Raw genomic sequence first — 57,671 nt, 5'->3', positions numbered from 1 at the left:
TCGTTCTGTAAAATTCACCTTGTGCACAGCATTGAAGACGCCATTTTTTGGACCGATAATTCTCCGGTGTCTGTCAGCTTTATCCTTTGACTCCGCCTACTGTCAATCCTTCAATAAAGTAGCGCTGGAAGAATAAGAACAGGATAACAACGGGAAGAATTGTCATAACAGATCCCGCGATCAAGATATCATAGTTATTGCCGTACGGTGTTAACAGAGTCGCTAAGCCGACCGGAAGGGTAAACATGGTGTTCGACCGAAGTACAACGAGCGGCCACAGAAAGTTATTCCAGCTTGAAAGGCCCTGTAAAATTGCCATTGCTGCAAAGGAAGGCAGCATAAGCGGCGCCATAATCCGGAAGAAAATTCCATACTCAGTGCAGCCGTCCATCCGGGCTGATTCCATCAAATCCTTTGGCAGGCCTGATGCATACTGCCGGAAGAAAAAGACGGCAATAGGAGCTACCATCATCGGCAAAATAACCGCCAGGTACGTGTCAATCATCTGAAGCCCGATCATCAGCTGATAAAGCGGAAGCATGAGTATCTCAAAAGGCACCATAAGAATCAGCAAAACGAGGATAAAAATAAAGCGGTTTCCTTTGAAATCATAAACAGCCAGCGCATAGCCAACCATTGAAGAGAAAAACAAGCAAAGAATGATAGTTGCAGCAGAAATCATAATGCTGTTCATATACCAGCTCCAATAGTTTCCTGCCTCTGTAAAAATATAGGTGTAGTTATTGAGATTCAATTGGTCAAACGGTACCGATAAGGTAATTCCATTTCTCATTAGCTCTGAGGATGGCCGTAGAGAAGAGAGCATAAGAGAAAATAGCGGGAACAAGGCCAGAATTGCAATTAGTGCGATAGCAGCAGTAACAATAGTAGTTAAAAGCCTGTCTCGTGCTAACATGCTTTACTCTCCTTTCTTTAATGCGCCGGATAATGAAAGCTGAAGAATACTGATGATGAAAATAATCAGCATTAATACGACTCCAATTGCCGCGCCAAAACCAAGATCATTCATACGGAAGCCCTGCTGATAAATGTAGCCGACAATCGTCAAGCCGATATTTCCCGGGGAACCTTCGGGCCAGAATACGTATGATTCCTCGTACATCCGAAAGCCGGCAATGATTGTGATGGTAACCACATACACTGTAATCGGTTTTAACATTGGGAGTGTAATATGGCGGAACTTATTAAGAATTCCTGCCCCATCCATTTCAGCAGCTTCATATAACTCCTTTGGAACGTTAGCGAGACCCGCCATAAAGTAAAGAATATTTACACCAAGCCATTTCCATGTACAAAGCAGCACCATTAAAAACATTCCTGTTGCGGCGCCAAACTTCCATTCCAGCGGTTCTACCCCGAAAAAGCCAACCACTGTATTCGCTAGAGAAGACTCCGATTCTCCAAACATCAACCGGAATACAACCCCTGCCACAATTGTTGAAGTCAATGCCGGAATAAACAAAGAGGCCCGAAATATATTGGAAAAACGGACAAACTTTGAATTAAGCATTGTCGCTAAAACCATAGGCAATATTGTTAAAATAACGGTGGTTAAAATAACGTAAACAGTTGTATTGGATAGCGCTTTAAAAAAAGTTGGATTGAAAATCCGCTCATAATTACTCATTCCGATAAACGTCGTCTGTCCAGGCAAAATCGTCTGAAAGCTCATTACGACGCCGCTGATCAGCGGATACAAAAACAAAAGCAGAAAAGAAATAATAAAAGGTGAGACAAAAACATACGGGACTACCTTTTTCGACAGAAAGAAGTCTTTCACGGACCATTTCGACCGACGACTCTCGGTTGATGAAGCAGCGCGTTCAATCATCATAATCCCCTTTCTTTTCACTTATTTAGATGGGAAGGCAGGAATTCATCCTTCCTTCCCATCAATGTTAATTGCTGTTAATAGCAGCTTCCGCTTCTTTCAATGCTTCCTCCGGCGACTGACTTTCACCTCGAAGAACGTTATTAAACACGTTTGTTGACAGCTGTTCCTGGACAAGCGGATTTTTCTCTGTAATGTGGATCGAATCAATTTCGTCTTTTATACTGAGCAGCGTATCGAAAATATCGGTACCGAAGTACTGGTAATATTTATTGTCTTCTTTAATTGCAGGGTTCTCCCAAACAGTCCATCGCGGAGGATCAAATCCCATAATTTCCCATAGGGCCAGATTTCCTTCTTCAGACAGCTTTGCATAAGCCAGGAATTCTTTCGCCAGGTCTGGATGCTCTGTTTGATTTGTGACGACTGTTCCCGTACCGCCTGCACCGGCCGAGCGGTTTCCATCCTCTGTCCATTTCGGCATTGGACGGATAACCATTTTTCCTTTTAAATCCTCCATATAATCAGTGAAGCGGCCCATATACCACATTGGCATAATGACAGAAGCTGCACCTCCGTCATTCATAAATCCATAGTATTCTTCCTCGTGATGAGTGCCGCCTGGTGTAATTTCAGCAATTTTTTCATCATGGATTAAACCATGCATAAATTCAAGCGTTTTTACATTTGTCTCGTTTGCAAGTGTCAACTTGCCGTTTTCATCAAAGAAATCCGAACCTTGCTGTTTAATTAACGGCCAGTAAGACCAGTAGTCACCTGTTTCCAGCGTTGTCATGACCGCGTCTGTTTTCTCTACAACTTGTTTTCCAGCCGCTACATAATCATCCCATGTTTCAATTGAATCAATATCTACGCCTGCTTTGTCCATAATTTCTTTGTTATAAAAAACAACGGTTGCGCCAACGTGAGTAGGCAGTCCATAGTTCTGTCCATCTTTTGAATAGATATCAAACCTTGATTCAATAAATTCATCACGGACAGGCTCTACATATTCATTCATCGGAAGAAGCTGCGGTTCTCCCTGCAGATAGTTTGGAAAGCGGCCCAGTTCAATATCAGCAATATCGGGTGCCCCTTTACCGGACTGCAGTGCTAACAGCAGGTTATTGTGCATATTGTCGTACGGGTATGCCTCTGCCTTCAATTTAATTGGGCGATCCGGAAATTCTTCATTCCATCGTGTGACCGCGTCTTCAAAAAGGTTGATATGAAGTTCCTGAAATGTCCAAAATGTTAGTTCTGTAGCGTCTTTAGAATCGCTGCCAATGACTTCGGTTTTGTCCGCGCCTTCAGAATTTTCTGAGCCGCCGCCTCCTCCGCCACTACCTCCGCCACAAGCTGCCAGCAGAACAAGCAGCATACTAAAAAGCATGGTGTACAAACTGGTTTTTTTCATTTCTTTCTCCCCCTTTGCTCGATTAAATTGAATGTCTGCTATTCATCAACATAACAGGTTGTTTTTCCGTGTACGTACACGAAAAACAGGCCATAGCACCTTTATATCATTTATAAAGGTGACTTGAGATAGCGCTTACAAATAATCCATCAACCCTGTTGATTAAATAGATTTTATCACCGTTAACTTGTACGATCAACTGTTTTTTGAATATTCGATAAAATCAGATAGATTCTCCTTTAATAATCTCATATCCTAACAGTGATATAGATATATATGCATCTTTTTCTATTTTATTCACAATACTTTCAACAGCCTTTTCACCAATTTCCGCGATAGGATACTTCACTGTTGTTAAACGCGGCGAAATATATTTCAGCATATCAATATCATCAAATCCCATAACTCCCGCCGATTCCGGGATCGGGATATCTTTTTCTTTTAAAAAATTTATTACTTCCAAAGCATATAAGTCTGTAGAACACACTATAGCTGTTTTTTTAGCTGGTTCAAACGAATAATCTTCTAATTTCTCTAAATAATTCGGAACCTTTATTACAAGCGGTTCAGAAGCGCTGCCCTCTCTGATTCCTTCCATAAATCCAATAAAGCGCTCTTTTTGTGTGTAAATGTTTGATTTTCCCTCATATGCCAGAGGAGGGCTTATATAAATAAAGCGTTTATAACCGTTTGATATAATATAGTCGACTGCCTCTTTCATAGCTTGCCGCTCATGAATTCCGACATATTCCCAATCTCTTGATATATAATTGAAAATAGTTACGATTGGTGTATGAAATTTGCTTAAATAAGCGTTAAATTTTTCACCCTCATTTACTGTGAATAAAATAATTCCATCCACTTTTCGATTAATTAAGTACTCAATGCATACCCGCTCATTTTCAGGATTTTTATCTGTTAGCGTAATATAAACAAAATAACCAAGCTCCCTCGCTTTCCGTTCGATTGCATTCATTAACTGGGCAAATGAACGATTGTATAAATCAAACAGCACAATGCCGAGTGTCATCGTTCTCCCCATCACAAGGCTTCTTGCAGTATAATCCGGCTGGTAATTCATCTCTTCTGCCACTTTTAATACTTTGTTTCTTGTTTTTTTACTAATCCCTGACCGGTTATTAAGCGCTCTATCCACAGTGCCAGCAGAAACACCACAAATGGCCGCGATATCTTTAATGGTAACTCGCATTTTTTATTCCTCCTTTGGCTGCCATTTATCTCAAGCTCACTAAGATTGCTAATACTTTATTATACTTCACCTGGGCGGTCAACTTATAAATTAACTAATAGAAAACATCACACCATACCTATAAATCGTATTCTAATTGACGGGCAAAAAAGGTATACCCACCAAGGAGACCATGTTGGCCATTGACTGTTATACTTCCAAACGAATTAAGAGAAAATAAAAAGGATTGGACTCTGCTTAACACAGGGTCCAATCCTTTTTGTCGTCCAGCTTAATTGTCTGACTCTTTAAATTCATTCAAGTATGATAATGCACAAAAAAAGACAGAACGGCTCCAAATCAGAGATCTGGAAGCCAAACTTTGTCTATAGCCTGATAGAATATGCCGCTGCACGTATGCTTTTCATGCATGATTTTATAAAGCAGAGGCAGGCTCCGTATTAGGCTGCGGCTCTCCAAATTGCGGATAGCCTTTTTCATCGTAGGTAAACGACTGGATGCAGGCATGCCGTCCCGCGTCATTGAGCGCTTCTCCGCCTCCCGTTTTTTGATCCCGGGCGTGATACACAAGCAAATCTGTTGTTTCATCCTCGGCGACTGTAAAGCTGTTATGCCCCGGACCAAACTTTTTGTTTTCTTCGCTTGTTTGGAATACAGGCTGCTTTGACTTTTCCCAGGAAGCTGCATCCAGCAGATCCGCATTTTCGTCCGCAGTCAGCAGGCCCATCGCATAGTTTTCATCAGTAGCACTGGCTGAATACGTAATAAATATCTTTCCGTTTCTTTTTAAAACGGCCGGTCCTTCGTTCACGGGAATTTTCCGCATCTCCCATTCCAAGTCCGGCTTCGTAAGCATTACCTGCTTTGACTTTAACGTCCATGGGTTTTCCATTTCAGCGATATATAAATTCGAGTTTCCTAAAATGGACGGATCTTTTTGCGCCCATACGTAATAGTAGGTGCCTTTTTGTTCAAACACAGTGGCATCCAGGCAGAAGGACTCCCAGTCGGTTTTCACCTGTCCTTTTTCTTCCCAGCTGCCTTCAAGTGGATTGCTGCTGCTGTTTTGAATCACATACATACGGTGCTGAAACGTTTTGTGTTCCGGATGTGATTCTTCATTTGGCGCAGCCGCAAAATAGATGAACCACTTTCCTTCTATATAATGAAGCTCCGGTGCCCAGATCAGGCTGCTCATCGGCCCTTCTTCATGCTTTCGCCAAACCGTAACCGGCTCCGCCTCCCGGAGTCCATTTATTGTTTCTGCTCTCCGCAGTTCGATTCGGTCAAATTCCGGCGCAGACGCAATAAAATAATAATAGCCGTCCTGGTGTTTGTAAATAAATGGATCTGCTTGTTTCAATAATAATGGATTTTCATATACTGTCATTGGAGGTTCTCCTTTTTCAATTGAGCTTTTTGCTCGTTTAAATAACGAAGCATGGTATGGCGATCCCTTAAGGTATGCGCCTTCTGCAGGCTGGCTGATACAAGTTCTTCGTCAATTTGAAGGTCCTCCGGCGAAACCGGAGCCCCCGCCTGCTTCAGCAATCCAGCAATGCGTTCCGGATCCGGTGTGTCGATAACGATTCCTGCTTTCATAATTTCAGACCGGTATTGCTTGTAAACGTTCGCGATTAAAACAGTCGCAGCTGCTACTTTTGCGCCGTGCAAAATTTGCGCCCGCCCTTTTTCAATGAAATCCATCTCCCAAAAATGGGATAAGTGATGCTCTGCTCCGGAAGCCGGATGGGACTGTCCGAACAACAGCATTGCTTGTCCTGACTCAATCAATGCATCCATTAAAACACGAATGCCCTCTTCTTCTTTTGCGGCAATTTGCTCCACGTGACTCACACATTTCCGCAAAGCTGTTTCTGTTATAGCAGCAGCTTCTTCCGAATAAGGTTCACCTGCTGTTAAATGTCCGAAGCGCCAGTCAGCAAGCGAAGTGAACTTTGCCAGCATATCGCCAAACCCGGCTGCAATCATCTCGGCCGGTGCAGCTGTTAAAACACCAACATCCGCAAAAAGCGCCTGTGGGCATACAGCCTTAAGGGTCGTTTTCCTGCCGCGGATAATGAGCGGAGCCCCTACCGAGGTAAAGCCATCAACCGATGGGGCAGTCGGAATTGAAACAAATGGGATACGCGTTTTATCGCTGCAGAACCGGGCAATGTCGTGAATTGTTCCGGCTCCAACGGCTAAAAGCGCATCTATATTGTGGTCAATCGCAATTAATGCTTGAATAAGAGACACTTCATCCGCTTTTACATCCCCGTTTTGATCAGGATCGATTAAACATACGGTACTGTTTATCTGCTTTTTCTTTAACCGCCGTATTAACTCGTCTCCAGCGGCCGCCTGTGTATGACGGTCTGCAATAAGCAGGACATTTGTCCAATTTTTTGACTGAAGATACTCGGCGCATTGAGCGAAGGCATCTCTCTCAACAACGATTTTTTCAATTCTCATTCGATTTTCGCTCCTTTTTGAAGCCGGATCACATTCCATGACAGCGCAGGAAGAACTGCGGTTACTCTGCCGCTGTCATGGGACGCATTTCCATTGGAATGTGGCTCAACCGGTGCAGACTGTACAGAGTTGGTTTGCTTTAAATTGCCTCCATTCTCAAGCACGATATGCTCTGCAACTGCATAGCCTTCAAAATTTCGGATATCACATTCCAGCTGAAGCACCTGATCCACATCACGATTTAAGGCAAAAATCGTCAGCTGTTCTTTTTCTTCATTATAAACGGCCATCGATTCAAGCACCGGTACATCAGTGAAATCCTTGCTGTCGTACTTTGGAGAAGAAACAATCGGGTTTAATGCCACGCCGCGTCCATACACAGATGCATGCATAAACGGATAGTAAATCGTTTGTTTCCACGCGGCCCCGTTCTGCTCGGTCATAATCGGAGCAATTACATTCACCAGCTGCGCAAGGCAGGCAATCTTTAAGCGGTCTGCATGCTTCAGCATCGTAATCAGCATGCCGCCGACAAGCAATGCATCTTCAAAATTATAGATATCTTCAAGCTGGGGCGGTGCCACTGTCCAGGGCTCCAGCTTTTTATCCTGTTCATTCGAGTGATACCAGACGTTCCACTCGTCAAAGGCAAGATGGATCTGCTTCTTGCTGCGCTTTTTCGCTTTAATATAATCAGCAATCGAGATGACGGACCGGATAAAGTCATCCATTTCAACAGTCTGAGCTAAATAGTTTTTAATGTCATTATCCCGGTTGCCGTAATACTGGTGAAGAGAGATAAATTCAACATGCTCATATGTGTGGTCCAGAACAGTCGCTTCCCATTCGGCGAAAGTCGGCATATTCCGGTGGGAGCTGCCGCATGCTACAAGCTCAATAGAAGGGTCCACCCATTTCATCGCTTTAGCCGTTTCCGCCGCAAGACGCCCATATTCATGTGCTGTTTTATGACCAATCTGCCACGGTCCGTCCATTTCATTTCCCAGGCACCATGTTTTAATGTTATACGGATCTTTGACACCGTGGGAAATGCGCAAATCACTGTAATATGATCCGCCCGGATGATTGCAGTACTCAACCAGGTTCCGTGCCGCGTCGATGCCGCGCGTTCCCAAGTTCACCGCCATGTTCACTTCTGTGCCGGCCCGCTTTGCCCATTCCATAAATTCATTCGTGCCGATTTCGTTTGTTTCAAGCGCCCGCCAGGCGAGCTCAAGTCGTTTCGGACGCTGTTCTTTCGGGCCGATCCCATCCTCCCAGTTATAGCCGGAAACAAAGTTTCCGCCTGGATACCGGACGAGAGGAACCTGCAATTCATTTACCATCCCAATAACATCACGGCGGAAGCCATGCTCATCCGCTTCCGGATGACCCGGCTCATAAATGCCGCCATATACGGCCCGCCCGAGATGCTCAATAAAGGAGCCATATACCCGTTTATCAATTTCTGCAATTTTAAAGTCTTTCTCTATAATCATCGTTGCTTTCATCTTAAAGCCTCCTTAAGGATAGATTGTTAGCAACACAACGGACATGCTTGGCAGCTCTGCTGTTAACTGGCCGTTCTCCAGCGTAAAGCTTGTAAACTCTTCCGGCTTCACCTGCTCAGGGTTTTCAAACGTGTTGTGGGCGTTCATTACATCTGCAGTTAAAACACGTCCTTCTACAGACAAGGAGCTGCCGGCGATACCCCGCACATCAACGGAAATAGATGCGCCATTTTGGTGGTCAATGTTGCACAGGCTGAGGTGAATAACCCCATCCGTATTTTTGGAGGCGGTAGCGCTTATCTGGGAAAGAGAATCACCCTCCATTTCATAGGCGCCGCTGTTGATGCTGATATCTAAAAGCTGTGCATCCTGATGCACTTTGTACATTTCAAATACATGATAAGTTGGTGTAAGAATCATTTTTTCATTATCTGTGAGTACCATCGCCTGCAGTACATTTACCGTCTGGGCAATGTTTGTCATGTGAACGCGGTCCGCATGTTCGTGGAAAATATGGAAATGAACTGCTGCAACAAGCGCATCACGAATCGTATTCTGCTGATAAAGGAAGCCAGGGTTTGTGCCGGGCTCTACATCAAACCAGGTGCCCCACTCATCAATAATCATGCCAATCCGCTTTTCTGGATCATATTTATCCATAATGGTTGAATGGCGTGTAATCAGCTCGTTCATATGTAATGCTTTTTTCATGGTGACAAACCACTCGGATTCCGGGAAATCAAGCGCAGAGCCTTTTCCTTTCCAAAAATCGCCCGGAATTGTGTAGTAGTGAAGGCTTAATCCATCCATAAACGGTGCAGCTTCACGCATCAGTACTTCTGTCCAGTTGTAATCGTCTACATTCGCTCCTCCGGCAATCCGGTAAATTTTATTTTCTCCGTAATTGCGGACGAAGGTTTGAAAGCGGCGGTATAAATCAGCATAATATTCGGGGCGCATATTTCCGCCGCAGCCCCAGTTTTCATTCCCGACACCGAAGTAGGTTAATTCCCATGGCTCTTCCCGGCCATTCTCCCTGCGCCAGTTGGCCATTGGGGATTCACCGTCAAACGTCATGTATTCAACCCACTCCGACATTTCCTGAATGCTGCCGCTGCCGACATTGCCGCAAATGTACGGCTCGCACTCAAGCATTTCGCACAGCATCATAAATTCATGAGTGCCGAAATGGTTATTCTCCACCACACCGCCCCAGTGCGTGTTAACCATATGCTTGCGCCCTTCACGCGGACCTACGCCATCCCGCCAGTGGTATTCATCCGCAAAGCAGCCGCCCGGCCAGCGCAGCAGCGGGATATTAATATTTTTTAATGCCTGCAGCACATCATTGCGAATACCATTTGTATTTGGAATATCTGATTCTTCTCCTACCCAGATTCCTTCGTAAATACAGCGGCCAAGATGCTCTGCGAAATGGCCGTAAATATTTTTGTTAATCGTTCCCTTTATAACATCAGTGTTTAATGTAACGTGGTTTGTCATATCAAAAAACTCCTTTTCGCATTCATTAACGGCTGTCTTTTTTCCCCACTATGACTATCCCGTCCTGATTGATTCCTGTAAATACATAGGTTGGAATACGATATTCAAAGTCCCAGGCTTCTAGCACAACAGCTTCTATCTTATCCCGGCCTGCTGAAATGAGAAACCGCGAGCCATCAAGCTGCAAAAAGTCCAAGCCCTTTAAGCCATAAGGCTTGGACTTAATTTGTTTATTGTCATCCTTTGTCATTTCAATAATATCCCAGGTTCCATCAAGTGAATCAGGAATTATTGGCTTTTCTATTTCTCCACTGTAGCGCTCGGGTGAAACCAGCGGCCATCCATCGCTGCTCCAAACAACTTTGCGAATATGAAGTGAATGCCATGTTGGATTTTTTTCATCTCTTGCATGATGGCATATGAAATAATCATTATCTTCTTTTAAAATCGAATTGTGGCCCGGCGCAATCCAGCCTAGTGATTCCCCAAATCTATAACCGCCAAGAACTTTAAGGCCTACTTCGTGCGGTGGAAGAGAAGTATCAGTCAAACTGTTTCCGTCCCGATCGTAATAAGGACCTGTCACAAAGTCGGAGCGGCCCACTCGAATATGGTATGTGGAAAATAGGGAGTCGTAGGAGACAAATAGATAATATTTTTTAAAACCGGGGTGATAAACGATATAGGGCCCTTCGATCGCTCCTTCCACACTTTTATGCCGTCTGGCTATAACCGTTTCTTCTGCTCCTTCTTTTTTCTTCCCGGTCAATGGGTCAATCGGAAACACCCGGATACCGCCAAAAAAAGAACCGTAAACAAGCCATGGTTGCTTTTTCTCGTCCCAAACAATGTTTGCATCAATGGCGTTTTGCTCATCTGTATGCGTTGTTTTCACAACTTCTCCATAATCTGTCCACGGGCCCTCTGGGTGTTTAGCGCGTGCAAGGCCAATAAAAGACTGGTTTTTACCGAATTGGGATGCAGAATAATACATTAAAAATTCATCACCGTTTTGAATAACCTCCGGTGCCCATAATCCTTTAGCTCCTGTCCATTGATATGCTTCTTCAGGAATGGCGTCGAACGCGTAGCCGACCCACTCCCATTTAATCATATCTTTGGATTTGCGAATCTGGACTCCGCCACGCGGTTCTCCGTTCACTTTAGCATCAGTCGAGAATACATAATATGTATCTCCGTACTTTAAAATAGCAGGATCATGAACGTGCAGCGTGCCCCATTCTTTCTCGTTATTAACCGTTGATTCGTTCATCCGTTCATACTGAATATCCAAAAGGTTCGCATTCATTCAGATCCCATCCTTCATTTCTCAACTTTCTTGCCCCAAACAGCCGTCCCATTCTCGCCAAGGCCGGTAAATACAATGGTTCCTTTTCCATTTTCCCAATCCCACGCGGCTGAAAGGATCACATTTTCTGACACTGTTTCGCCGCCCAAATCCCATTCAAGTAAAAGCATGTTTTCTTTCGTAGTTGACCAAAGGCCTGATACAGTATCACCTTGAATTGAACCGTCTTTTCCCAGAGTAATGATTGTGGAAGAAGCCGGCTCCTCATTGAACCGTTCATGATGAATATATTCCCACGTACCGGCGATCTCCCTCTTGTTTGCTTTAACACTTCCTTTACCTGTATAGCGTTCAGGCGAAGCAACCGGCCATCCATCCTCCGTCCAAAAAACCTCTCGAACATGCAAATGCGACCAAAATTTATCGTCCCCTACTCTAGCATTATGAAGAATATAGTCTTTTCCATTATCCTGCAGGAAGGCGCTGTGGCCTGTGCCAATCCAGCCACTGTCATTCTCAAAGAAATAAGAACCAATTATTTTCGTTCCTGTATCCCAGGACCCATCGCTTACATCAATCATTTCACGGCCGTTATAGTCTAAATATGGGCCTTCAATCGTTTGTGACCGCGCCACTCTAACATTGTAGGTATCTTCAAGCCAGCCATATGATGTCATCAAATAATACATATCAGTTTGATCGTTATAAAACAAAGAAGGAGCTTCAATTCCATAGTCCATATTCTTTCTCTGGGCTATTTTCACGCCTTCCTCATTTCGATTCTTCATCAGACCGGTTTCCGCATTTATCTCTACTAGAAAAATTCCGCCAAAGTACGATCCATAACTCATCCAGTATGTTCCGTCTTTCGCTTGTATGATAGATGGATCAATGGCATTTACTGTGTGCCCGTCACCTTCTTTTGAAACAGCAACTGCTCCAAGGTCTTTCCATGGACCTTCCAGCGAGCTGCTTACTGCTGCACCAATGTAAGAGTTTCTGGATCCTGTTTGAGAAACAGAATAGTAGAGATAAAAACGGTCATTCATTTTCACGACTTCTGGAGCCCAAAACGTTGACCCACCCATTGTCCATTCAGCTGCCTCAAGTGGAACCTGGTCAAAAACACGGCCTGCGAATTCCCAGTTAACTAAATCTGTTGATTTGCGAACTTGAATACCCGGAGCCGGCTTTCCACCAGTCATATAATCGGTAGAGTACACGTAATACACACCGTCTTCTTTTATAATCTCCGGATCATGTGTATTATTGGTTGTCCATTTCAATTCATCCATCACAATATCCGGATCTGTTTTGCTTGCGACTGATTCAGGCGGCGCCTTCGGATACGTTATGGCTTTTTCCTTGTAAAATCCGGAGATACCCAATACAACCGCAGTCGAGATAATCGCCACAAGGATTGTCCATCTCTTTCCTGCCGACACGCACTTAGCCTTTCACACCGGAAATTGCAACCGATTCGATGATTTGTTTCTGGAATATAATAAATACAATCAGCATTGGCAAAAGAGCTACTACAGACGCAGCCATAATAAGCGGATAATCACTTTGAATAGCATACGACGCATTAAAGTTTGCGATTACAAGCTGGAGTGTTTGTCTTTCAGGCGAATTCAAATAAAGAATAGGCGCCAAGTAGTCATTCCAAATTGCCATAAACCATAAGATAAACTGTGCAGCGATCGCCGGCTTGATCAGCGGCAAAACAATACGGTAGTAGATTTGAAAGTATGAGCATCCATCAATTTTAGCCGCTTCAATAATAGCGTTCGGAATACTCGTTAAGTACTGTCTTATAAAGAAAATCATTATAACATTGCCGAAAAGACCTGGGACAATTAAAGGAAGCAATGTATCAACCCAGCCGATGTTTGAAAAGATGATAAACTGTGGAATCATCACCACAGGATAAGGAATCATCATAGAAGCAAGAAGAAGCAGGAACAGCTGGTTTTTCCATTTAAACCGTAACTTTGAAAACGCGAATGCCGCCAGGCTGGAAGTAAATGTTCCGATGATCGTAACAGACAGAGCTACTGTTAAACTGTTGGTAATCCCGCTTAAGAGAGGACCCTTTTCCCATATTTCAAAGTACTTTGTAAATTGAATCGGATCTGGTATCCACGTTGGTGGAATAGCAAAAACATCTTCCCGTTCTTTTAAAGAAGTTGTAACCATCCATAGAAGCGGTGCCACCATGATAAATGCACCGACGCTAAGGAGGGCAAAGATCACGATGTCAGCTATCCGCTTTGTTTTTCTTTCAGAGGTATGTTTTACTTTTTCCTTGTTCTTTGCAAAAGTTGCCTCCATCTTTGTCACTTCTCCTCTCTGATGTTAATTAATCCATATCATAAGATGTTTTTTCATTGATTTTAAATTGAATTAATGTAACTACGAAAATAAAAATCCCAAGCACCATTGCCATAGCCGATGCATAGCCCAGCTGGAAATTACCGAAAGCTTTCTCCCAGATGTAAAATACGACTGTAGCGGAAGAATATTCCGGACCGCCGGTTGGAGTCATAATGTTGATTTCTGTAAATACTTGCGCACCCCCAATAATAGACGTAACAACGATAAAGAACGTCACTGGCTTGACCATTGGCAAAGTAATATGGCGGAAAATTTGAAAAGCGTTTGCTCCATCCAATTTTGCCGCTTCGTAATAGGTTTTCGGAACACTCTGAATAGCAGCCAAATACAGGAGCATAGTATAGCCAAGGCCTTTCCACACAGTCATGAGAATAAGACCCGGTTTCACAGTGTCTTTATCTGACAGCCAGTTTGGTCCTTCAATTCCGAAATAACCAAGAAATTGATTAATAAGCCCATAATCGCCGTTAAATGCCCACTGCCACAAAATTGCAATAGCGGCAATGGAGGAGATTACCGGAATATAATAAATAACGCGGAATGTGCTGGTCGCCCATATCCCCCGGTTTAATCCCATTGCCAGGAGAAGCGACAGGATAATACCAATTGGAATCCCTATCATAAGAAAGATTGTGTTAAACATAGCTTTATGAAAATATTCGTCGTGAAGTAAGGCTTTAAAGTTTTCCAATCCGATAAAATTCATTTGACTAAGGCCGTCCCAGTCTGTAAAAGCTGCGTAAGAAGAATACGCTACCGGAATCATTGAAAATATCAAAAAACCAATAACAGGCGCTGCAATAAAAAGATAACCATACAGTCCTTCTTTTCTATACAGTTTTGATTTTTCTGCTTTCATATTAGGCACCTCCGTTTAGCAGATTTTATCTGCGTATGAATAAAAGAGTGCCAGTTGTTACAGATTGCACTGAACTGGCACCTTTTTTAAAATTTTTAAGCCTTATTTTTTTGACTGCTCTTCTTGCTTAACTGCTTTATCAAGCAGTTCCTGCATCTTTGGCTGTACTTCTTTTGTATACTCTGCCGCTGTTTTCTTGCCATCGAGTACCGGCTGAACATTGGCGAAGAAGTAATCGAGCCATTCACCGTTATAAGTAAAGTCTGTTGAGTGGCTGCGGCCGTAGTCATTAATAATATCAAGGAATTCTTGTTTGTTTTCCGGAACAATTGATGTATCCGCTGCCCATTCTTCCGCTACTTTCACAGAGTTTGGAATTTGAACACGCTGGTCAATAAGGGCTTGCTGGCCTTCCTGGTCAGCTGATAGATACATAGCAAGTTCAGCAGCTGCTTCCGGGTTTTTAGATGTTTTCGAAACGCCGATTCCAAGTGAACCAATCCATGCAGCAGATTCACCAGTAGAACCAGCAGGCCAAGGCATTAAATCATATTCAAATTTAAGCTCTTTTTCAAACGTACCCATATCCCATGGACCTACAGGGAAGAAAGCAAGCTGTCCACGAAGCCATCTTTGGTACGTGTCTAATGATTGTGCTTCTCCGATTGACGGTGTTACCTTGTATTTATTTTGCATGTCTGCAAAGTACTGCAGCGCTTCCACGAATTTCGGATCATCTACTGTTACTTTTGTGTATGTTTCATCTACAAAGTCAGCACCGTTACTCCAAACAAATGGCTGAAGGGCCCAGTTAACGTTGAATCCAGTTCCATACTGATCCATTTTCCCATCACCATTTGTATCTTGCGTTAGTTGTTTTGATACATTGATAAATTCATCCCATGTCATCGGCTTGTCTTTATCCGGAAGAGCGATACCTGCTTTTTCAAACATTGTTTTATTGTATCCTAGAGCAAAAGGTCCAAGGTCTTTTGGAAGACCGTAAATAGCTCCTGTTCCAGTTTCTTTTCCATCATATTGGTACTTCGCTACACCTGTTTCCCAAATATCGTCTAGATTAACACCTTCCGAGCCTTCAACGTATTCTGTAATATCTCTTAATACATTTGAATTCACATAAGCTTTTAATTGTCCTGGATTGTAGAAAAACACATCTGGAATTTTACGTCCTGCAATCGCCGCCTGTAATTTTGTATCGTACTGGTCACCAGCTGTTACTACAATATTTACTTTAACGTCCGGGTTGGCTTCTTCAAATTTCTTTACAACCGCCTTATAAGCTGCCTGTTCCTGCGGCTGTCCTCTGAACATAAATGTTAATTCCTTTTTGCCGCCACTGTCCTCGCTCGCACTTCCTCCATTCGAGCATCCACTTAAGACCGCACCAATCATTAAGAACAAAGCTAAAAACAATATATTGAACTTCTTGTTTTTCATTTACTTTCCTCTCCTTCTCTTTTTTTATAAATGAGCCCTTGAAGCATTTACCCCTTATCCGCCTCTACTTATACGTACATCCCTATCAAAACAATAATATTTTTTATACATTAATGCTGTTCATATACAATGCTTCCCTCGACAAGATACTTAAACAGGATGTTTTTACTATAGTTTTGCGCTATAATAACAAACAGTTATACGAACAACTAAAAGGAGTCTATTATAATGAATAAAAATCAAAACAAATTATTCAATGGCTTAGAAACAGTCACCAACCTTTTCCAGCTAAACATTTTATGGATTTTGTTCTGCCTTCCAATCATTACAGCTGTTCCGGCCACTGTTGCCATGTACTGTGTTATCCGGCAATGGATCATCCATCAAGACCCTGGAGTATACAGGTCTTTCATTCGGTTTTTTAAAGAAAACTTCAAAAAAAGTTTCCTTATCGGATTGCTTTTGTACGCTATTGCCGGCTTCCTGTACCTCAACTTTTTTTCTATTTTGAATTTTCATTACATGCGGCCGCTTTTCCTTGCTATATTTATCGCCTTCGCTGTTTTGTTCATAGGTTTTACCTTGTTTTTGTTTCCGGTGATGGCGCACTACGAAGGAGCAATAAAAACGCTGCTTAGAAACACTCTTTTCTTCACGATCGGCCGGCTTTTCACTACGGTTACTCTGCTGGCTATTGCTTTTATATCAGCCTTGACCGTGTACGCTGTTCCTTTTTCTTTCTTTTTTATCGTGAGTACAGGCTCCTACTTGATCTACATTATCTGCCACAAGACTTTCACTAGAGTAATAGAGACGTAATCTTTAAAGTATATAGAAATGTTTTTTCACCTGGCGCGGTAATCAATTTAATCGCGCTTTTTTTATGCTCCACACGGTTTTCGAAAAAACGCTTTCCATCAAAATCCCTTCCTGCTATATAAGCCCCCTGCCCATTCCTCCTATCTGTTCAACCGAACCTCTACAAGGTGTATCCAGTTTTTAGTAGACCAGCTTTTTCTTTCAAACCAATTATCCTTTAAAACAATACGTTAACTTAATAGTATTATATATTCCAACTGAAAACGCTGTCAATAACTTTTTAATAAACATAATCTTTTTTTATTTATTAAGATTAATTAATTTGTTAACTTAATTTTTTTATTGTATAATTAATTAAAATCAATTAACTTTTTCATTATTTTATTTTTTAGTTAATCATCATTATGTTATTATTTATGTTAATTAAATACATCAGAGAAAGAAGGACATTGCTTATGCAATTAGAAATTGATCAATCCTCGCTTGTTGTTTATGAAGCACTGGCAAGCGAGGTCCGCTTAAAAATCATCCAGCTGCTGTCTAAAAATAAAATGAATATTAAAGAATTAGCGGAAGAACTGGGAATCAGCAGCCCCATTGTGACCAAGCATATAAAGAAGTTAGAAGCTGCAGGGATTATCAGAACCGAAAAAATCCCCGGAAAGTCCGGCCAGCAGAAAATTTCCATCTTAAAGGTTGACCACATTGAGATCAATTTTCCAAAGAAAATCTTTCACTCATTTGCTTCCTATGAGTCCTCAGTACCAATCGGCCATTATACAGACTTTAATGTAAAGCCAACGTGCGGCCTCGCAACGGAAAAAGATTTTATCGGCCCGGTAGATGAACCGCAGTATTTTATGGACCCTCAGCGCGTAGACGCAGAAATTCTCTGGTTTACACAGGGGTTTATTCAATACAATACGGCAAACTTTCTAAAACCTGGAGAGTCATTGCAGCAGTTTGAAATTTCCCTGGAATTATCTTCAGAATTTCCTTTTTCTAATGATGTCTGGCCTTCGGATATTACGTTCTCCTTGAATGGAATTGAATTAGGCACCTGGATAAGCCCTGGAGATTTCGCAGACACGAGAGGAAAATACACGCCTGACTGGTGGCCCCATAATTTAAACCAGTATGGGCTGCTGAAAACGATTCGCATTACAAAGCATGGAACTTATATAGATGGCGATCCTTTGTCAGATATCTCAGTAGATGATTTGGACACAACCTGCGACAGATGGACTTTTTGTCTTGAAGTGAAAGAGGATGCCGAGCATGTAGGAGGCGCAACTATTTTCGGAAAAAAATTCGGCAATCATAATCAAGATATTGCATTTAAGCTTTATTATCTCTAAAACACCTTTATTAAAAAAGCGGATGTCTTACGAAAAGACATCCGCTTTTTTAGCAAGTACTTACTTTGTTTCGAACCTGTAGACAGTCCGCGACGCATAGTTTTCTCCTGGCTGAATCGTATTCTGGGGAAAACCTGGATGATGAATAGAATCCGGCAGTCCCTGTGTTTCCAGGCAAAGGCCGGCGTATTTCCGCGACTCTCCGCCATCAAGCAGTACGCCATTCGTTATCTGCGTGCCGGAATACAATACAACACATTCTTGATCCGTTTTTATTCTGAGCACACGACCACTTTCTTCATCTGATAAAGTGATGCCGCCATCCCCGTTTAAAACAAAAGGATGGTCGTACCCTTTACCTGCCAGCTTATTTTGCGGGTCATTTGATTTTACCCCTGCTTGAATAGTCTGGCCCCGGCGAAAATCGAACGCAGTGCCTTCAACTGGCTGGAGCCTGCCGGTCGGCAAAAGCTGGTCATTTAATTCTGCATACCGGTCGCTGTCCATTTGCAGCAGGTGACCGGTAATATCCCGTTTTACATTACCGCTTAAGTTAAAATACGTATGGTTTGTCAGGTTTAGAAGAGTCGGCTGATCCGATACAGCTTCATATTGAATAATAAATTCATTTTCATCATTCAGCGTGTACGTAACCGTAACCTTTATGTTCCCCGGATATCCGCCTTCCCCATCGGGGCTTTCATGGGTGAACCGGACACCGCCTGGTATGGATTCAGATTGCCAGATGACTTTGTCAAATCCTTCCTGTCCGCCGTGCAGATGGTTGTTTCCATCATTGCGTTCAAGGGTGTACATTTTCCCGCCCAGCTCAAATGAGCCTTCTCCGATCCGGCCGGCAAAGCGGCCAATGACAGCACCTAAATACCAGGGATTGTACGCATACTGATCGGTTCTTCCATACCCCAGTACGACGTTTTCACGGTTTCCTTCACGGTCTGGCACAATAATTTTGGTAATGATGCAGCCATAATCAATAAAAGACACTTCCATGCCATTTTTGTTTTTCAGCGTAAACTCTTTAATATTTTTGCCATTTATATTCCCAGTCATATTCTCCGCTCCCTTAGTAGAAGAAAAGGCCGGCTCATAAATGAGACAGCCTTTTTACAAATTACTTCCAGATTGCTTCTCCCCACTTTAGCTCATTGCGCAGCTGGGATGTTTTTGTGTCATTGTCAATAATGATACATTCAATGCCAGCCATTTCCGCAAAGTCATACAGCTGCTCAGCGCTCACCGCAAAAGAAAGAACTGTATGATGGGCGCCGCCCGCATAAATCCAGGATTCCGTTGCTGTTTTTAAAGATGGCTGCGGCTTCCAGAGCACTTTTGCGACTGGAAGGTTTGGTGTTTGCTGCGGTGACTCAACTGCATCCACCACATTGACGATTAAGCGGTAGCGTCCGCCCATTTCTACAAGCGACGCATTAACTGCCTGTCCACTTAATCCGTCAAACACAAGGCGTGCCGGATCTTCTTTTCCGCCAATTGAGAGCGGATTAACAACAATCCGAGGCTTCGTGGCCGCAACAGTCGGGCACACTTCAAGCATGTGCGAGCCAAGAATCATTTCATTTCCTTCTTCTAAATGATACGTATAGTCTTCCATAAAGGATGTCTGCTCGTTGCCGGCTGCAATTTTCATCATGCGGAGAAGCGCAGCTGTCCGCCAGTCACCTTCTCCCGCAAAGCCGTAGCCGTCTGCCATCAGCCGCTGAACTGCAAGACCTGGCAGCTGCTTCATGCCATGAAGGTCTTCGAAATTCGTTGTGAACGCTGTATAATTGCCTTTTTCTAAAAATGACCGCAGTCCAATTTCAATACGCGCCTGTTCCTTGATGGCTGCACAGGTTTCATCACTTTCTTCAAAATCATAGAGCTGCTTGTATTCTTCGTAAACATCATCAATTTGCGCGTTTGTAATCGCGCTCATTTCTTCGACAAGGTCTCCGATTCCGTAATAATCAACAACCCAGCCGAATTTAATTTGCGCTTCAACTTTATCACCGTCTGTCACCGCTACGTTTCTCATATTGTCACCGAAACGGGCAACGCGGATATTCGGCCCCTCCGCCACAGCTGCCGCGATTTTCATCCAGTCACTTACATCTTTCCTTACAGATTCATTCTGCCAGTGGCCGACAATTACTTTGCGGCCGATCTGCATGCGTGTGCCGATAAATCCATATTCCCGGTCCCCGTGTGCCGCTTGATTTAAGTTCATAAAGTCCATGTCAATACTGCTCCATGGAATATCACGGTTAAACTGCGTATGAAGATGAAGAAGCGGCTTTTGTAAGGTTTTTAAGCCGGCAATCCACATTTTTGCCGGTGAAAATGTATGCATCCATGTAATAACACCTGCACAATTTTCATCACTGTTTGCCTGCTGCATAAGCTGGTGAATATCACCTGAGGTTGTTAATATTTCTTTAAATACGATGGGATAAGCAAGCCCATCGCCTTCATTTAATCCGCTTACAACCTCCTCGGAGTTTTTCTGAACTTCCTTCAATGTTTCTTCTCCGTAGAGATGCTGGCTTCCCGTTACAAACCAAAATTCTTTATTGTTTATCGTTAACATCCTTCTCGCTCCCTTGCGTTATTTTCAACGTGTTTGTTCCGCCGGTTTCCCTTTAAACCAGCTGCTCGGCCTTCTTCTGAATGACTAAATGATCAATCGCTGCCTGCTCGATTGCAAGTCCCTGTTTATAGCGTTCGATAAAGACTTCAAAGCCTTCAACGTCTTTTTCATCCGGCGCCGCTTCCACACCGGCATTTCCGGCGAATACTTTTTGATCAAGATATTCTTCCAGTGATTCATTTCCTTCTTTGTTAGCGGTAAAGGCTGCAAGCAGGGCAATTCCCCATGCACCGCCTTCACCGGCAGTTTCCATAACGGACACAGGCGCATTCATAGCTGCGGCCATGATCTTCTGCCCGGCCCCTTTCGTCTTAAACAGGCCTCCATGCCCCAGTATTCTATCAATCTGAATATTTTCTTCGTTTAATAGAATATCCATTCCAATCTTCAAAGTTCCAAGTGCCGAAAATAAATGTACACGCATAAAGTTTGCCAGATTGAAATTGCTTTCCGGTGAACGCACGAATAATGGCCGGCCTTCTTTTATTCCTGTGATATTCTCACCGGAATAATAGCCGTAAGACAACAGCCCGCCGCAGTCCCGGTCTCCTTCAAGAGCTTTATTGAATAAAGCTTCAAACATTTTGTCTGTATTTACTTCAAAACCAAGAACTTCTGAAAATTCACGGAAAAGCTTGACCCAGGCATTAATATCTGAAGAGCAGTTGTTCGCATGAACCATACCAACGAGGCTTCCAGAAGGCGTGGTAACCAGGTCGATTTCCGGATAAACCCTGCTCAACTCTTTTTCCAGCACGATCATCGCAAACACCGAAGTTCCCGCTGACACATTTCCAGTACGCCGGGCAACACTGTTCGTTGCGACCATGCCTGTTCCCGCGTCGCCTTCTGGAGGACAAAGCGGAATACCAGCTTGAAGGTTCCCGCTTACATCTAATAGCTTTGCACCTTCTTCTGATAATCGGCCGGCCTCATCGCCAGCCGGCAAAGCCTGGGGCAGAATCTCTTCCAATTTCCACGGGTAATTCTTTTCACGGATCAAATCATCAAAAGTTTGAATCAGCTTTGTATCGTAATTTTTTGTTTCCAAATCGATCGGAAACATACCGGAAGCATCTCCAAGCCCTAACACTTTTCTGCCCGTCAGCTTCCAGTGGATATAGCCAGCCAGCGTTGTGAAGAAATCAATGCTTTCCACATGTTTTTCTTCATTTATAATCGCTTGATATAAATGGGCGATGCTCCACCTTTGCGGAATATTATAATTGAAAAGCGCAGTTAATTCTTTTTCTGCTCGTTCCGTGATCGAGTTTCTCCAGGTACGAAACGGCACCAGTAATTCTCCCTCTTGATTAAATGCCATATAGCCGTGCATCATTGCACTGAAGCCAATAGCGCCTACTCTCTGAAGGGTTACGTCATACTTTTCTTTTACTTCAGCAGCCATCTCCTGGTAGCTTGTTTGAAGACCCTTCCAAATATCATCAAGAGAATAGGTCCATATGCCATTCTCCAGGCGATTCTCCCACTCATAGCTTCCCGAAGCTATTGGCGAATGGTTGGAATCAATCAGAACTGCCTTGATGCGGGTAGAACCAAACTCAATACCTAAAGCCGTTCGACTGCTGGTAATATCAGCTTTTATTGAATTCAGCTTGTTAGTCATTCAGCCACTTCCTTTTGATCGATAATGTATAATCCCTTATTAAAATTCGACAGTGCTGAAGGGCGTGTAAGATAAAGTATTGACCTTAACCCTGAAGCCCCTTGTCAGCGACGTTATAATCGTTTTATCCTTTTTGCCCGTAATAAGCGTTTGCTCCATGCTTTCGCAAGTAATGTTTATCCAGCAGGAACTGGTCAATCGGCTGAATAGCAGGATTGAGCTGAAATGTATGTAAGCCCATTTTAGCGACTTCTTCCAGGACAACGGCATTATGAACCGCTTCCTTCGGATCCTTCCCCCAGTTAAATGGTGCATGCCCATAAACCAGCACTCCCGGCATCGCCTGAGGATCAGTGTGGGCAAACGTTTCGACGATGACGTTCCCCGTCTCCGCTTCATAGCCTCTTTCAATTTCGTCCTGCGTCAATGGGCGTGTACATGGCACTTCTCCGTAGTAATAGTCGGCGTGTGTTGTACCAAGAGCCGGAATTGGACGCCCAGCCTGTGCCCAGCTTGTCGCCCACGGTGAATGCGTATGAACAACTCCGCCAATCCCCGGAAAATTTTTATATAAAATTAAATGAGTCGCCGTATCAGAAGATGGTTTTAAACGTCCCTCCACGATATTTCCTTCCAGGTCAACCACAACCATATCGTCCGCTGTCAGCTTGTCATATGCCACCCCGCTTGGTTTAATGACTACCAGCTTTTCATTTTCATCGAAACCGCTTACATTACCCCAAGTAAAAGTAACAAGCCCGTGTTTAGGAAGAGCGAGGTTTGCTTCAAGAACTTCCTGCTTTAATTGCTCCAGCATAAAAAGCCTCCTTATCTAACTTGTACGTATATCTATTTTCTTAAATAAATAATAGTACAATATGTACGCATAATCAATACATTTTATGATATTTTTTCAATAACTTAAAAAAAGCTCATAAACAGGTTATTGTTTATGAGCTTCTTCTATTGCTTTTACAGATGATCTTATGTGAAGATCCGGTTTAAAAATAATGGGCTCCTGCATGGATTCTTTTTTCGCTGCTGCGCCTTTGCGCCCCTCAATAAGTTCTATCACCAGCCTTGCCGCTTCACGGCCAAGATCACTTTTCGGATGTTTAACAGTTGTCAGCTTTACTTCAGATATATCTGCTAAAAATGAATCATCATAGCCCACTATTGCTATATCTTCCGGGACCCGGAGATTTTTTTCACGCAAAATATTCAGCAGGCTCAGCGCCAGCTGGTCGTTGTAACAGACAAGCGAGTCAGGCACAGCTTTTTCCGGAAGCGCCAGCAGCTGCTGCAATTCGTGAGCCGGCTTGCTTTCTTTTTCTTCTGTGTAATACGTGATAATATTTTGGGGCTCAATCGGAATCCGATACTTTCGGTGGGCTTTCAAAAAACCTTTCATGCGCTTGACACCCTGAATGTCATCTGTCTTAAAAAAGCCGGCAATATTGCGGCAGCCCTGTTTGATTAAAAATTCCGTCTGCAAAAAGCCGCCTTTTTCGTCATCGATGGCCACATACAGAGGTTCCAGCTCATCATAATAAGCATTAATCATAACGTACGGGACGTTTTGCCGCTCCAGGTTTAAATAATAGTTAATATTCGGGTTGCTGAAGGCGCTCTTTGTCGGCTCCACAATAACACCTTCGAAAGAACCGGCCAATATTTTCTCCAGGATTTCTTTTTCGGTTTCGTGATTATTGTTTGTGCTGAACAGCGTAACATGGTAGCCGTGTTCACTAAGTATTGATTCCGCCCCCCGAATAATAGACGGAAAAATATAATCTGAAATATAGGTTGTAATTAACGCAATGTTTTTTTGCCCGCCTGGACCAGCCACAGCTCCATTCGCCTGGCGGTCAGCACAAAATGTGCCGGCACCCTGCTCACGGTACAGCCAGCCTTTGCTGACCAAATCACCCAGTGCAAGCCGGACTGTATGGCGGCTTACACCGAATTCTTTCATCAGTTCACTTTCCGAGCTTATTTTTTGATGCGGCAAGAAAGTGCCGTCTAAAATACGCGACTGAATCGCCTTTTTAACCATGCTGTGTTTTGTTTCCAATGGATCACCCCAGTTTATTCTGCTTCTCTCCATGCTGACTTATACGTATATATTAGCATACTTGCGCATCGGAAACAGATTATTTTATACGTTTTCCTGGAAGAAGCAGCTATTTTGTGATCCGTTTACTGATGGGTGAATTCCAGCAGCTTGCATGAATGAGGGGATAATTTGCAGCAAATTTCACCATCCTGCAGCTTTATTTGTTCATCTTTCCATATATCTGTTACTGCCAGTGAATGATTTTCCGCACTCAAATCCAGCTCACTTAAGTGCACACCGACATTTTGCATTTCTTCCCCGATATTAAACAGAGCCACATACACTTTATGGTTCCCTTCCGCTTTCCATATCACCTGTCCGGCATCCGTTCTTATTACCTGGCGTGCACTATGGCTGCTTTTATGCATTTCAAGCACCTTTTTGTTTGTTATTAATGATAGTGTCCAGTCATCGTTGTCACGCAGTTCACCGCCAAACATTAAAGGAGAGCGGGAAATGGCCCATAATGTCATCATCGTTCTTTGCTCTTCTTTTGTAAATCTTGTGAACCGGTCGTTTGCCCCTCCATCAACGGACCGGATGCCGATATGCCCCAGCGGCAGCATATCAGCATCCGGCCAAAAGCCCGGCCCGCTGTTTTTGCTCCATTTGTAGCACCGCTCAAACATGGCGTGTAAATGATCCCAGATGTCCCAAAAATCATCTGTCATCCGCCACATGTTTGCATGTTCTTCCAGGAAACTCGCGTGTTCCAAAGAAGCCGGCCCCGGAGAAAGACTCAATACCATTGGACGCCCGCATTGATCAATCGCTTTCCGAATCATCTTTATTTCATCTAGATGGGCGCCATATAACCTGGAGTCTGCAATATCGTCTACTTTTACAAAGTCCACTTCCCATTCCGCATAAAGCCGGAATATAGAGTTATAGTATTCCTGCGCTCCTTCTTTTGTAATATCGACGCCGTACATATCTGTATTCCACGGACAGATCGAGTTTGGCTTGGCAATATCCCGCGCCCGCACATTCGTCCCCAGCAGGGCTGTGTTTTGGTGAACTGCCTGCCGGGGAATTCCCCGCATAATATGAATGCCAAACTTCAATCCTAACTGATGGATGTAAGCAGCCAGAGGCTTAAACCCCTTTCCGCCTTTTGCAGAAGGAAACCGGTTTTCGGCCGGAATGAGCCTCGAATATTCATCCATTTCCAATGGCACAAACGGGCGGTAAGCAGACGAAACAGCTCCTGGCTCCGACCACTGAATATCTACGACTACATACTCCCAGCCATATTCTTTTAAATACTCGGCCATATAATCCGCGTTTCCTTTTACTTCATCCTCTGTTACTGTCGCTCCGTAACAATCCCAGCTGTTCCATCCCATTGGTGGTGTCAATGCATATTGATGATGCTTCATTTGCTTCGCCAGCCTTTCGTTAAGTAAACATGTACGAATGAATTCCAATTCCATAAAAAGTTATTTAAAATAATGTGAATTTATACTACCATCTCATTGTCCGGCCTGTCTATAACTGTCCATCTTGTTTTCAAGTGTTTTATAATAAGAGGGAATACTTCTATATTTGAAAGAGGGTAAAAGAAAAGGTTGTTTCAATAAGGTAAGTTTATTTTAATGTTAATTGGCGGGATACCTCTTTTAAGAGGCTGATAGCTGAATGAATTGTCTGCGAGGGCAGTTCTTCTGATCAGAGCCTTTCCTAAAAGCCAGCAGAAATGGCTTTTAGGAAAGGCTTGTTACTAACGTTAAAAAACAAAAAGTTTACACTAGAAAGGTGATGTTTCAGCGGCAGTGTTTACTTTTTCCCTGCCTATTATTCAGCCTGCGGGCGATCATCTCTTACCAGCTCAGCTGCTCTCGCATTTGATTCCACCTGCTCAATATTTTTACAGCCAGGAATTACACTTGTGACAGCTGGATGCCTTAAACACCAGGCAAGTGCCCATTCAGCCATATTAACATCCGTAGGTACTTCCTCTTGCTGAATTTGTTCAACCAGCTTCAGGATTCTTTCCTGTTCTTGTTTATCTCGATTATGACGGACGTCATTTTCGCCAAATACAGCACCCGGTTTATATTTGCCGCTTAAAAATCCGCTTGCCAGCGGCACGCGGGCCAATACTCCAAGGTTTTGTTTTTCACAGGAAGGCAAGACTTCTTCTTCCGGCACACGGTCAAGGCGGTTGTAAACAACCTGAATCACTTCTGCGTTCACATCGCCCGCCCTGCTTGTCTGATGAATGTTTGCGTTGCTGCCAATCGAAATGCCAAGGTTGGCGTACCTTGCCCGCTTTTACCTGCTTGTCAAGCTCCGTCCAAAGATCATCATTGTCAAAGGCTTCGTCGCTTCCGGAATGGAATTGATATAGATCTATATAATCTGTTTGAAGCGCCTTTAAAGACGCATCCAGCTGCTTTACGACCGCTTCGGCCGACCAGTGGCTGCTTCTCTCAAAATTCCCATGAAATTGATGGCCAAATTTTGTAGCAACAATCCATTCCTCACGCTCTTTCTGGATCGCTTGTCCAATTAGTGACTCAGACAAGTGGTCACCATAGCATTCAGCAGTATCAATAAAGTTAATGCCCAGCTCTTTTGCTTTGTATAAGATGGCATCGACTTCTTTTTGCTCAAAGTCTTTTCCCCATTCTCCTCCATATTGCCATGTGCCGATTCCCACTACAGATACATTCAAGCCTGTTTTACCAAGTATACGGTATTTCATCCTACCCCTCCTGTTCTCTGTAAACGGATACAATTAGTTTAATACACTCGAATCTCTCCAGCAATTTTTGAGATTTTAAAAATGAAAAGCCCTGTTTGAAACAGGGCTCCGAACTGTGTGCAAACATCTGCTTCCAGGCCGTTTACCAGCTGTAAATGCACGGTCTGTAAAAAACCCGTTTGTTCTTTTTCAACAACAAGTATGCTCCTTTCTCTTTTTTTAAATTCTGGCCGCTTCTTTTTCAGATTTATATTCTGGCAGCATATCTCCATGCGCCTCAATTAATTCATCACAAAGGCTGATAATATCATCCATCGACAATTCAGCTGCAGTATGCGGATCCAGCATGGCCGCCTGGTAAATTTTTTCTCTCGACCGGGTCATTGCCGCTTCAATCGTTAGTAGCTGAGTGTTAATATTCGAGCGGTTTAAGGCCGCCAGCTGCTCAGGAAGCTCGCCCATGTACGCCGGAGTAATCCCATTTCGGTTCGCGATGCACGGCACTTCAACAACGGCTTTCTCCGGCAGGTTGGAAATAAGGCCGCCGGTATTCAGCACATTTCCTCCGAATACAAACGGTTGATTCGTTTCCATCGCTTCAATAATGCGAGATCCATATTCATGAGAGCGTGCATGTGTTATGTTCTGGTCATTCATGAGTTCTTCTTTCGTTTTCAGCCAGTTATTGATTTGCTCCTCGCAGCGGCGCGGATACTCATCGAGCGGAATATTAAAGCGTTCAATCAGTTCCGGATATTTCTCTTTAATAAAGAATGGATGGTACTCTGCATTATGCTCAGAGGATTCTGTCACATAAAAGCCGAATTTATCCATCAGCTCATAACGGACCATATCATGATGCTCCGTTTTCTGCTTTTCTTTCGCTTTTCTTTTAATTTCGGGATATAAGTCTTTCCCATCAGATTTGATCTCAAGCAGCCAGGCCATATGGTTAATACCGGCAATCCGCTCTTCAATATTTTCATATGGAATTTCAAGATCTCTCAGAAGATCCTTTGTACATACCTGCACGCTATGACACAAGCCAACCATTTTCACATTTGTATAACGGGAAACTGCTCCAGTTAATGAAGCCATTGGATTGGTGTAATTAAGAAGCCAGGCGTCCGGGCAGACCTCCTCCATATCCTTTGCAATGTCGAGCATCACCGGGATCGTGCGCAGCGCCCGGAATAATCCGCCGATTCCAACTGTATCGGCAATGGTCTGGCGGAGTCCATACTTTTTCGGAATCTCAAAATCAATGACAGTACTTGGTTTATAGCCGCCGACTTGAATGGCGTTAATTACATATTCTGCGTCCGTTAATGCTTCTCTCCGGTCCGTATATGTCTTAATAGTGACACAAGCATTCAAGGTGTTTTTTAATGCTTTTAACAGTACTTCTGATTCAGACAAGCGGCCGGCATCAATATCAAAAAGAGCAAACTCAAAGCCTTGAAGAGCGGGAGACAGCATGCAGTCTCCTAACACATTTTTTGTAAAAATCGTGCTCCCCGCACCGATAAACGTAATTTTTTTCATTTCCTGGCCTCCATTCGAATTTTGTATTGAATTTTTAGTAAAAGTTAATTAATGTAGCTTTAATAAACTGATAATATAACGCTTTCAAAAATACAACAATGGTAAATAAACGCGGAAAAGAGGGTAAAATATTGTTTTCTTTGCCAGATGATTCATATCATAGTTTTGCTTATCATCATTCTAAAGAACCGCTCACTGAAGCCGCCCGGATTGTTTCGATCGGCTTTGAAAAACGGACATCAACGAGTTACTGCTGGGATGGCCGAATGCGAAAAAACGATTTGAATACGTATATCTTCCAGTACACACTGAACGGCTATGGAGAAATTCAAGCAGACGAACAAACATTACCTGTACGTCCTGGTGAAGCTTTTATAGCAAAAGTGCCAAGTAACCACCGCTATTACCTGCCGAAGGAAAGTACGGAGTGGGAATTTCTGTTCATTACACTGGAGGGAACAAAAGCAGAGGAGTGCTGGGATTATTTAATTAAGCAATTTGGTTTCAGAATCGCTTTGGAGAATGCGGGGCCGTTAATTTTTCTTTTGCAGAAAATTTATCAATTTGCAGTTAAAGAAGGGATTGAGGATACCTTCACTTCCTCCGCTTATGCATATGAATTTATAATGGGCCTTTACCGGTTTTCAAAGGGGATCGATTATGTTAAAACCGATATGCCGGATGATATCCGCATGTCCATCCAGTTTATGACAGCGCACTATCATGAGCCTCTGTCACTGGACGAGATTGCGGGTCATGCTGGATTGTCCAAACATTATTTTACAAATAAATTCCAAAAATATATGAAAACAACGCCCATTCAATTTTTAGCAAAAATACGAATGCAAAAAGCGATGGAACTTCTCTCTACAACAAATAAAACCATCCATGAAATTGCGGTTGAAACAGGGTATGACAATGCGAATTACTTCAGCAAGGTATTTAAAAAAATGATCGGGATGTCCGCTGACAGCTTTCGGAAAGATAAGAAAATGAACGACTTTCAGCATATTATTATTAATTAAAAAAGCTGCCTCGCACAACGCGAAGCAGCTTTTTTTATTTTCGCTTAAATGGCCACCAGACGCCTTGATTAAACGAAACTGTTATTGCCGGGATAAGCAATGGCAATACAATCAAGCCATATAACAGGAGGCCTGTGATAACAATTGTTGCGATTTGCACGAGGCTGAGGACACCGGAGGGCATCATCGCGCCAAATGTGCCGGCCAGAATAATAGCCGCCGTAATAATGACGGTGCCCATTTTTGCCATAGATATTGTCATTGCCTGCTGAACACTCACTCCGTCACTTGCTTCTTCCCGGAAACGGTCAAGCAGGAAAATGGAATAATCAATGCCAAGCGCAACAAGCATAACAAAACCAAAGAACGGAACCGCCCAGCTTACGCCGTCATACCCAAGCCCATTCACGAAAATTAATTCCGCTGCAGCGACCGATGTATAGTATGTCAAGAGTAATGAACCAATCATGTAAAGCGGCATGACCAGGGAACGGAACAACAGCGCGAGCACCACGAATAAGCTGGTAAGCATAATGACTACAGTTCGCGTAAAGTCATCAGACGATATTGTTTTCAAATCACTGTTTACACTTGAAATGCCGCTATACGAAAGGTCTGATTGCTCAAACGGCGTACCTGTCACTGCTTTTTCTGCCGTCTCCTTTACTTCTTCTACAATGTTAATAGCTTCTGGAGAATACGGGTCTTCTGTTAAGACAACTTCCAGCTTGATTCCTTTTTGCCCGTCGATTGTGTAGCGCTCCAGCAGATCGGCAAAGTCTTCTTTTTCAAGTGTGCCATCTGGAATATACATCCCTGTATCTCTGACACTTTTCGACTCGCTCATTGCGCGTGTTGTTTGTGCCGCGCTTGTTAATCCGCCGGCAATCTCACCAAGACCCTCGCTCGCTTCGCCAATACCGCCGGCCAGCTGCTCCAGTCCTCCGCCAAGCTCTCCAACCTGTCCGGCTGTTCCTTCAAGCTCTTCAGCCGCCGTATTGACTCCCTGGCCGATTTGGGTAAGCTGCTGCTGAACAGCACTGATCTGAGCAGCTGCCTGTTCAGTGCTGCCAGACTGCTGAATGCCGCCTGCGATAAGGCCAAGCTGTTCATTGGTCTGCCCGATTCCATCAGCTGCCTGCTGCAGCCCCTGTGCACCTGACGACGCTTCACTCCCCGATGGAAGCTGCCCTCCTGCCTGCGTCAGTCCATTTTGGATATCTGCCAATCCATCCTGCACTTCAATCAGGCCATCGCGCGCTTCTACAAGACCATCTGCCAGCAGGCCAAGCTGTTTATCAACGTAAAGATCATCAATTGCTTCTCCTGTCGGGCGTGTAAGTGTCCGAACTGTTTCTACTCCCTCTATTTTTAAAAGCTCCTGGCTGACCGATTCTACGTACGGCACCGTTTCTTCCGTTACAAGATCACTTTCTCCACTGATAATAACGTTGACAGGCAATGAATCTCCTTTTCCGAACCCTTCCGAAATTGCGTCAAGCCCTTTTACAGATTCATAGCTGCTGCCAATCTCATCTACTGTATTAAATGATAGTTTCCCCTCATAGGTAAATAAAAGCGGAACCGTTATTAAAGCGACAGCAAGCATGGAAAGAAGCGGACGCTTCACCGATAAACGGCTGAACCAGGCCCACAGCCTGCTGTCATTGTGAGAAGCTGACTTTTTAGACGGCCAGAACAGCTTTTCTTTTAATACCGCCATAAAAAAAGGAACGAGTGTAAACAGCACGATCAGTAAAACGGCAATTCCTACCGCCACACCCACTGCTGATTTGAAAATCGGAAAATCAGCAAAGCCAATAGCGGAAAAACCGATAAAGACTGCAATACCACTGATCAGCAGGGTACGCCCGGCTGTTTTATAAGTATTGACAATGGAATCCTCCACAGAATGCCCGACCTGTAACTCCTCTTTATACCGGCTGAGCAGCAATATACAGTAATCCGTCCCAATTCCAAACAGTACAGCTACAAGAAAGATCTGAGTGTAATTGGAAACTGGAAAATCGAACCAGTCAATAAAAAAAGCTACGAGCGACTGGCTGAGCAGGTACGTAAACCCAACTGCCGCAAGAGGAATAAGCGGCGTTATAATAGAACGGAAGACTGCCAGGAGCAGCACGAAAATCAATGCAACTGTAATAAGCTCCGTTCTTTTCAAGCCTTCCTGCGAACTGACATTTACGTCGTTATTAATAATAGCTTCCCCTGTAACATAAACCGTCAAATCATTATCCGCCAGTATGTCTGAACGAATATCATCCGCAAGCTTATTGATTTCTTCCTGTGTGCCCTCCACCGTTACGGGAACCAGCACGGTTTTTTCATCTTCGGACACAAGCTGGCTTTTCATCTCTTCGCTTTCAAATGGATTTAGTACACCCGTTACCGGCTCACCGATCTTTTGCAAGTCTGCTATGCTGTCAGCGATAGACTGGCGGGCATTGTCATCAAGCGGCTTATCCAATGAATAAACAAGCGAGATGGTTTCTTCGCTTGCCCCTGCTTTTTCTAGAATATCGGCTGCCCGCTGAGAATCTGTATCAGCCGGGAGCTGGAACGAGCCGGCTTCTTCCGCCTGCTCTGATAAATTAGGGGCCAGCACAAACAGGGCAGCTGTTAAAATAATCAGGCCGATGAAAATAGGCCAGCGCCATTGAATAATTTTTCTCATTGATTTTCCTCACCTAATTTCAAAATTTCTTTTAACTTGCGAAATGTCTTTACAAACTGCTCTACTTCTTTTTCATCAACATGATCCGAGAGGAGCGCGGTAATAAAGTCTGACAAAATTGCTTTTGCTTTTTCAACGAATGCAATACCTTCATTCGTAAGCTTTATCCATTTCGTCCGCTGGTCGCCTTCTGATTTCACGATTTGGATAAGTCCTTTTTCCTCCAGCTTTTTCAGCCGATTCGAGATAGCACTTTTATGGACACCCTGCATGACCGCCAGGCTGCCTGCCGTAATGGAACCGTGCTTGCCGATAATTTTCATCATTTGAATTTGTTCCGGGGAAAACTCATGGATAATCGGATCATCGATCGATTTGAGTACTCTCTCCGTTCCATAAACCATTACTTCTTCAAATAACTCAACTGCTTCCTGCAGCTGTTTTTCCACAATCGTTCACCCCCTAAACTTCATATTTTAGTTTAGGGGGTGAACGATAAACTGTCAATGAATAAGGTATAATTTTTTCAAAGGGGGGATTTGGATGAGTTTAAAACAACTGATTGCTTCGTTTTCAAAGAACGGCGGCCAGACTTTTATCATCGCTATTGATGGCTGCGGCGGTGCCGGAAAAAGCACACTGGCCGGCGCACTGCAAAAAGAACTGGGCAATACTGCAGTTATTGTTCACGCGGATGATTTTTATCAAGTTTCAAGCAAGCGCAATAGCAGCATTGGAGGCAGCTGGGATCTGAATCGGCTTGAAAATCAATTATTGAAGCCGCTCAGACAAAATATGCCGGCTCGTTATGAACGATACGACTGGGAAACCGACCAGCTTGCTGAAATACATGCTGTTCCGCCAGGCGGCTTTGTTATTGTAGAAGGCTGCTATACAATGCTGGAACGATTTCTGCCTTATTATAATTTTAAAATCTGGGTGGACAGTCCAAGAGAAATAAGGCTTCAGCGTGGAATTGAACGAGATGGCGAAGGATTGCGTTCGATGTGGGAAGATGTCTGGATGCCCGGAGAGCAGGTCTATATTCAAGAACAGTATCCTGCCGGTGCCGCTGATATAATCATAAGCGGAACAAGCGGGGAATATGTGAAGAACCTTTTAGAAAATTGACGGTACATTTATTTTAAACATTTTGAAACTTTTTGTATTAGTGCACGTATTTCAACGTGACATTAAAGGAGGATAAAAAGATGAATAACCATGAGATTGATTACCAATTGTTCGGGGATGACATGCAGTTTGTGCAAGTAGAGCTTGATCCGAAGGAAACAGTCATTGCAGAAGCCGGCAGCTTAATGATGATGGATGACGGTATTAAAATGGAAACGGTTTTCGGCGACGGATCTTCAAACCGCGGCGGCGGTTTAATGGGCAAGCTGCTTGGAGCAGGGAAACGTGTTTTAACTGGCGAAAGCTTATTTATGACCACATTTACGAATGAAGGAAGCGGAAAAAAACACGTTTCATTCGCTTCTCCCTATCCAGGAAAAATTGTTCCAATGGATTTGAGTGAGCATGAAGGCAAAATCATCTGCCAAAAAGACGCATTTCTGGCAGCTGCTAAAGGTGTATCTGTCGGTATTGAATTACAGCGCAAGCTCGGCACCGGCTTTTTTGGCGGCGAAGGTTTTATTATGCAGAAGCTTGAAGGCGATGGCATGGCCTTTATTCATGCCGGCGGAACCATTCATGAAAAGAAACTGGCTCCAGGTGAAGTGATCCGTCTGGATACTGGCTGCCTTGTCGCAATGACGAAAGATGTTGATTACAATATTGAAGCAGTGGGCGGCGTTAAAACTGCTCTGTTTGGCGGTGAAGGCCTGTTTTTGGCAACGCTTCGCGGACCGGGAACCGTCTGGGTGCAGTCGCTTCCATTCAGCCGCCTGGCGAGCCGTGTGTTTGCTGCTATGCCACAAAATGGCGGTTCAAAAGGGGAAGGCGGCCTTGGAGGCATTTTTGACTTTATTGGCGGCGACGGAGACTGATCGATACGTAAAAAAAGCGGCTGGCTCTCCAGAGTATATACTTTGCAGAGGAGGCCGGCTTTTTTTGTTTAATCGTCTTCTCAATGTTTTTCGGAAAGGCTTGGAGGGAATTTGAAAAATGTGTCAAAAAGAAAACGCATACTGTCACATTTTTTTAAAAATCTACCTTGAAATCCCTTCTTGAACATCCTATAATGAATTTGTGAAGTATTTCACATTATTAACTTGACTACCCTACTTATTAAATAGAGGAGTGTTTAGGATGATCGGAATTAAAGGCAACAAAGTCGTTCTTATCGGTACAGGTGCAGTTGGATCTAGTTATGCTTTTGCTATGTTAAATCAAGGTGTCTGCGATGAACTTGTATTAATTGATTTAAATGAACAAAAATCAATGGGCGATGTAATGGATTTAAATCATGGCGTCCTTTATGCTCCCACTTCTACAAAAGTAAGTTTTGGGAAATATACAGATTGTGCTGATGCAGCACTTGTTGTGATCTGTGCCGGCGCCAATCAAAAACCAGGAGAAACACGCCTTGAGCTGGTAGAAAAAAATATGGCCATCTTTAAAAACATTGTCGGCCAGGTAATGGATTCCGGCTTTGATGGTATCTTTTTAATCGCTACAAATCCTGTTGATATTTTAACTTATGCAACATGGAAATTCTCCGGCCTTCCGAAAGAACGGGTTATCGGCTCAGGCACCATTCTGGATACAGCCCGCTTCCGTTATTTGCTCGGTGAAAACTTCGGGGTTGCCCCGCACAGTGTGCATGCTTCCATTATTGGTGAACACGGCGATACGGAAGTAGCCGTATGGAGCAGTGCTAATATTGCAGGGATTCCGTTAAAAGATTATCTGGCCAGGGATGATAACGAGGATCAGGAAGAAAAAATGAAAGAAATCGCTGTGCAGGTAAGGGATGCAGCCTATGAAATTATCGAAGCAAAAGGCTCTACTTATTATGGAATTGCCATGGGGCTTACCCGTATTTCCCGGGCAATTTTGCAAAACCAGGATGTTATATTAACTGTTTCTGCTCTTCTAGAAGGTGAATTCGGCCATCATGATGTTTACATCGGCGTGCCGGCTGTTATTAACCGCCAGGGTATTCGGGAAGTAGTAGAAATCCCACTCAGCGACCGTGAAAAAGAATTGTTTGACTATAGTGTCCAAACATTGAAAAAGGTTCAAGAGCCATTCTGGCAATAATAAATTAAAAAACGAAAGCCTTTATTCCCTATGAATAAAGGCTTTCGCTTTTTAATTGAATCGTACCGGAATACGTAACTTCTTCATGCTCCTGGTCTTTTAAAAATGGTGCATGTTCAGGCTTGATACCAACAATATGAATTTCCGCATCTAAAATCATCAGTGTATCGATCAGTGCTTTAAACAGTTTAATTCCTGACAGTGTAATGCTGTCTACAGCAGTAAAGTCAATATAAAGCTGTTCAAATCCTCCATCATAAAAATGCCTGATAAGCTTTTCCTTTGTTTGCTCCATCAGCGCGTTATCTAAATCACCAAACATGGGAATAAGAGCCGTTCTGCTGTTTAATGAAATAAGCGGTGCGGACCTTTCTTTCATTTTAACGAGCGCCTGCTCCGCCTCTTCCTTTTTTTCCATCAGCTGAAAATCTGCCTCCGCCAGGCGCGTTTGCTGCTGATGAACCAATTGTTCAAGGCGTTCAACTTGCGGATTTATTTCTACACACTGGATCACCGCTTCATTGCCGCTCCATTGAACCGACATAGAATACGGCTTGAGTTTAAAGGCAGCAGTCAGCAGTGCCATCTCTACCATTGCTGACTGTTCCTGCAATTTTGCTAATTTTCGCCGGCTGCCTTCATCTACAATCGCTTCAAGATGTGCCTGTTTGCCAAAGTGGCGGATGGCAGACTCGGAGCATTCAAGCACATTTAACTGGCGGTCTATCCGGAAAGTCGGCAGCGGCATAAAATCAAGAAGCCCCAATCTTATTCCTCCCGCTCTGATCATTCATCCAGTCGATTAACTTTTTATAATCCGTAATAAAGATCGTATTTGCTGTACAATATGGTGATAAATCATACATAGACAAAAGGCGGCTGCCGACCATCAGCTGCGGACGAAACGGCAGTGCTTCCAGCGCCTCTGCATATGCTTGCAGCTGCGGTACATGATACAGAATTGTCACGGATAAGCAGATAACATCCGGCTGCCATTTTTCCGCGGCGGAAAGAGCATGCTCTAATGGCAAATTGGCGCCCATCATACGTGTTTGCCACCCGTTTTCCTCAAATAAAAAAGAAGCCATTCTCATACCAAGTGTATGCTGTTCCTCTTCCACACATAAAAACATTGCTTTTTGTGCAGCTGGCTGTTTTTTCACCTGGCCATGAAAACGCGAAATCATAAAATCGCATGTAGCTGTTGCCAGGTGCTCATCCGCCACTGAAATTTCATCCCGCTCCCACAATTCGCCAATATGCTGCATTGCTCCGCTTACAGTTTTTTGATAAAGATCTGCTGAGGCCCAGCCCTTGTTATGAAGAGCATACATAAATGCATAACTTTTATCCACATCGCCTTCAAGCAGCATTTGCGCCAACTCTATTGCTTCAGTGTTCAAGCTTTTTCCCTTCTTTCAATCGAGACAATTGCTTTTGCAAGCATACTTTTATACTTGTCTGCTTCTTCTGACTGATTGTCTTCAAGAACCTGCTGGATTCGTTCAAAATTGTCGATCACATGCTCCGCCTTCATTCCTCGTGATACAAGTAAGCTGGTCAGCCAATGTGCGTAGTCCACAAAAAGCTGAACATTTTGAAGTTCGTGAGCCGTCTTTAAATGATTAAAATGATGATGATTATCTTCCCGGCACTTTTCCCTGCCCCGTTCACCAAAACGGTTCATTAGTTCCGGATAGTCGCGGTACATGCCGTCCATAATTACTGCAATATAGTGTTCTACCTGTTCAAAAATCATGTCGCCACCACACGATATTTTTGGACTTTCGGAATGATGGCAGCCAGCTCCTGATCCGGGTAATTTTTTTCAAGCTCGTGGACTTTTTGGAACGCTTCGCTTGTAGCCCAGTTCATGTATGCTTCTTTCGTTTTCCAAACAAGCTGGACTGTTAATTCAGAAGGACGCTTTTCATTTTGAAGAAGCTGAAATGAAAGAAAGCCTTCGCACTTATCTACAAGCCTTGAGCGGTTTTGATAAATGGAAATGGTTTCTTCTACTTTTTCCTCGGGCACATTTACAATTGAATGAACAATATAACTCATAAAATATCACAGACCCGCCCGACCTGGCCGTCTTCCAGTCTAACCTTAATGCCATGGGGATGAAAGCTCGATTTCGTTAAAATGTCTCTCACTGTCCCGCGGGTTTTCTCTCCGGTCCGCTGATCTTTTTTTAAAATGACATAAACATCCATGCCAGGCTGGATGTCGCTTCGATTTTGGCCGTTCATTCTGTGCGCCCCCTTTTTTTCTTTATTATTAGTATAAAGGTTTTTTCTTTTATAAACGACTCTTAACGGTGATAGATGCAGATTTATACTGGAAGAAAACATTAATCTGTCCTTTAAAAAGAACATTTTTTTAATTTTTAAGCTTTTTCACTTAAAAAAATCTCAATTGTTCTTTATAATGAACAATGAGATAGTAGTAAACAAAGAAGGAGCGGAGAAAAATGAACAATCTGGATCACCTGCCAAAAACAATAAAAAAAACGCTGAGGTATATAAAACAGGATGTAGACACCCTTGATAAATTAGAACATCTTGAAAAAATGATCTTATTATCGATTCTTCACAGAAAAAAATTATTAACCAGAAGTGCAAAGTAACCCGCTGCCTGAAATAAATTGAAACAATCGATATTACAAATCCTTTTTGAAAAGTGCAGAAGAAAAGTGCTTTATCCGAGTAAGAAACAGCGGTATTCGTGGAGCGGGGCAGACGATAAACCCGTCTTCCCCGCTCCGCGGCTCTGCCGGTCTAATCTGCCTGCTTGTCCCATAGGAGTCTACGTCCCCCCGAATACCGCTTTTGTGGGGAGGAAAAACAGCAGGAATTGTTTTGCTTCTTTTATCAAAAGGAAAAGGCACCGTTATTTATTCGCAGCCTCTTTTTCCTAAAAAGGAAAGCGAAGCCGCCAGCCGGCAGTCCGTTACACTGCTTTTGAAAAGAAATGGCTGCATGTGAGGAGACGGCAGCGGAAGAGCCACATTCTACTTCTATCGTTCAGAGAATGGCTGTACCTGTATTACGTTATTTCGATTGACAATCTCTTTTTTCAGCAGCATGAAAGACCGATCATGTCGGTCTTTTCAGCTCAAATATGTCCCCAAGCCCGGCGTAAAAATTGCCAGCCAGCCGGCTGACCGGAGCAAGCTTTTTTGCATCAATCCGGCCGTTCTTATAAAGTTCTTCCTGAATGTGATACTGTACAATTCGGCCGATCAGCAAATCACACGAAGGGCCGTCTTCTGTTTTTCCAAGCGTTATTTGCTGCTCAAGCACACATTCCATGCGAATTTTTGCTTCCTGAACGGCGGGTACGTTTATTCTTTCGCTTTTAACAGGCGTTAACTCGGTAAGATCGAGTTCACTTTCCTCAGGCGGCAGCATTTTGGCAGTTTTATTCAGCTCCTCCAGATAAGATTCATCAGAAATATGCACTACAAACGCTGACTGTGCCGCTGCATTTCTTGCCGTGTCCTTCATTTCTCCTTTGTTTCTTTGAATGGATAAAGAAACCATCGGCGGATTGGATGAAACAATATTAAAATAACTGAATGGCGCCGCATTTAACACGCCTGTTTCAGAGAGCGTCGTAACAAACGCAACCGGGCGCGGAACAATACTTCCTGTGAGAAACTTGTAATTCTCCCGTTCACCAAGGTGTGCCGGATCGATTTTTTGCATTCTTTCTCCTCCTGTTACGAGACAGATTTTTTCTTTATATCTTTTTTATAATACTGCTCGGAGGTAAAAAATTCTTTTTTTAGCTTTTTCACTTCGCCACTCAGCAATAAAACAGCAATTACGTTTGGTATCAAAATCGCTGCGAGCGCAAGATCCAGGAAGTTCCAAATGACCTGAGCACCGCCAATCGCTCCAATTATAATAGACGCCAGGTAAACAAATTTCATTATAAAGCCCGCCCGCAGGCCAAATAAAAACTCCGCCTGACGAGAGCCGTAAAAAATAACAACAAGAATGGTTGAAAGCACGAAGAAAATAAGCGAAACAGTCACAAGTACACTGCCTGCAAAACCAAAGTACTGTTCAAAAGCCGCCGTAGTCAGCGCTGCCGGGTCCTCCAGCGCATTCTCTCTCGTCCAAACACCTGATGATAAAACAACAAAGGCCGTGGTACTGCAAATAATAAGCGTGTCGATAACAATTCCCATTACGGCCCAAAACCCCTGCCTGACCGGGTGATCAGTCGTTGCCGCTGCATGGGCAATCGGAGCTGTCCCAAGACCGGCTTCATTGGAATACAAGCCGCGGGCAAATCCCCAACGAATCGTTTCAGCTACTGCTGCACCTGCAAAACCTCCCACTGCCGCCATCGGCTGGAACGCATAAGAGAAAATAAGGCTTAATACATTCGGCAGCTCAGTAATATTCATCACAACAATAATAAAGCCGGCTCCCACATAAATAAGCGCCATAAATGGAACCACAATCTCGGTTACTCTGGCAATTCGCTTTAAACCGCCAAATACCACCATCCCTACTATTGCTGCTGTAACAATACCCGATACGAGAGTATTTCCATTAAATGTTTCTCTAACTGCTGAAGACACAGCATTTCCCTGTACCATAATACTTGGAATCAGTTCAATCATGAGGGCGAAAGCAAACCATGCACCGAGCCATTTCATATTTAATCCTTTTGTCATGTAATAAACAGGACCGCCCACATACTCGCCCGCTTTATTTTTTTCCCGGTAATGAACAGCGAGTACACTTTCAGCAAATTTAATCGACATACCGATTATGGCAATAACCCACATCCAAAACACTGCTCCCGGTCCTCCAAACATAATCGCAGCGGGAACTCCGATGATGTTTGCAGCCCCGACGGTCGAGGACAGCGCGGATGTAAGAGCCTGGAGCGGTGTAATATCCCCTTCTCCTTTTGGCTTTTTCAAAACGCTGCCAAATGTTTGCTTCAGCATGTAAAGCGGGTATCGAAATTGAAAGAATCCTAATTTAATGGTTAAATAAATACCCGTTGCCGCCAGCAGCGTAATAAGGGGAAAACCCCATAGCCAGCCGGAAAACGTACTGACCGCTTCTAAGAAAGATTCCATTTGCCTGCACCACCTAAATACATAGTTTTGTTTTTTATTCCCTAAGCCTGTCTCTATAAACAAAAAAGTGAAAGAAGGGGTGGAAAAATGAAACAAGCCCGGCATTTACTAGTATCCGGCAAAGTACAAGGGGTTGGTTTCCGTTATTTTGCCCAAATGACCGCAGTCGATCACGGTGTTACCGGCTGGACAAAAAATCTTGAGAATGGCTCTGTTGCCATTCATGCAGAAGGAACTCCCGAACAATTAAACTCTTTTGGTGAGTCGCTGAAAAAAGGCAATCACTTTGCAAAAGTGCATCAGATTGAAGAAGGAGCTGCCGACCTTCAATCATTTAGCTCATTTCGAATTAAATATTGACCTGTTTTGTCATTTACCGCTTCCATTTATATAACTATTCTTATAAAAAGCAGCATAGTGGGCTGCGGGCTGGCGGCTTCGCTTTCCTGCAGGGCGAACGCTGAACCAGCCGACGCTCTCGCGCTGCCTGTTTCAGCCTGCCTTATGGAAAGCGGAGTTCCGCGAATGCCGCTGTTTCTTGCTTGGGCCAAGCGCCGCTGTTCTTCTACCTTTTTTAAAAAAGAGTATGTAACATTGCTTGTTCCACTTATGTAAACGATTGACTCACGAAACTTTTGGCCAGACATTCTTTAAAAACGAATGAAGGGACGCTTAACAAGTTTGTTTTCATGGTGTTGAAAACAGCGCATTCAAGAGAGCGCTGTTTTATACAACAATTTTAATCCAGTCCTGATCAACACTTTCTGTGCCCTGGTCAAATGTCAGCTTTGTCCTGAAGCGATACGATTCATCACGCCCCGGAACCGGCAGCACTTCCGGCAGCCGGAAGGTAAAGGGCACCTTATTTAACTCTTCGGCAGCGATTGTCCGTGTTGACAAGATTGTGCGCGTTTCTATTGTTTTGCTTGTTTCGTCCATATGGTTTTCAAGCATAAGATCACATTCAATCCGGGTAATCCGCTGATCGACTGTTCCGCCCTGTATTAAAAAATATGCTTGAATTTGCTCACCCGGTCTGTATGTTTCTTTTGGCAGTATCAGATCAATTTGAGCTGACCCAATCCCCAGCAGTGACATATATTTTCTCAACATCATAATCATTTTCCTCCACCCTTTTTGTTTGTGTTTAGTATGGACCAATAAAACGAAAAAAAACCTTTGCCAGCTCTGGCAAAGGTTTTTAAAAAAACAGCGAGACCTTTACCAGGAGGTAAAGGTCTCGCTAACAGCAATATGCTGCCGGAACAGCCGAGAGTTAAATCTCTGAAATGACGACTGTACCGCTAAAGCTACTCCCCTTTAGGAGCATACGTTTAATTTTGTATAACCATTATAATACAGACCTTCCAAATTGTCAATCCGTGTCAATCCGCTTCTTATTTAGCGTTCCTTGCAACTTTTTCAACCGCTTCCGCAACCTGTTCGTGCACCGACCGGTCAAGCGGCTGAGGTACAAGATCACCAGGTTTTGTGCATGCTGCTATCGCTTCCGCTGCCGCAACAAGCATCGCGTGTGTTACTTTATCGGACTGTGCATTCAGAACGCCTCTGAAAATGCCCGGGAAGCCAAGAACGTTATTTACAGAACGGCCGTCTGCTGCAAATGCCGCCCCCGCCTCGAGTGCTTCGTTCGCTTCAATTTCCGGCTTCGGATTTGACAGAGCCAGAATAATCTGCCCTTTCCGCACCCATTCTTTTTTAATTAATCCTTGAACTCCGGTTGTTGCGATAACAATATCACAGCGGCTCATTAAGTCTTCTAAAGAATCCACCGGCATACCGCCGTAGTTTTCAAGCCGGTCTTTTGCTTCCTGTGAACGGTCTGCGCCCAGGACTGATTTTGTTCCATAGGCCATAAGCATACGGCAAATCGCCAGGCCTGCAGCACCCAGACCAATTTGGCCCACCGTTGCATCTTTTAAATCCACTCCTGTGCTTTTGCAGGCAGAAATAATGGCTGCCAGCGTCACAACTGCTGTACCGTGCTGATCATCATGCATAACCGGGATATTAAGCTCAGCTTTTAAGCGCTCTTCTACTTCAAAACAGTGAGGGGAGCCAATGTCCTCCAGCAAAATCCCGCTGAACCCCAGTGCAATGTGTTTGACAGTTTCAATAATTTCGTCCGGATCTTTTGTATCGAGCAAAATTGGAATGCCGTTAATACCCACAAGCTGGTCAAACAGCGCCGACTTTCCTTCCATAACCGGCATGCCTGCTACCGGTCCAATGTCTCCAAGTCCTAAGATCGCCGTGCCATCTGTTACAATGGCGACACTGTTGCCGATATTTGTGTAAATTTTCGCTTTTTCCGGTTCTGCCTCGATTACTTTGCACACATCCGCCACACCCGGCGTGTAAACGCGGCTTAAATCAGCGAGTGATTGAATTGGCATTTTACTCTTCATCTGTACTTTGCCGCCTTCATGGGCGCGAAGCACTTCATCCGATACCGCCCGCACCCGGAAGCCTTCAAGGTCATTAATGCTTTTAATAATCTTGTCGAGCTGCTCTTCATTTTCAATTTGAACGGTAATGTTCCGCTGTGTATAAGCAGTACCTACTTTGATCGTTTCAACTGCCCCGATATCACCGCCGCAAAGGCCAATCGCAGTTGCGACTTTGCCCAGGCTGCCTGGTACGGATGGAATTTCAATCATCAATGCACGAATCAATTTGTTATATGCCATTAAGTATGTACCTCCATTAAATGTTCTCTCTATATCATAGCGCTTTCAAGCTCTTTTTTTAGGATAAAAAACTTAAAAAACTTAAAAAATTATGTGAATTTATTCACATTTTATTAAACGAAATATTTCCCTGCGTCCCTTCTTCAAAATCACGCAAAATAATCAGGCTGCCTGTTCGTTTTTTACCTGCTGCTTTACTGTCTCTTTACGTGAAAAACTTGTTCATTTCCGTTAAAATTAAAAAAGAACGGAGCGTGAGTGATTGAAAAAACTACTTTATTTTGTTTTGCTGCTTGTTTTGGCATTCAATACACGGCCTCTTTGGGAAGAGTATGCCGAACCTTATGTAAATTTAGCGTTTATGGATATCATTAGCGAGGAAATGGAGGATATTCGTGAAAGCCCTGTTGTCACCAGCACGGTTGAAAAAGTAACAGGTGAAGTAAAAAGCCTGGTCGGCGCGGGACCAGAAAAAACCGAACCTGCAGAAAAACCTGCTCTTACTTCACCAGATTCACAGACGTTTTCAGTTTATAATATCCAAATCGGGGATAACCGCACTGATGTGGAAAAAGAAATTGGCGCACCGAAACGGCAGTCCCAAAATGAATATGGGACCGATTGGTATGCTTACCATGAGAATTATCAAAATTTTTTAATGATTTCTTACGATGAAGAAAACCATGTGAACGGCTTATACACGAACCACGACTTAATTTCATCCAATATTGGCGTTGCACTGAACACACCGAAGGAAACTGTGCGGGGACAGCTCGGCGAGCCGGTGGACAAAATGCGTAAAGGCTTGACCTATTATATGTTAAATGAAACAGATGAGCATGACTATTATCATATCGATAACTGCTTTGTTACCGTTTTTTATGATGTTCATGAACAAAATACGGTGACAGCTATCCAAATTCTAGATGAAGATCTTGAGGCAGACAAGGGTGGCATGTATGGAGAAAACAGCACAGCACTTCGGCATGGATTTGAATATCAGCTTTTTGATGTGACTAATGCTGCACGCGTTAACCATGGACTGCGCGTTCTGGCATGGGATGACCGGGTAAGTGAAACGGCCCGTCGCCATAGTAGGGACATGGCCGAACATTCTTATTTTGATCATACAAATTTAAAAGGCCAATCTCCTTTTGACCGTATGAAAGAAGGAGGAACACGCTTTATTGCTGCTGGTGAAAACCTTGCTTATGGTCAGTTCAGCAGTATTTTTGCACATGAAGGACTTATGAACTCGGCCGGCCACCGAAAAAATATTGTTAGTGACCATTACGGTTATTTAGGTGTAGGAGTCTCATTTAACGAGGATAACCAGCCTTATTTTACAGAGAATTTTTTTGATAACTAGCCGGACTGTCCTAGCCGCTGCGGCTCCAAAACCAATAAAAAAGGCAGCCCGAAACCGGGCTGCCTTTTTTATATGTTATATAAGATTAACCTTTTTGTACGTTAGTTGCTTGAGGACCACGTTGTCCTTGTTCAACTTCGAATGTTACTTCTTGACCTTCGTCAAGAGTTTTGTAGCCTTCGCCTTGAATTGCTGAGAAATGAACGAATACGTCGTCTCCAGCTTCGCGCTCGATGAAGCCGAAACCTTTTTCTGCGTTAAACCATTTTACTTTACCTTGTTCCATGTTATGTTGCCTCCCGTTGTGCTTATGCACAAATTAATACTATTCCTGCTCAAAGCAATATCAAGACAATAAGCTTTTACAGCACTTGTACCTTTCGAACAAAAATAATTCTATTTCATCTTAACAGCTTTTATAAAAATAAGCAAGGATTTCAAAAAAGAAAATGTTTTCATTTCCTTTTTGAGGAAAAATCATTCTGCCAATTCACTAAAAAAATACCCGCAAAAATCAAGGCACCTCCCGCTAAAATATAAAAGTGAAGCTTTTCACCTAATAAGATCCAGCCGCTTAGCACACCAAAAAATGGAGCTAAAAATAAAAAAGCGCTCGTTTTGCCTGGATCGCCAGTTTGAAGTAAATAAAACCAGCCGGCAAATTGAACAATCGAACCCATAAAAGCCAGCCAAGCCAGAATTCCTGCTGAAGCGATAGTTAACTGAATAACCGGATGTTCAAAAAAGAAACTCGCTATCAATAGAAAGAAACCGCCAAACAACATCTGGTAAGCGGTCAGCACCCAGGTATCCAGCTGGCCGCCCCACTTTTTAATAAGCAGCGTAGCGAAAGCCCAGGCGACCGCCGACATAATCCCCAGAAATGTTCCTTTCTCCGCCGTCAGCTCGCCGCCCATTGTGATAAACACACCAAGGAAGCCAAGAAGGACACCAAGCCACTGCATCAGACGGTACTTTGCCCGCATAAAGACCGTACCGAACAAAACGACTAGAAGAGGGTTTGTAAAAGTTAAAATGGCTGATTCTCCCGATGTAATGGTCCTCAGGCTTACAAAAATACAGCCCATTACAGCTGCTGTTTGAAAAAAACCTACCACAGCTATTTGCAGCCATTGCCTGCTGCTTTTTGGATGTGGACGTTTACTTATTTTCACAGCCAGAGCCATAACGATTCCGGCAATTATAAAGCGGAGCGATGCCAGTAAAAGAGGCGATGCATATGCAAGCCCTATTTTGCCGATCGCAAAAGTTGAGCCCATTAAAAATGTTGTCAGCACAACGAGAAATCCATACATCAGTCGATTCACTCTCCACCTCCCCCTTTCGATTGATAAATAACGCTTTTGCGGAACGGACAGGCGGGTTTGAAGTTAAATAACCAGGGACGGAATCACCATTTTCTTTTAAAAAGAAAAAATATGGCTGCATCAGCCTCATACAATCTTATCGTAAGCCACTTGGCGCCTGCCCTGATCCGGCTGTTTATACGTATGGCCATCAATTATCATTTGCCTGCAGCCTGGCCGCTTTGCGAAAACATTTTAATCTTTCATCGCCTGAATTAAATTGCCGGTAATATCAAGGTCGTTAAAATTGATTCCCAGTTGAATCGATGTCATAGCCACCTCTGGGCGGATACCGGACAGCGTAGATTTTACGCCTATTAATTTTAAGGCTTCAACTAAACGGAAAATCTCTAATGCAACCATCGTATCCACAACAATTACACCTGACAGATCAATAAATAGATGATTAATGCCTTTTTCTGCACATTGCGAGATCGTTTTTTCAAGCAGGTGCCGGGCTCGCTCGGTATCTACTGCTCCAATAACGGGCAAAAGACCTTTATGACTTTGCAGCGCGATAACGGGTGCGCTTAATTCATAAATCACTTCCTGCTGGCTCTTCAGCTTTAACTGGGAAAATTTATGGTTTTCTTCCACAAATCTGCGTACTACTTTTCCAAATGTTTTAACAAGCACCCGATTCCACCTGGTAACTTCCTCAAAAGTGTATGCGCCTTCATGATCGCGTACGAATTGGGCAATGTAATCAAGATACTGTTCCTGAACGTTTAAAAATTCACTTAAAATAATGTGGATTGGCGTATTTAAATGCTCGTCGTCCGTTGCAATTTCCCTAATCCATTCTGTAAAGCTCTCAAAAAAAGCTGCTTCTTCCTTAATGAAAACTTCACACAAATGCTCATGAAAATCAAAGTTTTGCTGCTTTAATTTGCGGATTACCTCTGGATCGTTTGATGCATATACTCCCTCGGTTTTTGATTTATTTAAAGCGGCGTACCATTCTTCAGTTAAGTTCCATGCCTTGTCCAATAGATATTTATACAGTTCTGGATTTCTATGCATTGTCCACACCCTCAGCCCTTAAATTAATTCTGTCTTATTTTTCATTTTATCGGAGTGCTTATTTTCTGTCGATTTTTAAATGCAAAAAAACCGCCCCGCTGCGGGACAGTTTTTTTGCATTTAAAATGTAAGTGCTGCTTCTTTTGCTCTGTTGAGGCCTTCTTGAATGATTTCCGCCGAACGGTCCGGAAACTGGTTATGCCCCTCAATTACGATTGTTTCTACATCTTCTACACCCCAGAATGCCATGACAGTCTGTACATACTTCACAGACATTTCCACGGCTTCTGCCGGACCTTCTGAATACACACCGCCGCGCGCGTTGAGAAGAACTACCTTTTTATCTTTCAACAGTCCAACAGGGCCTTCCGCTGTGTACTTAAATGTTTGGCCTGCCTGGCCTAAATAGTCAAGGTACGTATGAAGCGGCGCCGGAACGGTAAAGTTCCAAAGCGGGAATGCAAAAACAACTTTATCCGCTTTTAAAAATTGATTTAAGTATTTTGCAACAAGATCCGCTGCTGCTTTTTCATCTTCCGTTAATTCCATGCCGCGTGCCAATTTAAACATACCGTTAATTTTATCCGTGTCGTAATATGGAAGGTTTTCGGCAAAAAGATCTAGCTCCGTAATAGTATCCGATGGGTTTTCAGCACGGTATGCTTCTAAAAACGCATTGTATAGTTGCACGCTGACCGCTTGATCGGCCGGACGTGAGTTTGCTTTAACAAATAAAACGTTTGACATTTTCTGTTTCCTCCAGTTATTTAGTTACTTTTTATCACCATTGAAAGTATAACATATAATTAGTTGCTATAGCAACTAATTAATTTAATTTTTTCAATGAATATTTTTCTGCATTTTTGTCAGGATTCGGCGGACTTCTGCCAGCTCTTCTTCTGTAATGCCTCTTGTTACTGCTTTATGGAAGCCTTCCGTCACAGGGATAATTTTACATTCCAGCTTTTTTCCCCCTTCTGTTAAAAATACTCGCATAGAACGCCGGTCGCATGTCTCTGTAACACGCTTTATAAAGCCTTTTTGTTCCAGGCTTGACAGCATGCGGGTAATCGTTGTTTTATCTTTTTGAAGCTGCTCCGCCAGCTCCTGCTGGGTCCGCCCATCTCGTTCCCAAAGAAGCAGCATAATCAAGTTTTGTTCAGGAGCAAGATTGAAGGGAGCGAGCTGCTCTTTTACGCAGTTTGTTATTTTCAAATCGGTTTGATGGATAAAGATGCTGATATAGTCCTTGAGCGAAATATTCATGGCTTCCTCCCATAATGTTAAATAGTGAGGCTGTCTAACGCTGAAACACGAGTAATCCTTACGAGTTCAGCAGTCTGCTGAATACCCGATGAAGCACTTCATCATCACCGCTTCCCGTTAAATGGTGCTCAAGACGTCTGATCAGTTCTTCCTTCGGGTATGCAGCTCTCAGCTGATCAAGCAGGCGGCCCAGACGCTGGCGGTCTACAGAATAAGATGTTTTTTCCTGCGGCTGCCCCTTGATTGGCTGATTTTTATTTTCCTTTATATACTGGTCCAAATAATTTAAAATAATTCTCTTTAAAGAAGGCAGGGCGACCAGTGAAATGGCAGCCTTTCCAAGTATATTGCGCTTCAGAAAGCGGGCTGTTCCCGTGACTTCTGTACACTGCCTGCCATCTACAGAAATATCTTTAAATTCAATCGTCCACAGCACCCGTTTGAGCGGTCCGCTTTCATACACGCGTTCAACAGAATACCGCTCTTCCTTCAGCCATTCAAATGGGTATTCACGCCTTTTCATCGGCACAATCCCTAAAACTTTTGCTGTGGCGTAAAGAAACATAGACCGGTCTTTAAATTGTGCTTTCGAAAACTGGACTGGAAAAAGCCCTGCCACCCGATTTAAGTGGTCTGTGTCAGCCAAAAGCAGCCACACTTCATGCCTCGGCAGCGGATAGGTTTTTTGAAATCGGTACACTTTTTCTTTCGGCACTGTTATTCCGCCTTTTTTTGAACTCAGTTACACTGAGTCTTCATATTGTTTCCTGATGGTAATAAACACATCAATATTATCCAGGAACAAATTTACCAGATTGGGGTCAAAGTGACCGCCCCGCTCTTTATCAATAAATTCAATGATCTGATCAAGCGGCCAGGCTTTTTTATAAACCCGGTCGCTCCCCAAAGCGTCAAATACATCCGTAATAGCAGTAATTCGGGCATATAAATGAATCTCTTCGCCTTTTAATCCGCGCGGGTATCCTGTTCCATCCCACTTTTCATGATGCTCATGTGCAATAATCGCAGCTGTTTTAAAAATTTGGCGGGTCGAACTTCTGAAAATATTATAGCCCTCTGTTGTATGTGTCTTCATCATTGAATATTCCTCTGCTGTCAGCCTGCCCGGTTTTTTCAAAATATGATCCGGGATGGCGACTTTGCCGATATCATGCATAGGTGATGCAAGCTCAAGCATCTGCGCTTCTGTTTCCGGCAGTCCGGCCAGCTTTGCGAGCATCCGTGAATACTTGGCGACCCTCTTTACATGCTGTCCGGTTTCCTGTGAACGGCTCTCGCTTACTTCTCCCATTTTAAAAATAATTTCCCGCTGCGTTTTTACAAGCTCTGAGTGTAAAATAGCCGCTTGAATAGATTTCCCCATATAAGAGGCTGCCAGCGATAATGTTTTCGCGTCTTTTTCTGAAAACCAGCCTATCCCTTTATGAATCGCCTGGTACACACCGATTACTTCCTGGCCAAAACTGCGGATAGGTATGCAAAGCACCGATCGTGTCCGATAGTTTGTTTTTTTATCAATGGACGGATTAAACCGCTCATCCAGGTAGGCATCTTTTACCAGGACAGCCTCGCCTGTTTGAACGGAAAAACCGGCGAAACCGCTGTCAGCCGGCATATCAATCCGTTCCATTCCCTGCGCCACTTTTGTCCACAAGCGTTTTTTTTCGTGATCGATAAGCCAGAGAGTACAACGGTCAGCCCGCACAAGCCTGCGGCCCATCTCAGACATTAAAATGAGCAGCGTTTCCAGGTCACTTTCTCCTGAAATTTTCGCCGCGTAATTCAATATAATTTCGAGCATTTCTTCTGCCGAAAGCTCATACTGAACGGACTTGTTGCCCGTCATAACCTTCACCTCATCTATAAAAAGTTCCTATGACCTAAAACAATAGTATGATATTTTTAATATATCATACTTCTTGCGAAGATATAGAGCTCTATTTTGCAAATGAGGTGCATCAATGGGACCATTTGATTTTTTATTATTGGCACATCTGGCAGGGGATTATTTGTTTCAAACAAGCTGGATGGCGCGCTATAAAGCGTCCAGGTGGGTGCCGCTTCTCACCCACTGCTTTGTCTACACTTTAACTGTTTCTTTATTCGCCTTGATAGCGTTTGGCGGGCTTTCTTTACCGGCCGTTGCTTTTATCTTTATCACCCATATTCTGCTTGACCGGCGTACATTTGTCAGCTGGTGGGTGCGAACCATTATGAAAACAAACGGACCGGAAGCAGGCTGGCTCGGGATTGTCGTTGACCAAATCTTTCATTTATTTGTTCTTGCGGCTGCTCTGTACATATAAAAGCTCGTTTCCCAAAGAAAAAGCGTCTCTCTCATTTCGGCTTCCTATACAATGTAGAAACCTTTTCACGAAATTTATAGGTGTTTGCGCCAAATAATAATTCCGCTTGCCGCGTATAAGAGGGATGCGATATAAAAAATAGCTGCGATTGTTAAAAAGTCAACGAGGTAGCCGGTAATAATAATGGATGCCGCCGCTGCAACAGACGTCCAAAAATGATAGCGGCCCATATCTGAACCGGCATGCTTCTTATCAGTACTCCTTGCCAGTGCCGCCTTTTCTGTATTTTTTTGTACAGCCCCCAATATCCCCATCATTATTTGCAGCACATACACCTGCCAGACAGCGGTGACAAGCGGAAAAAATAACAGAAGGGCCGCCATTGCCAGTGAATAAAAAAGAAGCAGTTTTTTATCCCCGAATCGATCCGCCCATTTCCCGATAAGTGGATATGAAACAGCTGATGCCAGGGCAAAAAGTCCGTATGCCCAGCCAAATTGCGAATAACTGTCACCAACATTCCGAAGCAGCAGGACATAAAATGGAAAAATCATGCTCCCTGCCATAAAAACAATGCTTTGAGACAACACAAGCTGACGATAGCCCATTATTTATACTCCTCATAAAAATAATTCGTAAATCGTTCATTTGGATCGAACTGCTTTTTTTTCCTGAAAAACTCATCAATACGCGGATACGCTGTCTCCAGCTGTTTTTTTGAAGGAAAGGAGTAATAGGGAAGATAATAGCTGCCCCGGTGATTCAAGGTCACATCAATCATCTTCCGAATAACCAAACCGGCTTTTTCTACTTCTTTTTCTGATTTTCCCTGATTGATAAGCAGAACAAGCGCAAACATATCTTCCTTTGCATAAGATAAAAAGGCCTCGTCGCTTTTTTCTACATAGCGGACAGTGATGTTCAACAAATTAAACTCTTTTTCTTGCTGCAGAACAAAGCGCAGATCGTCTATGTAACTGGCAAATTCGTCAACCGGTACAAAATACTCCTGTAATACTTCTGTTTTTGTACTGCTTTCATAGGTCATAAAATCCGTTTCAGAGCGCATGGCATTATTTCTGGATTCATATGAACCGCTGCCTTCAAGCATATACTTCTTTTGAATATTCCAGAATGCATCTTTCCCCCGTCCGCTGTGGCGGGACAGGCCAAGGAAAAATTTCGGCAGGGCGACTATCCTTTCTGTTTTTAAAGCCTGATAGTCTTCGAGCAGCCGCTGATCCCCGGCTTTCACATAATCTGTTGCGTACATTTCCCTCAGAAAAGACGAAGGAGCAACTGAAATACGAGCAAGATGCATTTTTACCGCCGGGTTCTCTTTTACTTCTTCCTGAAAATAGCGGCTGTATTCACCGTAATCGAGTTCTCTTGTTTCTTTTTCATATAACTCATCCTCCGTCAAAGAAAGTGTTACATCAAGAATGATGCCAAATAAACCGTAGCCGCCAATAACATATGGAAAAAGATCGGCGTTTTCCGTCCGGCTGACCTGAATGATTGTACCGTCCGGCTTTAACAGCCGAAAAGATTGCACCGTGTCGATCAGTGATTCATGACGGATATCTCTTCCGTGTACATTTACGCTCAAGGAGCCGCCAATTGTAAAGATATTTTGTGACTGCATGACTTTCACGGCAAGTCCGGCTGGATTTATGTACTGCTGAATATCATCCCACGTAGCCCCTGCCTGGACGGTAATTAATTTTTTCTCAGGCTGAAAATCCAGCACTTTATTAAATGGCTTCATATCAATCATCACTGCTCCGGGATAGTACGTCTGGCCCCCCTGGCTGTGCTGCATTCCTGCAATAGTAAGGCGGCTTCCTGTCCGGCCTGTCTCGCTGACAATCTCTTTTAGCGTTTCTTCTCCATCCGCCTGTTTAATCTCTTTTACCCGGGCCGGCAGAAGACGGCCGGCATCCTCTGCCGCCGGTCTGGAATAAAACTGGGTATATACATATAAAGAAGCCGCAAATAAAGTACTGTAGCAAAGAACAAACAAAATTGCTCTCATTTTATAGCCACCTTCACAAAAAACCATTTTTTATAAAATATAACAATTATATCTAAAATTGTCGAACAGTAAAAAAGTGCAACTCAGCTTTCAGCCCGCTGAGTTGCACTTTTCAATTCTTTTTAAAATGAACCCGTCCATCCTCTGTAAATGATACACCTTCAGCTTCTAAAAGCCGGCGCTGCTTCGTCCTGGACGCTTCATCAGGCACATTTATTTCTCCTCTGGCATTTACGACCCGGTGCCATGGAAGGCCGTGCTTCTCACTCATCGAATGCAAAATACGGACAACCTGGCGAGCAGAACGCGGACTTCCCGCAAGCCTTGCCACCTGCCCATATGTGACCACTACGCCCGGCGGAATGTCTTTTAAAATACGAATGACTTCTTCCGTGAACGGCGTCATTCCGGAATGCCCACCTCAATATGGCAGAAGGAGTCAACGTCAAACAAGCCCTTGTCTGTCAGCTTTAAGCTCGGAATAACCGGCAGGCACAGGAATGATAAAATCATAAAAATGTTCTGCGATTCTTCGGCCAGCAGTGCCAGCTGTTCATGCAGGTGGTGCAATTCCTGAATCACTTCTTCATATGGTTTCTCTGACATAATGCCGCCAACACAAAGCGGCACCGCTGCCAGAACACGACCGCCATCTACAATAACAAGCCCGCCCTGCATGTTTTCGACTGCTTCAATCGCCGCCAGAATGTCTTCATCGTTTGTTCCGGCAGCCACCAGATTATGAGAATCATGAGCAACCGTGGATGCAATGGCACCCCGTTTTAAGCCGAGCCCGCTTACAATTCCCGCTCCTATACTTCCCGTTGCATGATGCCGCTCACAAACAACAATTTTCAGCTGGTCCCGTTCAATATCCGGGACAAAAAAACCGTCTTCTATTTTCACCCGGGCTTGAATTTTATTTGTAATAATCCGGCCGGGCACCACGCCGATTACCATTGCTTCTTGACCGGTGTTAAGTGGAATCTGCAGGGCTTCTTTTGTGATTTTCTTTAGGTTAATTGAAGATTTCACCGCTTCCGGCACAGCCGCCCGCTCTTTTTCGGCCTGATTCACATCGATAATGCGCCCGTTTTTAATAATTGTTTCGGGGAACAGTGCTTCAATGCTTTCCACAATTAACAAATCTGCCTGGTAGCCCGGCGCGACGGCTCCTTTATTTTGCAGCCCATGACAAACGGCATTATTCAGCGTCGCCATTTGAATGGCAATAAGCGGATTGAGCCCCTGCTCAATCGCCAGGCGCGCAGCATAATTAACGGTTCCTTCCTTCGCTAATTCGTCTAAATGCTTATCATCCGTACACAATGAAAACCGGGTGCTGTTCCGTTCGTGAATAGCCGGCAAAATCGACAGCAGATCTTTTGCGGCTGATCCCTCCCGCACTAAAACGTGGATGCCTCTTTGCACACGTGCTCTTGCTTCCTCAGCTGTCACGGCTTCATGATCATTGCGGATGCCCGCCGTGCTGTACACATTCAGCGCTTCATTTGACAGTCCAGCCGCATGGCCGTCCACCGTTAATCCAGCTTCAGTTGTCATTGCAATCTTCGCCATCATCTTATCATCCGCATGCAAAACAGACGGATAATCCATCACTTCTGCCAGTCCTATCACTTTTTCTTTATGAAGGTAAGGGCGAAGGTCATCGGCCGTTAATGTTGCTCCGTTTTGCTCAAATGGGGTAGCCGGCACACAGGAAGGGAGCTTCATTAAAATATCAATGTCTGTGCGAGATGCATCCTTAAGCATATAATCAATACCTTTTGTCCCCGCTACATTGGCAATTTCATGCGGATCGGTTACAACAGTGGTAACTCCATGCTTAATTAGTGCCCGTGAAAACTCGGATGGAGTAACCATAGTCGATTCAATATGAATATGGCCGTCAATAAAACCAGGTATTACATATTTTCCCGAGGCATCAAGCACTTTTTTCCCCTCGGGATAAGTGCCAATACCGACAATGACGCCATCCTTAACCGCCACATCTGCTTTAAATGTTTCGAGTGAAAAGACATCAACAATCATCCCATTTTGAATAATTAAATCCGCTTCATCTGGATGCTGCGCTGTGTAAATCAATTTCTTTATCGCATCTGTCATGCCGTTTCTCCCCTTATCTATTTTTGGTTCACCGGTGTTTGTGAATTGTCTCACTAGTTTTTCCTATTTTACTCGAAAAGGTTCGGAGTGGAAACCATTTTAGTTAAAATAAAAAAGCCCGTTTTGAAAACAGGCTTTCCTGGTCATATATAAGAAGCAGAAATTGAAACAGACAGTGCAAAGCAATGGCTGGTTCAGCGTTCGCCCTGCAGGAAAGCGCAGCCGGCAGACCGCAGCCCCCGACATTGCTTTTAAAAGAAAACAGCTCATTTCCAGCCTATAAAAAAAGACGATTTCGCTCAAAAACGGAATATCTTCTTGACGGCTCCCTTTTTTAACACTATGAAATGAAACAGCTCCTCATTTTGGGTAAAATAACAGTTTAGCTCGGATTGCTTCTTTACCCAAGAGCTTAAATGGCAGCGGAACTGTTCGTCTTCAGCACTAGAGGCCTCGAAAAAGAATTGGCGGCTTTGCCGGCAGTCCTGCCTGTTCAGTCAAAGATCTCCTGTTAAAAACTGCGCCCTGCCAAAACCGAAACTCCAATCAGCGTCCCCATTGAGTGTAAGAGAAATCATGACATCTTTTGGGTCAATACCGCAGCTTTCTTGAAGCTCCTCTACAATGTACTGATATAACTTCTGTTTCTGCTCTTCCGTTCTCTGCTTGCTTGTAATGCTGATCAGCACAACATCCTTTGATCGTTCAAAGCCCAGGCCTGTATCTTCAATAATCATTTCATGGGCCGGGTGCTGATGAATAATTTGATACCGGTCACGTTCCGGCACTTCAAATGCTTTAAGCATTCCTCGATGAGCGGCGTCAAGCAGCTGCTTCAACTCCTCTTCTGTTCTTCCCTCAATCACATCAAAACGCAATAATGGCATACTATTCCCTCCAATCCTATGTATTTCTCAACCTTATCATGGTTGAATTATTTACAAAATATTCCGAAAACTTTAGTTCTCTATCCTGAAACTATAGATTCACGTCATGAATTTGTTAAGTGAAATATTTCCTGTTTTTCCTTAGAAGAGATTTTTTAAAACTCTTTCGGGTACAAAAGATAGAGATACCACTCTACTATTCTAAAGGAGGACTTTTTTTATGTTCCGTCACCAAAAAGAATTGCAGTTTGAAGTAAAAGTTGAACGTCCAGATCCACAGTTTGCACGCCGGCTTCAAGAGGTGCTGGGCGGTCAATTCGGAGAAATGACTGTTATGATGCAGTATTTATTCCAGGGATTCAACTGCCGTGGAGAAGAAAAGTATAAAGATATGTTAATGGATATTGGAACAGAGGAAATCGGCCACGTAGAAATGCTTTGTTCTTTGATCAGTCAGCTGCTGGATGGTGCTTCACCGGAAGATCAGGCAGAAGCTGCGAAAGACCCGGCGGTTGCAGCCATTATGGGCGGCATGGACCCGCAGCACTTAATCGTAAGCGGACTGGGCGGCATGCCGACCAACTCAAATGGAGTGCCTTGGAACGGCGCTTACATTGTATCCAGCGGAAACCTGCTTGCTGATATGCGCTCCAACCTTCATGCGGAAACTCAAGGACGCCTGCAGGTTGCACGTCTTTACGAAATGACGACGGATGAAGGTGTACGTGCTACTCTCCGTAAAATGATTGCCCGCGACCGCTATCACCAATATCAATGGATGGAAGCCATCGCGGAGCTTGAAGAGAAAAACGGAGTAGTAGTGCCGGCTTCTTTCCCACCGTCCGCAGAGGAGGAAGCACAGCCTCATGCTTATGAATTCTGGGATCTTTCAGAAGGAACGCAGTCATCGGAGGGGCGCTGGGCGAAAGGAACTTCTCCAGATGGAACAGGTGAATATGTATATATGCAAAACCCTGCGCCGCTAGGACAAGTTCCAAATCCGCAAGTGCCGCCGACAACCATTCACCATGATTTGGACGCAAAAAAGTTTCTAAAGAAATAACATTGAAGAAAGGAAAGAACACAATGGCAAACCAACTGGCAATGCATGAAAAGCTGGAAGTTCATGAGGTTCTTTTATTTAAAACGGCTTGTGTGACGAAAAGCACCGCTATGCTTGAACATGTAGAAGACTCAGCATTAAAAAAAATGTTAAAAGATGATATTAAACTTTCTACTAAAGCAATAAAAGATTTACGGGCAGTTCTAGAAGAAGACCAATAACAATCAGCGATAGGAAGGTGATAGGCCGTGGCCCAAAAAGACAAAAAGAAAGATGTCTTAGATGACCTGGCCATTGCGACCGACTTTTTGATCACAGCAAAAGCCGGTGTTCGAAACTTGGCAGTCGCAATTACAGAAACTGCAACACCTGAAGTAAAAAGAATACTGCGGCGGGAGCTTGATAATGCAATCGATACGCATGATAAAATTGCCCAGTATATGATTGACAATGAAATGTATCATGCCTATGACCTGGATGAACAGGTTTCACATGACCTGGAAAAAGCAGATAAAGCACTGGCGATTGCTCCTGCTCCTAAATCAGCAAGCAAACGAACAAGCAGTTCAACGAAGAAAACCAAATCCCAAAAAACGAAAAAATAAACAAAAAGAATCTA

The 57,671-nt window shown here is 43.6% G+C and carries 55 protein-coding genes and 1 pseudogene; 12 read left to right on the top strand and 44 right to left on the bottom strand.

Translation table 11 applies throughout. The annotated features are described in order from the left end of the window. Positions 1–79: 79 nt before the first annotated feature. The 13 genes from VP98_RS14435 to VP98_RS14375 all read right to left on the bottom strand — a co-directional run bounded on the left by VP98_RS14435 (position 80) and on the right by VP98_RS14375 (position 15,991). Positions 80–916: a carbohydrate ABC transporter permease gene (locus tag VP98_RS14435; RefSeq protein WP_046176113.1), complete on the bottom strand. Its 837-nt coding sequence runs from the start codon at positions 914–916 to the stop codon at positions 80–82. A 3-nt stretch (positions 917–919) separates the two neighbouring features. Further along, complete coding sequence (locus VP98_RS14430) at positions 920–1,852, bottom strand: carbohydrate ABC transporter permease (protein ID WP_046176112.1); 933 nt, start codon at positions 1,850–1,852, stop codon at positions 920–922. A gap of 67 nt (positions 1,853–1,919) precedes the next feature. Next, the gene (locus VP98_RS14425; RefSeq protein WP_046176111.1) at positions 1,920–3,269 is read right to left on the bottom strand and encodes an ABC transporter substrate-binding protein; all 1,350 of its coding nucleotides are present in this window, start codon (positions 3,267–3,269) and stop codon (positions 1,920–1,922) included. A gap of 223 nt (positions 3,270–3,492) precedes the next feature. Beyond that, on the bottom strand, positions 3,493–4,479 hold the full coding sequence (locus VP98_RS14420) for a LacI family DNA-binding transcriptional regulator (protein WP_046176110.1): 987 nt from the start codon (positions 4,477–4,479) through the stop codon (positions 3,493–3,495). 415 nt (positions 4,480–4,894) lie between these two features. Beyond that, positions 4,895–5,869 carry a glycoside hydrolase family 43 protein gene (locus VP98_RS14415; RefSeq protein ID WP_046176109.1) on the bottom strand — a complete coding sequence of 325 codons (975 nt, stop codon included), beginning with the start codon at positions 5,867–5,869 and terminating at the stop codon, positions 4,895–4,897. Then, the gene (locus tag VP98_RS14410; protein ID WP_052712255.1) at positions 5,866–6,954 is read right to left on the bottom strand and encodes a sn-glycerol-1-phosphate dehydrogenase; all 1,089 of its coding nucleotides are present in this window, start codon (positions 6,952–6,954) and stop codon (positions 5,866–5,868) included. Before VP98_RS14410 ends, VP98_RS14415 begins: the two co-directional genes overlap by 4 nt. Further along, positions 6,951–8,465 carry an arabinosylfuranosidase ArfA gene (gene arfA / locus VP98_RS14405; protein ID WP_046176107.1) on the bottom strand — a complete coding sequence of 505 codons (1,515 nt, stop codon included), beginning with the start codon at positions 8,463–8,465 and terminating at the stop codon, positions 6,951–6,953. Before arfA ends, VP98_RS14410 begins: the two co-directional genes overlap by 4 nt. Positions 8,466–8,477: 12 nt before the next feature. Next, positions 8,478–9,968 (bottom strand): alpha-N-arabinofuranosidase, encoded by a 1,491-nt coding sequence (locus tag VP98_RS14400; RefSeq protein WP_046176106.1) that lies wholly within the window; start codon positions 9,966–9,968, stop codon positions 8,478–8,480. Between the two features lie 25 nt (positions 9,969–9,993). Continuing rightward, positions 9,994–11,277 (bottom strand): arabinan endo-1,5-alpha-L-arabinosidase, encoded by a 1,284-nt coding sequence (locus VP98_RS14395; protein ID WP_046176105.1) that lies wholly within the window; start codon positions 11,275–11,277, stop codon positions 9,994–9,996. A gap of 14 nt (positions 11,278–11,291) precedes the next feature. Beyond that, positions 11,292–12,722 carry an arabinan endo-1,5-alpha-L-arabinosidase gene (locus VP98_RS14390; protein WP_046176104.1) on the bottom strand — a complete coding sequence of 477 codons (1,431 nt, stop codon included), beginning with the start codon at positions 12,720–12,722 and terminating at the stop codon, positions 11,292–11,294. Positions 12,723–12,726: 4 nt separating this feature from the next. Then, the gene (locus VP98_RS14385) at positions 12,727–13,611 is read right to left on the bottom strand and encodes a carbohydrate ABC transporter permease (RefSeq protein ID WP_046176103.1); all 885 of its coding nucleotides are present in this window, start codon (positions 13,609–13,611) and stop codon (positions 12,727–12,729) included. 28 nt (positions 13,612–13,639) lie between these two features. After that, entirely contained in the window at positions 13,640–14,533 is an 894-nt protein-coding gene (locus tag VP98_RS14380) for a carbohydrate ABC transporter permease (RefSeq protein WP_046176102.1), read from the bottom strand. Between the two features lie 102 nt (positions 14,534–14,635). Beyond that, complete coding sequence (locus tag VP98_RS14375; protein WP_046176101.1) at positions 14,636–15,991, bottom strand: ABC transporter substrate-binding protein; 1,356 nt, start codon at positions 15,989–15,991, stop codon at positions 14,636–14,638. 228 nt (positions 15,992–16,219) lie between these two features. On the opposite strand from VP98_RS14375, the gene VP98_RS19455 reads away from it, so the two are divergent. Both VP98_RS19455 and VP98_RS14365 read left to right on the top strand, forming a co-directional pair. Further along, on the top strand, positions 16,220–16,810 hold the full coding sequence (locus VP98_RS19455; protein ID WP_046176100.1) for a YesL family protein: 591 nt from the start codon (positions 16,220–16,222) through the stop codon (positions 16,808–16,810). Between the two features lie 455 nt (positions 16,811–17,265). Beyond that, positions 17,266–18,168, top strand: a complete 903-nt coding sequence (locus tag VP98_RS14365) for an ArsR/SmtB family transcription factor (RefSeq protein WP_046176099.1) — start codon at positions 17,266–17,268, stop codon at positions 18,166–18,168. A 60-nt stretch (positions 18,169–18,228) separates the two neighbouring features. Here the strand turns inward: VP98_RS14365 and VP98_RS14360 are convergent, their stop codons facing one another. The 8 genes and pseudogenes from VP98_RS14360 to melA form a co-directional block, all read right to left on the bottom strand. Beyond that, complete coding sequence (locus VP98_RS14360; RefSeq protein ID WP_046176098.1) at positions 18,229–19,239, bottom strand: aldose epimerase family protein; 1,011 nt, start codon at positions 19,237–19,239, stop codon at positions 18,229–18,231. Between the two features lie 61 nt (positions 19,240–19,300). Beyond that, complete coding sequence (gene araA, locus VP98_RS14355; RefSeq protein WP_046176097.1) at positions 19,301–20,773, bottom strand: L-arabinose isomerase; 1,473 nt, start codon at positions 20,771–20,773, stop codon at positions 19,301–19,303. Between the two features lie 52 nt (positions 20,774–20,825). After that, on the bottom strand, positions 20,826–22,460 hold the full coding sequence (locus tag VP98_RS14350) for a xylulokinase (protein ID WP_046176096.1): 1,635 nt from the start codon (positions 22,458–22,460) through the stop codon (positions 20,826–20,828). Between the two features lie 124 nt (positions 22,461–22,584). After that, positions 22,585–23,277, bottom strand: coding sequence for an L-ribulose-5-phosphate 4-epimerase (gene araD, locus VP98_RS14345; protein ID WP_046176095.1), 693 nt, complete (start codon positions 23,275–23,277; stop codon positions 22,585–22,587). 126 nt (positions 23,278–23,403) lie between these two features. Next, entirely contained in the window at positions 23,404–24,534 is a 1,131-nt protein-coding gene (locus VP98_RS14340) for a GntR family transcriptional regulator (protein ID WP_046176094.1), read from the bottom strand. Positions 24,535–24,659: 125 nt separating this feature from the next. Continuing rightward, positions 24,660–25,955: a glycoside hydrolase family 27 protein gene (locus VP98_RS14335; RefSeq protein ID WP_046176093.1), complete on the bottom strand. Its 1,296-nt coding sequence runs from the start codon at positions 25,953–25,955 to the stop codon at positions 24,660–24,662. Positions 25,956–26,370: 415 nt separating this feature from the next. Beyond that, a pseudogene (locus tag VP98_RS14330) lies at positions 26,371–27,283 on the bottom strand (aldo/keto reductase). A gap of 219 nt (positions 27,284–27,502) precedes the next feature. Further along, on the bottom strand, positions 27,503–28,828 hold the full coding sequence (gene melA / locus VP98_RS14320) for an alpha-glucosidase/alpha-galactosidase (protein ID WP_046176091.1): 1,326 nt from the start codon (positions 28,826–28,828) through the stop codon (positions 27,503–27,505). A 131-nt stretch (positions 28,829–28,959) separates the two neighbouring features. Here melA and VP98_RS14315 point away from each other — a divergent pair, with 131 nt between their 5' ends. After that, the gene (locus VP98_RS14315; RefSeq protein WP_052712254.1) at positions 28,960–29,853 is read left to right on the top strand and encodes an AraC family transcriptional regulator; all 894 of its coding nucleotides are present in this window, start codon (positions 28,960–28,962) and stop codon (positions 29,851–29,853) included. A 34-nt stretch (positions 29,854–29,887) separates the two neighbouring features. On the opposite strand, the gene VP98_RS14310 is transcribed toward VP98_RS14315, so the two are convergent. After that, entirely contained in the window at positions 29,888–32,548 is a 2,661-nt protein-coding gene (locus tag VP98_RS14310; RefSeq protein WP_046176089.1) for an MMPL family transporter, read from the bottom strand. Then, complete coding sequence (locus VP98_RS14305) at positions 32,545–32,997, bottom strand: MarR family winged helix-turn-helix transcriptional regulator (protein ID WP_046176088.1); 453 nt, start codon at positions 32,995–32,997, stop codon at positions 32,545–32,547. The genes VP98_RS14310 and VP98_RS14305 overlap by 4 nt, the downstream gene beginning before the upstream one ends. A gap of 94 nt (positions 32,998–33,091) precedes the next feature. On the opposite strand from VP98_RS14305, the gene VP98_RS14300 reads away from it, so the two are divergent. The 3 genes from VP98_RS14300 (at position 33,092) to VP98_RS14290 (ending at position 35,770) form a co-directional block, all read left to right on the top strand. Beyond that, positions 33,092–33,679, top strand: a complete 588-nt coding sequence (locus VP98_RS14300; protein ID WP_046176087.1) for a uridine kinase family protein — start codon at positions 33,092–33,094, stop codon at positions 33,677–33,679. 80 nt (positions 33,680–33,759) lie between these two features. Next, a complete protein-coding gene (locus VP98_RS14295; RefSeq protein ID WP_046176086.1) occupies positions 33,760–34,554 on the top strand; it encodes a TIGR00266 family protein in 795 nt (264 codons plus the stop codon). Between the two features lie 262 nt (positions 34,555–34,816). Beyond that, positions 34,817–35,770, top strand: a complete 954-nt coding sequence (locus VP98_RS14290; RefSeq protein WP_046176085.1) for an L-lactate dehydrogenase — start codon at positions 34,817–34,819, stop codon at positions 35,768–35,770. Between the two features lie 28 nt (positions 35,771–35,798). Here the strand turns inward: VP98_RS14290 and VP98_RS14285 are convergent, their stop codons facing one another. The 7 genes from VP98_RS14285 to VP98_RS14255 all read right to left on the bottom strand — a co-directional run bounded on the left by VP98_RS14285 (position 35,799) and on the right by VP98_RS14255 (position 40,877). After that, on the bottom strand, positions 35,799–36,536 hold the full coding sequence (locus tag VP98_RS14285) for an STAS domain-containing protein (RefSeq protein WP_046176084.1): 738 nt from the start codon (positions 36,534–36,536) through the stop codon (positions 35,799–35,801). Beyond that, positions 36,523–37,173: a cobalamin B12-binding domain-containing protein gene (locus tag VP98_RS14280; protein WP_046176083.1), complete on the bottom strand. Its 651-nt coding sequence runs from the start codon at positions 37,171–37,173 to the stop codon at positions 36,523–36,525. Before VP98_RS14280 ends, VP98_RS14285 begins: the two co-directional genes overlap by 14 nt. Beyond that, complete coding sequence (locus VP98_RS14275; RefSeq protein WP_046176082.1) at positions 37,170–37,529, bottom strand: hypothetical protein; 360 nt, start codon at positions 37,527–37,529, stop codon at positions 37,170–37,172. The genes VP98_RS14280 and VP98_RS14275 overlap by 4 nt, the downstream gene beginning before the upstream one ends. Then, on the bottom strand, positions 37,526–37,834 hold the full coding sequence (locus tag VP98_RS14270) for an antibiotic biosynthesis monooxygenase family protein (protein ID WP_046176081.1): 309 nt from the start codon (positions 37,832–37,834) through the stop codon (positions 37,526–37,528). Before VP98_RS14270 ends, VP98_RS14275 begins: the two co-directional genes overlap by 4 nt. Next, a complete protein-coding gene (locus VP98_RS14265; RefSeq protein ID WP_046176080.1) occupies positions 37,831–38,022 on the bottom strand; it encodes a YwbE family protein in 192 nt (63 codons plus the stop codon). Before VP98_RS14265 ends, VP98_RS14270 begins: the two co-directional genes overlap by 4 nt. A gap of 846 nt (positions 38,023–38,868) precedes the next feature. After that, positions 38,869–39,480 (bottom strand): flavin reductase family protein, encoded by a 612-nt coding sequence (locus VP98_RS14260; protein WP_046176079.1) that lies wholly within the window; start codon positions 39,478–39,480, stop codon positions 38,869–38,871. Between the two features lie 14 nt (positions 39,481–39,494). Next, on the bottom strand, positions 39,495–40,877 hold the full coding sequence (locus tag VP98_RS14255; protein WP_046176078.1) for an alanine/glycine:cation symporter family protein: 1,383 nt from the start codon (positions 40,875–40,877) through the stop codon (positions 39,495–39,497). Between the two features lie 87 nt (positions 40,878–40,964). Between VP98_RS14255 and VP98_RS14250 the strand changes: the two genes are divergently transcribed. Then, entirely contained in the window at positions 40,965–41,237 is a 273-nt protein-coding gene (locus tag VP98_RS14250) for an acylphosphatase (RefSeq protein WP_046176077.1), read from the top strand. A gap of 366 nt (positions 41,238–41,603) precedes the next feature. Here the strand turns inward: VP98_RS14250 and VP98_RS14240 are convergent, their stop codons facing one another. Both VP98_RS14240 and VP98_RS14235 read right to left on the bottom strand, forming a co-directional pair. Next, entirely contained in the window at positions 41,604–41,993 is a 390-nt protein-coding gene (locus VP98_RS14240) for a sporulation protein (RefSeq protein ID WP_046176075.1), read from the bottom strand. Positions 41,994–42,274: 281 nt separating this feature from the next. Then, the gene (locus tag VP98_RS14235) at positions 42,275–43,588 is read right to left on the bottom strand and encodes an NAD-dependent malic enzyme (protein WP_046176074.1); all 1,314 of its coding nucleotides are present in this window, start codon (positions 43,586–43,588) and stop codon (positions 42,275–42,277) included. Between the two features lie 262 nt (positions 43,589–43,850). Between VP98_RS14235 and VP98_RS14230 the strand changes: the two genes are divergently transcribed. Then, a complete protein-coding gene (locus VP98_RS14230; protein ID WP_046176073.1) occupies positions 43,851–44,957 on the top strand; it encodes a CAP domain-containing protein in 1,107 nt (368 codons plus the stop codon). Positions 44,958–45,042: 85 nt separating this feature from the next. Here the strand turns inward: VP98_RS14230 and VP98_RS14225 are convergent, their stop codons facing one another. The 7 genes from VP98_RS14225 to VP98_RS14190 all read right to left on the bottom strand — a co-directional run bounded on the left by VP98_RS14225 (position 45,043) and on the right by VP98_RS14190 (position 50,480). Next, positions 45,043–45,243, bottom strand: a complete 201-nt coding sequence (locus tag VP98_RS14225) for a cold-shock protein (protein ID WP_046176072.1) — start codon at positions 45,241–45,243, stop codon at positions 45,043–45,045. A gap of 169 nt (positions 45,244–45,412) precedes the next feature. Continuing rightward, a complete protein-coding gene (locus VP98_RS14220) occupies positions 45,413–46,285 on the bottom strand; it encodes a DMT family transporter (protein ID WP_046176071.1) in 873 nt (290 codons plus the stop codon). A gap of 234 nt (positions 46,286–46,519) precedes the next feature. After that, a complete protein-coding gene (locus VP98_RS14210; RefSeq protein WP_046176069.1) occupies positions 46,520–47,347 on the bottom strand; it encodes an STAS domain-containing protein in 828 nt (275 codons plus the stop codon). A 120-nt stretch (positions 47,348–47,467) separates the two neighbouring features. Continuing rightward, positions 47,468–48,094, bottom strand: coding sequence for an FMN-dependent NADH-azoreductase (locus VP98_RS14205; RefSeq protein ID WP_046176068.1), 627 nt, complete (start codon positions 48,092–48,094; stop codon positions 47,468–47,470). Between the two features lie 93 nt (positions 48,095–48,187). Continuing rightward, on the bottom strand, positions 48,188–48,613 hold the full coding sequence (locus VP98_RS14200) for a MarR family winged helix-turn-helix transcriptional regulator (RefSeq protein WP_046176067.1): 426 nt from the start codon (positions 48,611–48,613) through the stop codon (positions 48,188–48,190). A gap of 58 nt (positions 48,614–48,671) precedes the next feature. Continuing rightward, positions 48,672–49,328 (bottom strand): hypothetical protein, encoded by a 657-nt coding sequence (locus tag VP98_RS14195; RefSeq protein ID WP_046176066.1) that lies wholly within the window; start codon positions 49,326–49,328, stop codon positions 48,672–48,674. A gap of 27 nt (positions 49,329–49,355) precedes the next feature. After that, the gene (locus tag VP98_RS14190) at positions 49,356–50,480 is read right to left on the bottom strand and encodes an HD domain-containing phosphohydrolase (protein ID WP_046176065.1); all 1,125 of its coding nucleotides are present in this window, start codon (positions 50,478–50,480) and stop codon (positions 49,356–49,358) included. Between the two features lie 115 nt (positions 50,481–50,595). Here VP98_RS14190 and VP98_RS14185 point away from each other — a divergent pair, with 115 nt between their 5' ends. Continuing rightward, positions 50,596–50,940: a DUF3307 domain-containing protein gene (locus VP98_RS14185; protein ID WP_046176064.1), complete on the top strand. Its 345-nt coding sequence runs from the start codon at positions 50,596–50,598 to the stop codon at positions 50,938–50,940. Positions 50,941–51,014: 74 nt separating this feature from the next. Here the strand turns inward: VP98_RS14185 and VP98_RS14180 are convergent, their stop codons facing one another. The 5 genes from VP98_RS14180 to VP98_RS14160 all read right to left on the bottom strand — a co-directional run bounded on the left by VP98_RS14180 (position 51,015) and on the right by VP98_RS14160 (position 55,989). Next, positions 51,015–51,548, bottom strand: a complete 534-nt coding sequence (locus tag VP98_RS14180) for an MFS transporter (RefSeq protein ID WP_046176063.1) — start codon at positions 51,546–51,548, stop codon at positions 51,015–51,017. Then, positions 51,548–53,002, bottom strand: a complete 1,455-nt coding sequence (locus tag VP98_RS14175) for an FAD-binding protein (RefSeq protein WP_046176062.1) — start codon at positions 53,000–53,002, stop codon at positions 51,548–51,550. Before VP98_RS14175 ends, VP98_RS14180 begins: the two co-directional genes overlap by 1 nt. Before the next feature lie 85 nt (positions 53,003–53,087). After that, a complete protein-coding gene (locus VP98_RS14170) occupies positions 53,088–53,381 on the bottom strand; it encodes an MGMT family protein (protein ID WP_046176061.1) in 294 nt (97 codons plus the stop codon). Further along, on the bottom strand, positions 53,378–55,102 hold the full coding sequence (gene ade, locus VP98_RS14165; RefSeq protein ID WP_046176060.1) for an adenine deaminase: 1,725 nt from the start codon (positions 55,100–55,102) through the stop codon (positions 53,378–53,380). Before ade ends, VP98_RS14170 begins: the two co-directional genes overlap by 4 nt. A 497-nt stretch (positions 55,103–55,599) precedes the next feature. Then, positions 55,600–55,989: a tautomerase family protein gene (locus tag VP98_RS14160; protein WP_046176059.1), complete on the bottom strand. Its 390-nt coding sequence runs from the start codon at positions 55,987–55,989 to the stop codon at positions 55,600–55,602. A gap of 220 nt (positions 55,990–56,209) precedes the next feature. On the opposite strand from VP98_RS14160, the gene VP98_RS14155 reads away from it, so the two are divergent. The 3 genes from VP98_RS14155 to VP98_RS14145 are packed head-to-tail and all read left to right on the top strand — an operon-like array spanning position 56,210 to position 57,657. Next, entirely contained in the window at positions 56,210–57,052 is an 843-nt protein-coding gene (locus tag VP98_RS14155) for a manganese catalase family protein (protein WP_046176058.1), read from the top strand. A 23-nt stretch (positions 57,053–57,075) separates the two neighbouring features. Further along, positions 57,076–57,273 (top strand): spore coat protein, encoded by a 198-nt coding sequence (locus VP98_RS14150; protein ID WP_046176057.1) that lies wholly within the window; start codon positions 57,076–57,078, stop codon positions 57,271–57,273. 27 nt (positions 57,274–57,300) lie between these two features. Continuing rightward, positions 57,301–57,657 carry a spore coat protein gene (locus tag VP98_RS14145; RefSeq protein WP_046176056.1) on the top strand — a complete coding sequence of 119 codons (357 nt, stop codon included), beginning with the start codon at positions 57,301–57,303 and terminating at the stop codon, positions 57,655–57,657. Positions 57,658–57,671 lie beyond the last annotated feature (14 nt).

This window comes from Domibacillus indicus (assembly GCF_000970685.1).
Classification (GTDB): domain Bacteria; phylum Bacillota; class Bacilli; order Bacillales; family Domibacillaceae; genus Domibacillus; species Domibacillus indicus.
Note: the sequence above shows the minus strand (reverse complement) of the source record. Positions and strands in the feature narration are given on the sequence as shown.

What these genes read in the sequence shown, in the direction of transcription:
- VP98_RS14210 (WP_046176069.1), bottom strand. Translation starts at nt 47,347, where the DNA reads ATGCATAGAAATCCAGAACTGTATAAATATCTATTGGACAAGGCATGG.
- VP98_RS14425 (WP_046176111.1), bottom strand. Translation starts at nt 3,269, where the DNA reads ATGAAAAAAACCAGTTTGTACACCATGCTTTTTAGTATGCTGCTTGTT.
- VP98_RS14300 (WP_046176087.1), top strand. Translation starts at nt 33,092, where the DNA reads ATGAGTTTAAAACAACTGATTGCTTCGTTTTCAAAGAACGGCGGCCAG.
- VP98_RS14150 (WP_046176057.1), top strand. Translation starts at nt 57,076, where the DNA reads ATGGCAAACCAACTGGCAATGCATGAAAAGCTGGAAGTTCATGAGGTT.
- VP98_RS14395 (WP_046176105.1), bottom strand. Translation starts at nt 11,277, where the DNA reads ATGAATGCGAACCTTTTGGATATTCAGTATGAACGGATGAACGAATCA.
- VP98_RS14360 (WP_046176098.1), bottom strand. Translation starts at nt 19,239, where the DNA reads ATGACTGGGAATATAAATGGCAAAAATATTAAAGAGTTTACGCTGAAA.
- araD (WP_046176095.1), bottom strand. Translation starts at nt 23,277, where the DNA reads ATGCTGGAGCAATTAAAGCAGGAAGTTCTTGAAGCAAACCTCGCTCTT.
- VP98_RS14430 (WP_046176112.1), bottom strand. Translation starts at nt 1,852, where the DNA reads ATGATTGAACGCGCTGCTTCATCAACCGAGAGTCGTCGGTCGAAATGG.
- VP98_RS14255 (WP_046176078.1), bottom strand. Translation starts at nt 40,877, where the DNA reads ATGGAATCTTTCTTAGAAGCGGTCAGTACGTTTTCCGGCTGGCTATGG.
- VP98_RS14335 (WP_046176093.1), bottom strand. Translation starts at nt 25,955, where the DNA reads ATGAAGCATCATCAATATGCATTGACACCACCAATGGGATGGAACAGC.
- VP98_RS14265 (WP_046176080.1), bottom strand. Translation starts at nt 38,022, where the DNA reads ATGAACGGCCAAAATCGAAGCGACATCCAGCCTGGCATGGATGTTTAT.
- ade (WP_046176060.1), bottom strand. Translation starts at nt 55,102, where the DNA reads ATGACAGATGCGATAAAGAAATTGATTTACACAGCGCAGCATCCAGAT.
- VP98_RS14410 (WP_052712255.1), bottom strand. Translation starts at nt 6,954, where the DNA reads ATGAGAATTGAAAAAATCGTTGTTGAGAGAGATGCCTTCGCTCAATGC.
- VP98_RS14180 (WP_046176063.1), bottom strand. Translation starts at nt 51,548, where the DNA reads ATGGGCTATCGTCAGCTTGTGTTGTCTCAAAGCATTGTTTTTATGGCA.
- VP98_RS14385 (WP_046176103.1), bottom strand. Translation starts at nt 13,611, where the DNA reads ATGGAGGCAACTTTTGCAAAGAACAAGGAAAAAGTAAAACATACCTCT.
- VP98_RS14225 (WP_046176072.1), bottom strand. Translation starts at nt 45,243, where the DNA reads ATGGAACAAGGTAAAGTAAAATGGTTTAACGCAGAAAAAGGTTTCGGC.
- VP98_RS14205 (WP_046176068.1), bottom strand. Translation starts at nt 48,094, where the DNA reads ATGTCAAACGTTTTATTTGTTAAAGCAAACTCACGTCCGGCCGATCAA.
- VP98_RS14260 (WP_046176079.1), bottom strand. Translation starts at nt 39,480, where the DNA reads ATGCAAAAAATCGATCCGGCACACCTTGGTGAACGGGAGAATTACAAG.
- VP98_RS14350 (WP_046176096.1), bottom strand. Translation starts at nt 22,460, where the DNA reads ATGACTAACAAGCTGAATTCAATAAAAGCTGATATTACCAGCAGTCGA.
- VP98_RS14250 (WP_046176077.1), top strand. Translation starts at nt 40,965, where the DNA reads ATGAAACAAGCCCGGCATTTACTAGTATCCGGCAAAGTACAAGGGGTT.
- VP98_RS14435 (WP_046176113.1), bottom strand. Translation starts at nt 916, where the DNA reads ATGTTAGCACGAGACAGGCTTTTAACTACTATTGTTACTGCTGCTATC.
- VP98_RS14275 (WP_046176082.1), bottom strand. Translation starts at nt 37,529, where the DNA reads ATGATTTTTGAACAGGTAGAACACTATATTGCAGTAATTATGGACGGC.
- VP98_RS14295 (WP_046176086.1), top strand. Translation starts at nt 33,760, where the DNA reads ATGAATAACCATGAGATTGATTACCAATTGTTCGGGGATGACATGCAG.
- arfA (WP_046176107.1), bottom strand. Translation starts at nt 8,465, where the DNA reads ATGAAAGCAACGATGATTATAGAGAAAGACTTTAAAATTGCAGAAATT.
- VP98_RS14235 (WP_046176074.1), bottom strand. Translation starts at nt 43,588, where the DNA reads ATGGCATATAACAAATTGATTCGTGCATTGATGATTGAAATTCCATCC.
- VP98_RS14415 (WP_046176109.1), bottom strand. Translation starts at nt 5,869, where the DNA reads ATGACAGTATATGAAAATCCATTATTATTGAAACAAGCAGATCCATTT.
- VP98_RS14375 (WP_046176101.1), bottom strand. Translation starts at nt 15,991, where the DNA reads ATGAAAAACAAGAAGTTCAATATATTGTTTTTAGCTTTGTTCTTAATG.
- VP98_RS14155 (WP_046176058.1), top strand. Translation starts at nt 56,210, where the DNA reads ATGTTCCGTCACCAAAAAGAATTGCAGTTTGAAGTAAAAGTTGAACGT.
- melA (WP_046176091.1), bottom strand. Translation starts at nt 28,828, where the DNA reads ATGAAAAAAATTACGTTTATCGGTGCGGGGAGCACGATTTTTACAAAA.
- VP98_RS14240 (WP_046176075.1), bottom strand. Translation starts at nt 41,993, where the DNA reads ATGATGTTGAGAAAATATATGTCACTGCTGGGGATTGGGTCAGCTCAA.
- VP98_RS14380 (WP_046176102.1), bottom strand. Translation starts at nt 14,533, where the DNA reads ATGAAAGCAGAAAAATCAAAACTGTATAGAAAAGAAGGACTGTATGGT.
- VP98_RS14400 (WP_046176106.1), bottom strand. Translation starts at nt 9,968, where the DNA reads ATGACAAACCACGTTACATTAAACACTGATGTTATAAAGGGAACGATT.
- VP98_RS14190 (WP_046176065.1), bottom strand. Translation starts at nt 50,480, where the DNA reads ATGACGGGCAACAAGTCCGTTCAGTATGAGCTTTCGGCAGAAGAAATG.
- VP98_RS14365 (WP_046176099.1), top strand. Translation starts at nt 17,266, where the DNA reads ATGCAATTAGAAATTGATCAATCCTCGCTTGTTGTTTATGAAGCACTG.
- araA (WP_046176097.1), bottom strand. Translation starts at nt 20,773, where the DNA reads ATGTTAACGATAAACAATAAAGAATTTTGGTTTGTAACGGGAAGCCAG.
- VP98_RS14270 (WP_046176081.1), bottom strand. Translation starts at nt 37,834, where the DNA reads ATGAGTTATATTGTTCATTCAATTGTAAATGTGCCCGAGGAAAAAGTA.
- VP98_RS14290 (WP_046176085.1), top strand. Translation starts at nt 34,817, where the DNA reads ATGATCGGAATTAAAGGCAACAAAGTCGTTCTTATCGGTACAGGTGCA.
- VP98_RS14160 (WP_046176059.1), bottom strand. Translation starts at nt 55,989, where the DNA reads ATGCCATTATTGCGTTTTGATGTGATTGAGGGAAGAACAGAAGAGGAG.
- VP98_RS14185 (WP_046176064.1), top strand. Translation starts at nt 50,596, where the DNA reads ATGGGACCATTTGATTTTTTATTATTGGCACATCTGGCAGGGGATTAT.
- VP98_RS14170 (WP_046176061.1), bottom strand. Translation starts at nt 53,381, where the DNA reads ATGACGCCGTTCACGGAAGAAGTCATTCGTATTTTAAAAGACATTCCG.
- VP98_RS14200 (WP_046176067.1), bottom strand. Translation starts at nt 48,613, where the DNA reads ATGAATATTTCGCTCAAGGACTATATCAGCATCTTTATCCATCAAACC.
- VP98_RS14310 (WP_046176089.1), bottom strand. Translation starts at nt 32,548, where the DNA reads ATGAGAAAAATTATTCAATGGCGCTGGCCTATTTTCATCGGCCTGATT.
- VP98_RS19455 (WP_046176100.1), top strand. Translation starts at nt 16,220, where the DNA reads ATGAATAAAAATCAAAACAAATTATTCAATGGCTTAGAAACAGTCACC.
- VP98_RS14175 (WP_046176062.1), bottom strand. Translation starts at nt 53,002, where the DNA reads ATGGTTTTTTGTGAAGGTGGCTATAAAATGAGAGCAATTTTGTTTGTT.
- VP98_RS14420 (WP_046176110.1), bottom strand. Translation starts at nt 4,479, where the DNA reads ATGCGAGTTACCATTAAAGATATCGCGGCCATTTGTGGTGTTTCTGCT.